Below are 57179 nucleotides of genomic sequence, written 5' to 3'. Positions count from 1 at the left end.
CTGACGTACTGCGGTTCCTGCATGGTCATGGAGACCAGCAGCCAGACCGTCGCCAGCAGCGCGCCGGCGAGGAACACCGTTTGTGAATCAAACAGGCCGTCAATCCAGCCGCCGAGCGAACCGCCGATGGCGACGCCCAGGAACTGACTGGTGGAATAAATCCCCATTGCCGTGCCTTTATAGCCCGCTGGCGCCTCTTTGCTGATAAGCGACGGCAGCAGCGCTTCCATCAGGTTAAAGGCGAGGAAGAAAATCTGCACGCCCGCCACCAGTTCCCAGAAATAGTTTCCGGACCCCCAGAGCACGATTTCAGCAATCAGCAGCAGGGCAATGCACAGCACGAACACGCGCTTCATGCGGCGCTTCACTTCCGCGTAGATGATAAACGGCACCACCGCGATGAACGACACCACCATAGTCACCAGATAGATTTTCCAGTGCTCAGCGGCCGGAAAACCCGCCGACTCTAACTGCCCCGGCAGGGCGACGAAGGTGGACATCAGCAGGATGTGTAGACACATGATGCCGAAGTTGAGCTTCAGCAGCCTGGGCTCCATCAGCACTTTGCTGAAGCAGCCTTTGACCATGCCGGACTCGCGGTTGAGCACGTGATTTTTACTGTCCGGCACCACCCACAGCGTGAGCAGAATCCCCAGCGTTGCCAGCCCGGCAATCATCCAGAACAGCGCGTGCAAACCGAGTTTATGCGTAATAATCGGCCCCAGCACCATCGCAATGGCGAAAGTCACACCGAAGCTGACGCCGATAAACGCCATCGCTTTGGTGCGGTTTTGTTCGCGGGTGAGGTCGGAAAGCAGCGCCATCACCGCAGCGGCAATCGCCCCGGAGCCTTGTAAGGCACGGCCAAGAATAATCCCCCAGATGGAGTCGGACATCGCGGCAATCACGCTGCCCAGAACAAAAATCGCCAGTCCACCGACGATCAGCGGTTTGCGGCCAACGCGGTCCGAAATCAGCCCGAAGGGAATCTGAAACACCGCCTGTGCCAGACCATAAATGCCAATCGCCAGGCCAATCAACGCCTCGCTGGCGCCCTGCAATGCCATGCCGTATGTGGTCAGAACCGGAAGGACCATAAACATACCGAGCATACGCAAAGAAAATACGGTCCCTAAACCCCAGGTGGCGCGTAACTCACCCGGCGTCATTTTGTAATCGTTCATTCCCACCTCTATATAAAAGCTGGGAGTAGTGTAGTGCGGGGAGAGAGAAGGGTAAACAGAGGGTTAATTAACAAATATTACATTATTGAATCATTTGTGCGGAATAGCAGCATAAGTGATAACCCGACGGCGTGAAACCGCCGGGTCAGTCTCCGATCAGGCCGCCTGCTGGCGGATCGCGTCGATCACTTCCAGCGAGCGTAACGCATCAGCCGCATCAATGATTGGCGTGGCCTCACCGCGAATCACCTGCAGGAAATGATGCAGCTGCAAAATAAACGGGTCGATAGGCTCGACGGCCAGCGTCTCCTGCAACAGCGGGGCGTGCCAACCGCTCTGCTCGCCGTAGCGCCACCAGCGCATCTGTGGAATCGCCAGCGCCCCCTTGCTGCCGGAAATCAGATAGCAGTTTTCCGGGGTATGCGCGTAGACCGCGTTCTCTGCCGAGTTCATCTCCCAGCTCCACGGGCTGACGCCGCAGTCGCTCAGCACCGCGCTGCCCAGCGCGCCGCAGGCGAAGCGCAGGTTGACCACCGCGCTGTCTTCGTTGGCGAAGCCGCGCCCGGCGTTGCTGGTCATCGCCTGCACATCGTCAATCTCGCCCAGCAGATAACGCAACAGATCGATATCGTGCACCAGATTCACCAGCAGCGGCCCGGCCCCTGGTTCCCGTCGCCAGGCGACATCGAAGTAGTCGTCCGGTTTTTGCAGGATCCAGTGCGCCGAAACGGCAACAATCTGCCCCAATTCGCCGCTATCGATAAGCGACTTTGCCGCCGCCGTCAGCGCATTGTGCCGACGGTGATGGCCGACCAGCACCGGGACGCCGTGCCTTGTTGCCGCATCCACCAGTTCTCGCGCGCGCTCCGGAGATTCGGCGACCGGTTTCTCAACCAGCACCGGGATCCCCCGCTCCACGCAGGCAATGGCGCACGGCACGTGCAGAGTGTTCGGCGTTGCGTTAATCACGCCCTGCGGCCTGGCCTGATCCAACATATCGTTGATGTCGGCATACCACGCCACGCCGAGTGATTTTGCCAGCGCCTGCGCTTGTGGCGATGGATCGGCCAGGGCGACCAGCTCGGCCTGCGGCGTTTGATTGATCACCTCAATATGTTTACGTCCGATGGCGCCAGCGCCAATAACGGCAAGACGAATACGATTCATGATGGGCTCCGCAGCGTGGTAGGGAGAGATGAGCGAGCATCGACCGGGCCTGCTGCCCAGTACCCTTTCGCGGCCAGACCGAGGACGGTCAATGCCGCCGGAATGCCGAGGATCAGGAACACCGATTTAAAATCGAGCCCCAGAGCCAGCATTTCTGCACCCGCGAAGGCGCTAAGAATGGCGCCGATGCGGCCAACGCCGTGCATCCAACTGGATCCGGTGGCGCGGGCCTGCGTGGGATAGAAGCGAGCGGAAAGGGCGTTCATCCCGGTATTCGCGCCGTTCAGACACGCGCCGCTAACGAAGGCCAGCAGGCACAGCAGCGGGAAATTCACCCCCGCGTAGCCAATCGCCATGGTGAATAATCCGCCCACGGCGAAAATGACGCCCAGCGCCCGATGCGGATCAATTCGGTCCATCAGCCAGCCGGCAAACAGCGAACCAACGGTGCCGCCTGCCTGATAAATGGCGGTCATGATTGCGGCCTGACTGACGGTCAGGCCAATCTCTTTTACCAGTGTTGGCAACCAACTGCCGAGGATATAGACCAGGAACAGCCCCATGAAATAGACCAACCACAGCATCAGCGAACCGAACAGGTACTCGCGCGACAGCACAATGCGCATGGCGCTGCTTTTGATCGGCTGTTGCGGCAAAATAAATTGCACGTTTTCACTCACCTGGCCGGGGTAGAAACGCTGAAGGATGGCGTGGATCCGCGCGGCAGGCGCCTGCTTGATCACCAGAAAACGCGCGGACTCCGGCAGTTTCCAGATAAGAATGGGGGCAAACAGCAGCGGCAGTATGCCGCCCAGCGCCATCAGCGAGTGCCAGCCAAACTGCGGGATGAGCCATGATGCGGCAAACCCGCCAATGGCGGCACCGAAGGTGAAACCGCAGAAAATGACGGTGATGATAAACGAGCGTTTGCGCTCAGGCGCGTATTCCGACACCAGCGTGCTCATGTTTGGCATCGCCGCGCCCAGTCCGAGTCCGGTCATAAAGCGGAAAAAGATCATCTGCTCAATGTTCTGGGAAAACGCCGTCGCCACGGTCCAGAAACCGAAGAAAAAGACGCTGTTGATGATGATTTTCTTGCGCCCCAGCCAATCTGCGAGCGGGCCGGAGAAAAGTGCGCCCAGCGCAAGGCCAATCAGCGCGGTACTGATGACAAAGCCCAGCTCGTGGTTGCTGACGCCCCACTCTTGTTTGAGCGTAGGGGCGATAAAACCCATGATGGCGATATCGAAACCGTCCAGCGCGATGACGCAAAAACCAAGGAAAATAACCAGCTTCTGATAGCGGCTGAGCGGGTTGGAATTGATTAACTCTCTGACATCCAGGCGTTGTGTCTGTGACATAGCGTACTCCTGTTTACAGGAAGGATTGTGCCGCGTTAAACAGCAGCGCTGCGCGTTGTTGTGCCGGTAAAGCTCCCTGAGCCCCGTCCAGCGGGACTTCCAGCGAAACCGGCAGCGTGGGCGGTAATGCCGCCAGCAGGCCGCGCAAATCCAGTTCGCCTTCGCCTGGTACCCGGCGTGCGCAGCGGGCCTGGTAAATCAGTTCTCCGGTGTCTGTGGGTATTCGCGCCGGGGCATCGCACAGCTGCATGTAGTTCAGTTGCTGTGGCGCCAGCGCACGCAACGCGTCCAGTGACTCACCCGCGCGCCAGAAGTGGATGGCATCGACGAGGATGCCAACGTTGTGCTGCCCGCTGGCGGCAATTAACTTCTGCGCGGAGGCGAGCGTGGGAAGATGGGTCCACGGCATCGGCTCCAGGTTCATGGTCAGGCCATAGGCTTCTCCGGCCTGCGCCAGCCGGGCAAGGTTGTCCGCGCAGCGGCGCAGGTTTTCGTCATTGCCGGCCACCAGCACCTGCTGAGCCTCCAGCCGGGCGGCGGTTTCGAGGAACGGACGCAGCGCATCGAGGTTGAAGTCCGGCGTCAGGCGCACAATCTCCACGTCGGAAACGCGTATCCCGGTATCGCGTAGCGCGGCCAGGGTTTCGCGTACCGTCGGCGTATCGCCGAGCATGTCGTAGTCAGGGTCATCAGGCGTTGCGGGCAACAGACGAATGCCCACGTGGCTGTAGCCGGTGAGCGCGGCGATACGCACCTGTTCCGGCGGTGAAACATCCAGCACGGTGAGTGCTGCTAGCGAGAGGGAACGCATATTCATACAGACTCCAGTACAGTTGCAGGTAAGATTTTTGTTATGTTTGGCGCCTTTCCCTGGCTAAATGCGTAATTTTTTTAAGATGTTATGTTTGCGGCCAGGTTTTTTCCCACCAGATAACCAAAGGTCATGGCAGGGCCAAGCGTGATGCCGCCGCTGGGGTAGAACCCCTGCATCACGCTCGACATATCGTTACCCACGGCAAACAGCCCAGGGATCGGCTGTTGTTCGGCGTCCAGCACGCGCGCCTGTTCATCGGTTTTCAGTCCGCTGAAGGAACCGAGCGAGCCGGGAAGGATTCGCACTGCGTAAAACGGCGCCTGTTCCAGCGCACCCAGCGTCGGGCTGGGCTGGTGGCGGGCATCGCCCTGTGCGAGGTTGTAGGCCGATGCGCCGCGTTGGAAGTCGTCATCGCGAGCCTGACGGGCAAAGCCGTTAAAGCGAGCGACGGTATCGCTTAGCGCTGAGCCGTCGATGCCGCATTTTTGTGCCAGCTCCGCCAGCGTGTTGCCGCTTTGCAGGTAGCCTGTACGCAGCCAGGCTTTCACCGGGAATGGCGTGGGGCGCGCGTGGCCAAGGCCGTAGCGGTTCAGCGCGCGGCTGTCGGCAATCAGCCATGCCGTCGGTTTTTCTCCCTCCGGCGTCGCCTTGAGCAACGCGGCGATAAAGTCATGATACGAGTCGGCTTCATTGACGAAGCGTTTGCCGTTATCGCGCACCGCGATAAACCCCGGCCTGGCACGTTCAACAAGATGCGGAAACGCCAGCTGTATTCCACTGGCCAGTGACACGCGGGAGACCGGTGCCCACGCCATCGGGTGCTTAAGTGAATCGTCAAACTGCCCGCCCACTGTTTCACCAAGGCGAATGCCATCGCCCTGATTGCCCGGCGGCGCGGCGGAAAAGTGACCATAGCCCTGCGCCGCGTGCGGCACCTGTTCGGCCAAGCGCTGTTTGTCATGTGGAAAGCCGCCGCAGGCCAGCACTACCGCGCGAGCGTTAACCTGAATCTCGCCGTCATCGCTACAGAGAATGGCGCCAGTGACACCGCTGGCGTCCTGTAATAACCGCGTCACCGGCGCATTGAGTTGAAAATGGACGTTGGCGTCCAGCGCCGAACGCAGCAGGCGCGCCACCAGCGCGTTGCCGTTCACCAGATGACGACCACGCCCGTAACGCAGTCGCTGCCAGCCGTGACGGGCAAGGCGCCGAGCGGCATACAGCGCGGAACGCGGTGAGCGCGTCGCGTTAAAAAAGTGCGCCATATCCGTCCCTCCCGCGATGCCCATCCCGGCGAGGCTGATGGTCTCCAGCGGCGGCCGCAGGCGGTGCAGCCAGTCGCCCAGCCCGCGAGCATCATAGGGTTGGGCGGTCACCGAACGACCGCCGTTGGCGGAGCCGCGGCTATTGTGAAAGTCCGGCATTTTGCTGCCGGAGAGGAACTGCACGGCGGTACGGCGGCGGAAAAATTCCACCATCTCCGGCCCATAACGCAAAAAAGTCCGCAGACGCGCATCGGCTGGACGCCCCTCCATCTCGGCCTGTAGATAGGCCAGCGGCGCGGTGTCATCCTCGATAATGCCTTCTTCGCGGGCGAGCGGATTTTGCGGGATCCACAGCCAGCCGCCGGACCAGGCGCTGGTGCCGCCAATCGTCGACTCTTTTTCGGCGACCAGTACCCGCGCGCCGTGCAGCGCCGCGGTTACGGCGGCAGACAGCCCCGCCGCGCCGGAGCCGATAACCAGCATATCCACCTCAACGAGCCTGCTCATGCGCGACTCCTTATTGCAGCGGAGAGAAATCGGTCGGGCGCATCAGCACCGACTCCAGACGTTCAACCGCTGCCAGCTCGCGATTTTTACGTGAAAAGGTCAGCCAGCGCTCGTCCTGCGCCATGCGCGCGCGGCGCACCAGACGGTCGTCCAGGCTTTCGTAAGCCCAGATATGAACGACCTGATTCACCACGCCGATCTCGGTGAAGAAGAAGCCAATCAGCTTGCCGAGATGCTCGGTCTGCACCGCGTAGGCGTCGCTTTTGTACAGCGCCAGCCAGTCAGCCATCTTCAGTGGATTGATGGTGTAAGTACGTTTTTCGTAGATCATGATGTTTCTCCTGAAGTGTAGGGTGAGGTCTGAGTCATATGCAGGGCGGCCAGATAGCCAAACGTGAGCGCCGGGCCAAGGGTAATGCCAGGGCCGGGATAGGTGCCTGCCATCATCGAATCCATATCGTTGCCGACGGCATAGAGCCCATCGATAGGCTGACCCTGCTGGTTAATCACCTGCGCGTCGGCGGTGGTGACCAGCCCGCGCGAGGTGCCTAAATCGCCGGTAAAGAGTTTGATGGCATAAAACGGCGCGCTTAATAGCGGCGCGTTGCAAGGGTTTGGGCTGTGCGCCGCATCGCCCATGGCGCGGTTATAGCTGTTTCCACCCTTGTGAAATTGCGGATCGCTGCCGTTGGCGGCGTCGCGGTTATAGCGGGCGACGGTGTGTTCAAGCTGCTGCGGGTCAAGGCCTAACTGCTGCGCCAGTTCGCCCAGACTCTGCGCCTGATGCAGATAACCGGCGCTCACCAGCGCGTCGTTGTTGACCGGTGCCGGACGCGCCAGCCCCAGTCCATAGCGCTTCATCGCCTGGGCATCGCATAGCAGATAGCAGGGCGCGTTCTCCGGCTGCTGCTGCATGGCGCTGGCGAAATGATGGTAGGAGTTGGACTCATTGACGAAGCGTACACCGCGCTGGTTGACGGCAATCACACCCGGCTTGGCGCGGTCGGTGACCAGATGCGGGAAACGCTCCTCGCTGCCGTCCGGACGGCGCAGTACGGAAACCGGTGCCCAGAAAAAGTTCGATGGCAGGTCGGCCCCCTGGCGGGCATCCACGCCCAGCCCTAGCTGAAACGCTGCCCCGTCGTTTGTCGCGGGCGACATGGTGTAGTGCTGCTGGGTGGCGGGACGGAACTGCGGCGCTATACGTCCGGCGGCGAAACCACCGGCAGCCAGCACGACGCCGCGGCGAGCGTGCAGGGCCAGTGATTTACCGTCGCGCGCAATTTCCACGCCGGTCACGCGGCCGTTCTGTTCAATTAACGATTTCACCGTGACGTTCAGTTCCAGCGTCAACCCTTTGCGCAGCGCCAGCGCGGCCATACGGGCAATCAGCGCGTTACCCATCGCCAGACGGGTACCACGATGATGACGCAGACGATCGCGACCATAGCGCAACAACAGTTTTGTGCAGTGGCGGAACGAGCGCCACGAGCGGCGCATATCGAGGAAATGCTGAATATCGACGCGATTAACCATCATGCCGCCGAACAGCAGCATTCCCGGCGGCGGTGAGCGTAAGGCGGTGAAATGCTCGCCCAACTCGCGACCATCATATTCCACCACTTCCAGCGCGCGGCCTACGTCGACCGCGCCGGGTTCATCCGGGTAGTAGTCCGGCGACAGCGGGCGCAGGCTATATTTCACCGCGCCTTCCTGCTCGAGAAAAGCCAGCGCTTCGCGACCTGCGTTCACGAAGGCATCAACCATCTCAGGACGATAATTGGCCTCACCGATGATGGTGCGCAGGTAGGTTTTCATCTCGTCAGGCGCTCCGCTTTTTCCTGCCGCACGGGCCTGATTGGTGTCGTTAATCCACACCGCGCCGCCAGAAATTGCCGAGGTGCCGCCAAAGTGCGGCGCTTTTTCCAGCATCAGCACGGAGAGCCCTTTGCAGCAGGCGGTGACGGCGGCGGCAAACCCCGCCGCGCCGCTGCCGATGACGATCACATCCCAGCTTTTCATGCGGCGGCCTCATGCGATGAAGGCATAGCTCCGATGAACTGCCCCATGAGTTCCATCTGCGCCAGCGCCATTTCCGGGCCGGTTTGCGTGCGGCATCCGCGCTCGCTGGCGAAGGCCAGTAGCGGGGTGATGACGGGGGCCGTTACGACGTCGGCGACGTGGGTGGCGGCGGTTAATGTTTCAAGCAACGTCGGATCTAACGGCAGCGGATCGAAGCCCGCCATGCCGGCCGGGGAACCATTGACCAGCAGATCGATCTCCGCCAGTGATTCGGGCAGGGCGGTGAGATGGACGGTTGGGAAGTGGGTGGCAAGGCGATTTTCCAGGCGCTGGCGGCTGGCCTCATCGCGATCGTAGAGAGCCAGGCTTTGAATGCCCGCTTCACATAGCCCCCAGGCGATGGCGCTACCGACGCCGCCACAGCCGGAAAGCAGGGCGCGCTTGCCCGCAGGCTGGAATCCATGCGCCTGTGCGGCGCGCTGGAAGCCGACACCGTCTAACATGTCGCCTTCTAAACGACCGTCCGCCACCTTACGCACCACGTTAACCGCATTCAGATGGCGGGCGCGGGGCGTCAGGGTATCCAGCAATCCAGCGACGCGCTGTTTATGGGGCACGGTAACCAGAATGCCGCTCATGTTGTGCCAGCCGCGCAGAGCGTTCAGATAGTCAGCAACCGCTTCCGGCGCGATATCGACAGGGATCATGACCTTGTCCAGATGCTGACTGGCAAAGTAGTGGTTAAAGTTTTCCGGTGATTTCACCTGGGTAATGGGATGTCCGATTACGGCGACGACCTGAGTAAATCCGCTGACCATAGCTCACCTCACTTGTTAACAAACTGTTGCTTGAGTATTTCAACGGAAGCGGTGAGCGACAACGCAGAATTCGGACAGGTTGGTTGTTAATCGCACCGACAGTGCGATAATCGCAGTAATTGACTCCCTATGTTGCAAAAGTGTGAACAACTATGCAAAACGAGATTCATCAACGCGACCTGATCGTCGGGTTGCAAAAGGGGCTGGCGCTCATCCAGCTCTTCTCAAAAGCAAACCCGCGCTTAACGGTGCCGCAAGCGGCGAAAATGAGCGGGCTGACGCAAAGCGCCGCCCGCCGTTTTTTTCTGACGCTGGTACATGATGGTTATCTGGCGACCGACGGACGTTACTACTGGTTAACGGCGAAAAACCTCCGTCTGGGCCAGGCTTACGTCGATTCTGCCCAGTTCCCGCGCATGGTGCGGCCGATCGTCGAGTACGTCGCCAGCCGCACCGAGGAACATGCGTCCGTTGGGGTTATTGATGACAACGAGCTGGTTTATATCGCCCGCAGCAAACATACGCCATTTAACTCGACCTCTGTGCGCCTGGGGGAGCGGGTACCGGTGCATTGCACGGCGGGGGGCCGTCTGTGGCTGGCATCGTTGCCGGAAGCGGAATGCGAGGCGGTACTCCAGCGGATTACCCGCGAGCAGCGTACGCCTTATACGGTGACGGACGTCGCGCAATTAATGGAGCGCATCGCGCAGGTTCGTCGTCAGGGGTACGCCACCATCGAGCAGGAGTTTGAAATTGGCATGTTGGTGATTGCCGTGCCGCTGGCCGACAGGGAAGGGCTGTACTGGGGGGCGTTGAGTCTGACCAGCCATCAGTCGCGTACGTCGCTGGAGGCGCTATGCCGGGACCATCTTGATTTGCTGTATAGCGCACAGGCGATGCTGGTGAGTTAGTGAAAGAATTGGGTGCGTTGAGAATACCTGGCAACTTCAAGAGTGGCGGGGATTGCTCCCCGCCGGGTCTCTTACTTAACAGATTCGTAGTCTGTGAAGACGGCGACCTCCGTATGCCCGCTGCGAATACGGACCGCGCAAAGATCTTTGCGCGTGACCAGCACCGACAACACGACGGTAATACAGAGGACGATCAGGGCAACAATTACTACCTTGTTCCGCTTCATAGCCTACTTCTCCTTGACCCGAAGGTCGGTAAGAGGCTAACCTAATGTTGCTTTTCATTTAGGGGCCTCAGATTAATGTTAAGCGTCTTGCCGGACGCTGAATGTTATCTGGGGCTTTTGTCTATCTGCCTTTCACGTCATGCTCAAGACAAATAGTCTCAAGCACCCGCCGCGATTTTATACCTCTTCCCCTTGAATGAGCCGCTTAAACACCAGCCTCGCCAATATTTAGGAAAACATCAATATCGGGCACTTTTCTTCAGGTAATAAAAAACCCCGCCGAAGCGAGGTTTTTTGTCAGACCGTGTGTCTTACCAGACGTAAGTCAGCAGGCTCTGTGAGTTAGGCACCATAAAGTCCACGGACATCATCACAGACAGCGCGGTAATGGCGATGATGGAGAAACCGAACAGCTTGCGTGCCCAGACCTTATCATCTTCCACTTTGTACCCGCGCAGCGCCATACCGAGCCACCAGACGCTCACTGCCGCTGCAACAACCAGGTATTTATACCCGGCGTAGCCGCCAAGAGAGAGCATCAGCGTAGCTAAAGCAAACGCTACGATATACACCGTGATGTGGTTCTTCGCCACGGCAATGCCTTTCACCACCGGCAGAACCGGAATGTTCGCTGCCTGATAATCCTTGAAGCGGAAAATCGCGATAGCGTAGGAGTGAGGCATCTGCCACAGGCTGAAAATGGCCAGCAGAATTAACGCGCCGCTGTCGAAATCACCCGTGACCGCGCAGTAGCCAATCACCGGCGGCGCAGCGCCGGAGAGAGAACCAATCAGCGTGCCGTAAACGGAGTGGCGCTTCATGTACAGGCTGTAGACGCCGACATAAACCACAAACCCCATCACCCCCAGCCAGCAGGCGAGGGGATTGGCGCCGAACCACAGCAGCATGAAGCCAGCGAGACCCAGCAAGGTGGCGTAGACCAGCGACGTTTTTGGCGCAATCAGTCCCTTAACCAGCACTCGGTTCTTCGTACGTTCCATCTTACGGTCGATGTCACGATCGATGTAGTTGTTGAAAACACAACCCGAGGCGACCACCAGAGACACGCCGATCAGCGTCCAGGCGAACAGCGGATAATCGATGTGGCCCTTGGAGGCCAGCAGGAAACCGCCGATCACCGAGATCAGGTTGCCAAAAATGATGCCAGGCTTCGTTACTTGCAGGTATCGCTTAAACATACTCGCCGCTCTTAGTGAACCATCATGTTGTAGTTCAGGTTCCACATAATCCAGATGGAGCCTACCACCACGATGGCAATGATTATCACGGTAAAGACAAACGCGGTCATGTTCCAGCCTTCGTCAGACTTGCTGTTCATGTGCAGGAAGTACACTAGGTGTACGACGATCTGCACAACAGCGGTCACCAGAATGGTGCCGAGAATTGCCGCATGCGACGCGCTACCGGTCATTACCATCCAGAACGGGATCACCGTCAGGATGATAGACAGGATAAAACCTGTCATGTACGACTTCACGCTGCCGTGGGATGCGCCGCTGTGATCGTTAGAATGACTCATTACATCGCCCCCATCAGGTAAACAACTGAGAACACGCAGATCCATACGACGTCCAGGAAGTGCCAGAACAGGCTCAGGCACAGGATACGCGTACGGTTAGTGCTGGTCAGGCCGCGGCGAGAAATCTGCACCATCAGCACCGCCATCCAGATAAGACCGGAGGTGACGTGCAGACCGTGAGTCCCGACCAGCGCGAAGAACGCTGACAGGAAGCCGCTGCGATCCGGGCCCATACCTTCAACAATCAGGTGATGGAATTCATAGATTTCCATCGCGATGAACCCGGCACCAAACAGGAAGGTGAGGGCGAGCCAGGAAACCACCTGGCTCTTGTTGTTTTTGTACATGGCGATAGCCGCCATGCCGTAGGTGATGGAGCTGAACAGCAGCAGTGCGGTTTCCACCAGCACGAACGGCAGTTCGAAGATATCTTTACCGGTCGGGCCGCCCGCCGTGCCATTCACCAGAACGGCATAGGTGGCAAACAGCGTGGCGAAGATAATGCAGTCGCTCATCAGGTAGATCCAGAAACCGAAGACTTTCATCGGCCCTGTATCGTGATGCCCGTGTTCATGCGCGTGGGCGTTGTGCGCGAGAGTATCAGTTGCCATTTTTCAGCCCTGCCTTAGAAATCTCATCGAAATGCTGATTTTCCAGTTTTTCGACTTCTGCAACCGGCACGTAGTAATCCACGTCCTCGTCAAAGCTTTTGATAATCCAGGTGATCAGGATGCCAGCGAAGCCGACAATCGCCATCCACCAGATATGCCAGATCATGGCGAAACCAAACACCGTAGCGAAGGCGGCAATCACGATGCCCGCACCGCTGTTTTTCGGCATATGAATTTCTTCATACTGTGTCGGCTGCTTGTACGCTTCGCCTTTTTCTTTCATTTCCCAGAATGCATCGCGTTCGTGAATCTGCGGCACAATGGCAAAGTTATAGAACGGAGGCGGGGAAGAGGTTGCCCACTCCAGCGTACGGCCGCCCCATGGGTCACCGGTCAGGTCACGGTTCTGCTCGCGGTCGCGAATAGACACGTAGAACTGAATCAGCTGGCACAGGATACCGCAGGCAATCAGCGCAGCACCGCATGCGGCAATCACCAGCATCGGGTGGAACTGCGGGTCAATCTGCTGGCTCAGGCGACGGGTCATACCCATGAAGCCCAGCACGTACAGCGGCATAAACGCAACGAAGAAGCCGATGATCCAGAACCAGAAGGCGCGTTTGCCCCAGGTCTCGTTCAGGGTGAAGCCAAAGGCTTTCGGCCACCAGTAGGTCAGACCGGCGAAGCAACCAAATACCACACCGCCGATGATCACGTTATGGAAGTGCGCAATCAGGAACAGGCTGTTGTGCAGCACGAAGTCCGCGCCCGGCACCGCCAGCAGAACGCCGGTCATACCGCCGACCGAGAAGGTCACGATAAAGCCGATGGTCCACAGCATCGCCGAGTTGAAGACGATGCGGCCCTGATACATGGTGAACAGCCAGTTGAAGATCTTCACCCCGGTCGGGATGGCGATAATCATCGTGGTAATACCGAAGAAGGCGTTAACGTTCGCGCCGGCACCCATGGTGAAGAAGTGGTGCAGCCAAACGATGAACGACAGGATGGTAATACACACGGTCGCCCACACCAGCGAGGTGTAGCCAAACAGACGTTTACGCGAGAAGGTTGCGGCAACTTCAGAGAACACACCGAAGACCGGCAGAACCAGGATGTACACTTCCGGATGGCCCCAGGCCCAAATCAGGTTGATGTACATCATCATGTTGCCGCCCATATCGTTGGTAAAGAAATGGGTGCCCAGATAGCGATCCAGGGTCAGCAGCGCGATGGTAACCGTCAGAATTGGGAAAGAGGCGATAATCAGGATGTTGGCGCACAGAGATGCCCAGGTAAATACCGGCATCTTGAACATCGTCATTCCTGGCGCACGCATCTTGATGATGGTCACGAAGAAGTTAATACCGGTCAGAGTGGTACCAATACCGGAGAGCTGCAGCGCCCAAATCCAGTAATCGACCCCTACGCCCGGACTGTACTCTATTCCCGAAAGCGGCGGATAGGCCAGCCAGCCGGTCTGAGCAAATTCACCCACACCCAGCGACAGGTTAACCAGAACCACACCGACAACGGTGAACCAGAAGCTCAGGTTGTTCAGGAACGGGAACGCCACGTCGCGCGCGCCGATCTGCAGCGGAACCACCAGGTTCATCAGACCGATAACGAACGGCATCGCCACGAAGAAGATCATGATAACGCCGTGGGCGGTAAAGATCTGGTCGTAGTGATGAGGCGGCAGGAAGCCTGCTTCCCCGGCAGAGGCCAGCACCTGCTGGCTACGCATCATAATGGCATCGGCAAAGCCACGCAGCAGCATGACGATAGCGACGATGACATACATGATGCCGAGTTTTTTGTGGTCGACGGAGGTCAGCCACTCGTTCCATAGATAGGACCACTTACCGAAGTAAGTGATGGCCGCCAGGAGAGCAAGTCCCCCGACGATAATGGCAGCCACCGTAACCACGATAATGGGTTCGTGGTAGGGCACTGCATCCAGTGTCAATTTTCCGAACATCGTATTCTTCCTCGGCCCCTTAGTGAGCGGATTCCGCTTGGCTCATGTCCATGCCTTCCATTCCTTCGTGCGCTGCGTGTTCGCCTTCCGGTTTGGACATGTTCATGCTCTTGCCGTGATCCATGAATTTGCTGGTCACTGCTTTAAACAAATCTGGTTTCACGCTGGAGAAGTACTCCACCTTGTTGTATTCGCTCGGTGCAGCCACTTTCTCGAATGCCGCCATGTCGTTCATGGTGTTCGGAGATTGTTTCGCTTTAGCGACCCACTGATCGAATGTGGCACGATCCGGCGTAGCAATGGCTTTGAACTTCATACCAGAGAAGCCCGGGCCGCTATAGCTTGCTGAGATACCGTCGTAGGTACCCGCTTCGTTAGCGATAAGATGCAGGTTGGTCTGCATGCCGGCCATGGCATAAATCTGGCTGCCCAGACGCGGGATAAAGAAGGAGTTCATCACGGAGTTGGAGGTCACTTTGAACTGCACCGGTACGTTCGCCGGGAAAGCGATTTCGTTAACGGTAGCAATGCCCTGCTCCGGGTAGATGAAGAACCATTTCCAGTCCATGGAAACCACTTCAATGGTGATAGGTTTCTCGTCATGAACCAGCGGTTTGCTCGGTTCTAAGGAGTGAGTGGTTTTCCAGGTCAGAACGGCGAGGAAGATGATGATAAGAATTGGCACGGTCCAGACCACAGCTTCCACTTTATTGGAGTGTGACCAGTTCGGGCTATACTTCGCATCTTTATTGCTCGCACGATACTTCCAGGCGAAACCAACAGCCATTAAGACGGCCGGTATCACGACGATCATCATCAGGCCGAAGGCCGTCAGAATCAGCGAACGCTGCTCCAGTCCAATCTGTCCTTTGGGGTCAAGTAGTGCAGAATCACAGCCACTGAGTAATACAGTGCTGGCGATTAATGACAACCATCCCAAGTTTTTATTGTATTTCCTGAGTCTCATGTAACGACCTCAATTCCACGGGGTGTTGGTGGCGTTTAAAGTGTGGGGTCATTTTACGGGAAGGTTGCATTACTGTAAACATCATTGGGGCTCTGTCAGTTATGTGTTACCGGGTTCTGCCGTGCTTGTCACAGATGTTGCCGAATGTGTCTATTTTTCAGGCGGAATGCCCATCTGACGGGCGTTATAACGAAAGGGGGCATAAGGGAAGGGTTAGGATGGCAATTGGTATAACCATTGTCAAAAATATACAATTAATTAACAATTAATCATCAAATAAAAGACAATTAAAAAACGAAAATTTAATTGGTCTGCTGCTGAATCGGTTAAAGAAATAAAGCCTGTTTTAAACGCTCCAGTAATTTCCAGAATTCTAAAGCGCACAAAAGCGCAAATAAAAAATTTCATATACGATGCGTGAGTTATTATTACGCGTAGTGATTACGTCGGATAGGTCGCATTTTTTACTTATTTAGTGGAACCGACGTTTTACGCAGAGCCAGATAGTCAAGCAGGCAGCCGACAACGATGCCAACAAAGGCAATCGCTACCCCCGCTTCAAGCACCCTCGCTGACCACGATAGCGCTGAGAAATCCAGCGCATCGCTGATTAACATCAGCAGCCAAATACCCAGCAGCGCAACACCCACTAACAGCAGACGCAGCGCCAGACGATAGCCGCCGCTATAGTCCGTACGCGGCATAAACTGCTCGGTTTGCTGGGTATACTCCAGCGTTTGTCGGCAGACGAGCAGCAAGAAGATTCCCGGCACGGCGGCGACCACGGAGAAAAGATAGAACGCTGGCCAGCCGTGGGCTTCAACAAACCAGCCGGCAATTGGCCCGACGTACACGCGACCTACGGCAGAGAGTGCCGACAGTAGCGCAAACTGGGTGGCGGAAAACGACTTATTGCATAACGTCATCAGCAGGGCGACAAACGCCGCGGTGCCCATACCGCCACACAGGTTTTCAAAGAACACCGCCGCCGCCATCGAGTAGAGGTGTTTATCGGTGACCGACAGCATCCAGTAACCGGCGTTGGAGACACCCTGCAAAATACCGAAAATGAGCAGCGCGCGGAACAACGTCAGACGCTGCATCAGCACACCGCCGTACAGTGCGCCGACGATGGTCGCGAATAAGCCAAGGGTTTTGTTGACCATCCCGACCTGGCCTGCGTCAAAGCCAACGCCGCGAATCAGGAAGGTGGTGGTCAGGCTCATGGCGAAGGCATCGCCGAGCTTGTACATCACAATCAGCAGCAGGATCAGCCACGCGTTGTTGCGGCCAAAGAAATCTTTTAATGGCGCAACCACCGCTTGCTCAAGGCTTTTAGGTACCGGAATAACGTCGCTTGGTTCCGGCGCCAGAAGGGTGGTGATAATACAGGGCACCAGCAGCGCGGCCATCAGCCAGTACATGCCCTGCCAGCCCAGCCATTTATCAGCCAGCCACAGCGCTAAACCGCCGGAAACCAGCATCCCCAGGCGGTAGCCCAGCACGCTAATTGCCGCACCGGCCCCGCGCTCTTCGGCGGGCAGCACGTCGGTTTTCCAGGCGTCGAAGACGATATCCTGCGAAGCGGAACAGAAGGCGATAACAACCGCCAACGCCGCCATCCAGCGCAGCTGTGTGGCGGGTTCAAGGAAACCCATCGCCGCAATGGCGGCAAGCAGCAAACATTGGGTGGTTAACAGCCAGCCGCGACGACGCCCGAGGAATGGCGGCGTATAGCGGTCCATGACCGGAGACCAGAGAAACTTAAACACATATGCCTGTCCGACAAGCGAGAAGAAACCGATGGTTTTCAGGTCGATATTCTCGACCGTCATCCACGCCTGGAGCGTCCCTGAGGTCAGGGCAAGCGGTAAACCGGACGCAAAGCCAAGAATCAGCAGAATGGCTGATTTCGGTTGCTGAAAAATTCGCAGATAGTGAGCAGACATAGGCGTATACGTTCAGACCCGGCGAGGTGCCGGGTCTGAGACAGGATTAACGAGCGTTCTGTTTGATGAAATCGTGGATCGCGGTGTCCTGGGCCATATCGGCGATGGTGTCGCTCAGGACGCTATCAACGGTATTGGCGATATTCTGGTTGGAGGCCTGGAACGCGCCCTCAACGGAATAGTTAGAACGGTAGTTTTTGGTCATCTTGCTACCGTTCGCGGCGGTCGCGATGATAGCGATATCCGCTTTGGTATTGATGTTGTAACGCACGTTACCCTGGGAAACGTCGGCGTACAGCTGATTAACGATGATCTGCAGGTTTACCGCACCGTTCGGGCCAATCATGTAGCCACGCGCGGTCATCTGTTTTTCCAGCACTTCTTGCATCAGGAAGCGCAGGTCGCGGGAAGCGGTCAGGGTCACCAGCTGGTTGTTGCGAGTGACTTTCGCCAGCGCCTGATCCTGACGCTGGTCGGCGCCGGTAATGCTGACGGTCACGCCCATCAGGCTCGGATCCTGCTGAGGCAGTGTGATTTTCGGCGACACGTCAACGGTGGTCGGCGGCGTTGCGCATCCTGCCAACATAAACAGTGCTACCAGTGGGAAGAGGATTTTTTTTAACATGTTAGGGTTCTCAAACGCATTGTTTACTGAAAATTCCCGCCATCATAACATCGCCAACGGTCAGGGGAAGTAGGCAATGCATGTAATTTCATCGTGTTGGTGCTTTTCTGCAACAAGAAGCGGTTTGCGGCAGGATTTCAGATGAGGACGGATTGTAAAAGGCGTTAACTTCATCTACTTGACAAATAAAATGAGGCGAACGCTAATTTTTTGTTGCCTTTGTGTAATGGAATCAGTAAAAGCGGCTAACATTTAAAGGGATAGGCGGCATCTTAACGTTGTCGGAGGAGTAATATCATGATGATGCGTGAACAAATCGAAGAAAAATTAAGGGCAGCGTTTGATCCTGTGTTCCTGGAAGTTGTCGATGAAAGCTACCGCCACAACGTACCGGCAGGCTCAGAGAGCCACTTTAAAGTTGTGCTGGTGAGCGATCGCTTTACCGGGGAACGCTTCCTGAATCGCCACCGAATGATCTATGGCACCCTAACAGAGGAGTTTGCCTCCACCGTACATGCTCTGGCACTGCATACCTACACGCGTAAAGAGTGGGAAGGTTTACAGGATACCGTTTTTGCCTCGCCGCCGTGTCGCGGCGCGGGGACTATCGCGTAGAAAAGGCATTTGCAACGCGGAACTTTTCCAGTATGTTGCGTACAGATTATGAGAAAACGGCCTGCGGGCCGTTTTGTTTTGTCTGAATTTTGAGCGCTAAAAACAGTATTCAGACAAAAATTAGCCGGGAATTGTGAAAAATGCCGCAGCAACGCGTGATAACCGTTCTCGACTCATAAAAGTGATGCCGCTATAATGCTGCGTCTTATTTTTCGGAATGTCTTCGGGATGATTCTGGCTACAGGGAATGGTTTCTGATTAAAAGAGAACGTCCCAGTACTGCAAGGCATGATTCAGAGTTGACCGAGCACTGTGATTTTTTTGAGGTAACAAGATGCAAGTTTCAGTTGAAACCACTCAGGGCCTTGGCCGCCGTGTAACGATTACTATCGCTGCTGACAGCATCGAGACCGCTGTAAAAAGCGAGCTGGTCAACGTAGCGAAAAAAGTACGCATTGACGGTTTCCGTAAAGGTAAAGTACCGATGAATGTTGTTGCTCAGCGTTATGGCGCTTCCGTGCGTCAGGACGTGCTGGGTGACCTGATGAGCCGCAACTTTGTTGATGCGATCATCAAAGAGAAGATCAATCCGGCTGGCGCACCGAACTACGTTCCGGGCGAATACAAGCAGGGTGAAGACTTCACCTACGCAGTAGAATTCGAAGTGTACCCGGAAGTTGAGCTGAAAGGTCTGGACGCTATCGAAGTTGAAAAACCGGTTGTTGAAGTGACCGAAGCCGACGTTGACGGCATGCTGGACACCCTGCGTAAGCAGCAGGCTAACTGGAAAGACAAAGACGGCGCTGTTGACGCTGAAGACCGCGTAACCGTTGACTTCATCGGTTCCGTAGACGGCGAAGAGTTCGAAGGCGGCAAAGCGACTGACTTCGTACTGGCGATGGGCCAGGGTCGTATGATCCCGGGCTTTGAAGACGGTATCAAAGGCCACAAAGCAGGCGAAGAGTTCACCATCGACGTGACCTTCCCGGAAGAATATCACGCTGAAAACCTGAAAGGTAAAGCGGCTAAGTTCGCGATTACCCTGAAGAAAGTTGAAGAGCGTGAGCTGCCGGAACTGACTGCTGAATTCATCAAACGTTTCGGCGTTGAAGATGGCACCGTTGAAGGTCTGCGCGCTGAAGTGCGTAAAAACATGGAACGCGAGCTGAAAGGCGCGGTACGTAACCGTGTGAAATCTCAGGCGATCGAAGGCCTGGTGAAAGCGAACGAAATCGACGTTCCGGCTGCCCTGATCGACAGCGAAATCGACGTTCTGCGTCGTCAGGCTGCTCAGCGTTTCGGTGGCAACCAGCAGCAAGCGATGGAACTGCCGCGCGAACTGTTCGAAGAGCAGGCGAAACGCCGCGTTGTTGTTGGCCTGCTGCTGGGCGAAGTGATTCGTACCCACGAGCTGAAAGCTGACGAAGCACGCGTTGCTACCCTGATCGAAGAAATGGCTTCCGCCTACGAAGATCCGAAAGAAGTTATTGAATTCTACAGCAAAAACAAAGAGCTGATGGAAAACATGCGCAGCGTCGCTCTGGAAGAACAGGCTGTTGAAGCGGTTCTGGAAAAAGCGAAAGTGACTGAAAAAGCAACTTCCTTCAACGAACTGATGAACCAGCAGGCGTAATTTCGCTTCCCGGTTTACGGTTTTGAGAAAAACCCGTTGCCTTTTGGTGACGGGTTTTTTTTTATTGCAGCGATAAATAAAGCTGACATGATAAAACGCCGTTTGGGTGTTAGCGTAACAACAAAATATTGTTATGCTTGAAATAGGGTAAGATCGTACCCATTACTGGGGGAACGAATCACTCGCCGCATCTCTATAATCAGAAAGCTGTGGCTATTTTATTTATTATCCAGGAGACGGAAATGTCATACAGTGGCGAACGAGATAACTTTGCACCCCACATGGCCCTGGTGCCGATGGTCATTGAACAGACCTCCCGTGGCGAACGTTCTTTTGATATCTACTCCCGTCTGCTTAAAGAGCGTGTCATCTTTCTGACCGGCCAGGTGGAAGACCACATGGCGAACCTGATTGTGGCGCAAATGCTGTTTCTGGAAGCGGAAAACCCGGAAAAAGACATTTACCTGTACATCAACTCCCCAGGTGGCGTGATTACGGCTGGGATGTCTATTTATGACACCATGCAGTTCATCAAGCCGGACGTCAGCACCATCTGTATGGGGCAAGCGGCGTCGATGGGCGCGTTCCTGCTGACCGCAGGCGCAAAAGGTAAGCGCTTCTGCTTGCCGAACTCCCGCGTGATGATTCACCAACCGCTGGGCGGTTATCAGGGCCAGGCGACGGATATCGAAATCCACGCCCGTGAGATCCTGAAGGTGAAAGGACGTATGAATGAGCTTATGGCGCACCATACCGGCAAGTCTCTGGAGCAGATCGAAAGCGACACTGAACGTGACCGCTTCCTGTCCGCTTCTGAAGCCGTCGAGTATGGCCTGGTTGACTCAATTTTGAGTCAACGTAACTAATGTCATGACGGCACGTGCCGCTGCACGGTATATAATACTAAGGGCGGCACAACGCTTGCGTAGCAGCTTGCGCTTAAGAATGGCATTTGCGTCGTCATATGCGGCACAAAGAACTTAAAAAGAGGTTTTGACTCATGACAGATAAACGCAAAGATGGCTCGGGCAAACTGTTGTACTGCTCTTTTTGCGGCAAAAGCCAGCACGAAGTGCGTAAGCTCATCGCCGGCCCATCCGTGTATATCTGCGACGAATGCGTCGACTTATGTAACGACATCATTCGCGAAGAGATTAAAGAAGTGGCGCCGCATCGTGAACGCAGTGCTCTGCCGACGCCACACGAAATTCGCCACCACTTAGATGACTATGTTATCGGTCAGGAACAGGCGAAAAAGGTGCTGGCCGTTGCGGTCTACAACCACTACAAACGTCTGCGTAACGGTGATACCAACAACGGCGTTGAGCTTGGCAAAAGTAACATTCTGCTGATCGGCCCAACCGGTTCCGGTAAAACCCTGCTGGCAGAAACGCTGGCTCGCCTGCTGGACGTTCCGTTCACCATGGCGGACGCCACCACCCTGACCGAAGCGGGTTATGTGGGTGAGGACGTTGAAAACATTATTCAGAAACTGCTGCAGAAGTGCGACTACGACGTACAGAAAGCGCAGCGCGGTATTGTTTACATCGATGAAATTGACAAGATTTCCCGTAAATCTGACAACCCGTCGATTACCCGCGACGTGTCCGGCGAAGGCGTACAGCAGGCGCTGCTGAAGCTGATTGAAGGCACCGTAGCGGCCGTTCCGCCGCAGGGCGGACGTAAGCATCCGCAGCAGGAATTCCTGCAGGTTGATACCTCGAAGATCCTCTTTATCTGCGGCGGCGCGTTTGCCGGTCTGGATAAAGTGATCGGTAACCGCGTTGAAACCGGTTCGGGTATTGGCTTTGGCGCGACGGTGAAATCGAAAACGGATAAAGCCAGCGAAGGCGAACTGCTGAGCCAGGTCGAGCCGGAAGATCTGATCAAATTTGGTCTGATCCCTGAGTTTATCGGTCGTCTGCCGGTGGTAGCAACGCTGACTGAGTTAAGCGAAGAAGCGCTGATTCAGATCCTCAAAGAGCCGAAAAACGCCCTGACTAAGCAGTACCAGGCGCTGTTCAACCTCGAAGGTGTGGATCTGGAATTCCGTGATGAAGCGCTGGACGCTATCGCCAAGAAAGCCATGGCGCGTAAAACCGGCGCCCGTGGCCTGCGTTCCATCGTGGAAGCCGCGCTGCTCGAAACCATGTACGATCTGCCTTCCATGGAAGACGTTGAGAAAGTGGTCATCGACGAGTCGGTCATTGCCGGTCAAGGCGAGCCGCTGCTGATTTACGGCAAGCCGGAAGCGCAGCAGGCATCTGGCGAATAATTCACCAGTTCATACAATCAGTTAATCAAAAAGGGGGGATTTTATCTCCCCTTTTATTTTTCCGTATTCATAGCGTTGAATGTGTGGAATACATCCCCATATACTGGTTACATGTTAATGGTTGTGTGAAGCACAGTCGCATGACCAGTTTACCTGGCGGACACTAAACTAAGAGAGAGCTCTATGAATCCTGAGCGTTCTGAACGCATTGAAATCCCCGTATTGCCGTTGCGCGATGTGGTGGTTTATCCGCACATGGTCATTCCCTTATTTGTAGGGCGGGAAAAATCTATCCGTTGTCTGGAAGCGGCCATGGATCATGATAAAAAAATCATGCTGGTCGCCCAGAAAGACGCTTCAACGGATGAGCCGGGTGTAAACGATCTTTTCACCGTCGGGACCGTGGCCTCTATTTTGCAAATGCTGAAACTGCCTGACGGTACGGTCAAAGTACTGGTTGAAGGCCTTCAGCGCGCGCGTATCACCACGCTGTCTGATAACGGCGAGCACTTCTCGGCGAAGGCGGAGTATCTGGAATCGCCGGAGATTGAAGAGCGCGAGCAGGAAGTGCTGGTGCGTACGGCAATCGGTCAGTTTGAAGGCTATATCAAGCTGAACAAGAAAATTCCACCGGAAGTGCTGACGTCGCTGAACAGCATCGACGACCCTGCGCGTCTGGCGGACACCATCGCTGCGCATATGCCGCTGAAGCTGTCAGATAAGCAGTCCGTTCTCGAGATGTCCGACATCAACGAACGCCTGGAATACCTGATGGCGATGATGGAGTCGGAAATCGATCTGCTGCAGGTTGAGAAGCGTATTCGCAACCGCGTGAAAAAGCAGATGGAAAAATCGCAGCGTGAGTACTATCTGAACGAGCAAATGAAAGCCATTCAGAAAGAACTCGGCGAGATGGACGACGCGCCGGACGAAAACGAAGCGCTGAAGCGTAAGATCGACGCGGCGAAAATGCCGAAAGAGGCGAAAGAAAAAACCGAAGCCGAACTGCAGAAGCTGAAAATGATGTCACCGATGTCAGCGGAAGCGACCGTGGTACGCGGCTATATCGACTGGATGGTGCAGGTGCCGTGGAACGCGCGCAGCAAGGTCAAAAAAGACCTTCGCCAGGCGCAGGAAATCCTCGATACCGACCACTACGGCCTGGAGCGCGTGAAAGACCGCATCCTTGAGTATCTCGCGGTCCAAAGCCGTGTGAACAAAATCAAGGGGCCGATTCTGTGCCTGGTAGGGCCGCCGGGGGTAGGTAAAACCTCTCTGGGTCAGTCTATCGCTAAGGCAACCGGTCGCAAATACATCCGTATGGCGCTGGGCGGCGTGCGTGATGAGGCGGAAATCCGCGGCCACCGTCGTACCTATATTGGCTCGATGCCGGGCAAACTGATCCAGAAAATGGCCAAAGTGGGCGTTAAAAACCCGCTGTTCCTGCTTGATGAGATCGACAAAATGTCTTCTGACATGCGTGGCGATCCGGCGTCTGCACTGCTGGAAGTGTTGGATCCCGAGCAGAACGTGGCGTTCAGCGATCACTACCTGGAAGTGGACTACGATCTCAGCGACGTGATGTTTGTGGCGACCTCGAACTCCATGAATATTCCGGCGCCGCTGCTGGATCGTATGGAAGTGATTCGTCTGTCCGGTTATACCGAAGATGAAAAGCTGAACATTGCCAAACGCCACCTGCTGCCGAAGCAGATTGAGCGTAACGCCCTGAAAAAAGGCGAATTGACGGTGGACGACAGCGCAATCGTCGGCATCATCCGTTACTACACGCGTGAAGCGGGTGTCCGTAGCCTGGAACGTGAAATTTCGAAACTGTGCCGCAAAGCGGTTAAACAACTGCTGCTCGACAAAGAGCTGAAGCACATCGAGATTAACGGCGACAATCTGCACGATTACCTCGGCGTTCAGCGCTTTGACTACGGTCGCGCCGACGACGAAAACCGCGTGGGTCAGGTGACCGGCCTGGCGTGGACGGAAGTGGGCGGCGACCTGCTGACCATCGAAACCGCCTGCGTACCGGGTAAAGGCAAGCTGACCTACACCGGTTCGTTGGGTGAAGTGATGCAGGAGTCCATTCAGGCGGCGCTGACCGTGGTGCGCGCGCGCGCGGAAAAACTGGGTATCAACCCGGATTTCTACGAAAAACGCGACATTCACGTTCACGTGCCGGAAGGGGCAACGCCGAAAGACGGCCCGAGTGCCGGTATCGCGATGTGTACCGCGCTGGTTTCCTGCCTGACCGGTAACCCGGTGCGTGCAGACGTGGCGATGACGGGTGAAATCACCCTGCGTGGCCAGGTGCTGCCGATCGGTGGTCTGAAGGAAAAACTGCTCGCAGCACACCGTGGCGGCATTAAGACTGTTCTGATTCCTGATGAGAACAAACGCGATCTGGAAGAGATTCCAGACAACGTTCTGGCGGATCTGGACATTCACCCGGTGAAACGAATTGAGGAAGTTCTGTCCCTTGCGCTGCAAAATGAGCCGACCGGCATGCAGGTTGTAACCGCAAAATAGTGACCTCGCGCAAAGAGCGTTAATAAAAAGCGGGCTGGCAAGCGTAAACTGACTTGCCAGCCTTTTTTTGTCTCGCTAATTTAGACGGCTGGCAGGTGTGTCGTCGACAACGGGTGTTGTAAGGGCATGGGAGTCCTGATATAACTGCTCCGCGATCGCACCCTGAAGGATTCAGGTGCGATATAAATAATAAAGAGAGGAAGAGAACAGTGAACAAATCTCAACTGATTGACAAAATTGCTGCTGGCGCGGATATCTCCAAAGCTGCAGCTGGACGTGCGTTAGATGCTTTAATTGCTTCTGTTACTGAATCTCTGCAAGCTGGGGATGACGTTGCGCTGGTAGGTTTTGGTACCTTTGCTGTTAAAGAGCGTGCTGCCCGTACTGGCCGCAACCCTCAGACCGGTAAAGAGATCACTATCGCTGCCGCGAAAGTACCAGGCTTCCGTGCAGGTAAAGCACTGAAAGACGCGGTAAACTGATCGCTTTCCCGCTAAGGGAATGTGGCAAAGTACAAGGGCGCATCATCTGATGTGCCTTTTTTTATGGCTTATTGCGTACTTTTAAGCGTTTATATGCGGTCTGTGCTGACAACCGCCCCGGTTTCTTGTCAAAATACGCCCTCACGCGCAGTGGCCACACGTGGTATGCTGCACGAGGTATAAAAGTCACCTACAGCGGAGTGTTGTTACACCATGATGGACAATTTACGCACGGCAGCTAACAGTGTCGTGATCAAAGTCATTTTCGGTCTCATTATCGTGTCGTTCATTTTGACCGGCGTGAGTGGTTACCTGATTGGCGGTAACAATAATTTTGCCGCGAAAGTGAATGGCCAGGAAATCGGCCGCGGCCAGTTTGAAAATGCCGTTGCCAGCGAACGTAACCGTATGCAGCAACAGCTGGGCGATCAGTTCTCCGAGCTGGCGGCCAACGAAAACTACATCAAAACAATGCGTCAGCAGGTACTGAACCGCCTGATTGACGAAGCGCTGCTGGACCAGTATGCGAAAGACTTAGGTCTTGGCATCAGCGATGAGCAGGTGCGTAAAGCGATTTTTGCTACCCCGGCGTTCCAGAACGACGGCAAATTTGATAACACCCGCTATACCTCGCTGGTGAATCAGATGGGCATGACGCCTGACCAGTATGCTCAGGCGCTGCGTAACCAGTTAACCACTCAGCAGCTGATTAACGCCGTTGCAGGCACCGACTTCATGCTGCCGGGCGAAACCGACCAGCTGGCGGCGCTGGTATCCCAGCAGCGTCTGGTGCGCGAAGCGACCATCGACGTCAACGCACTGGCGGCAAAACAGCAGGTGAGCGATCAGGAAATTTCCAGCTACTACGAACAAAACAAAGGTCAGTTCGTGGCGCCGGAACAGTTCCGCGTCAGCTACATCAAGCTGGATGCAGCGGCAATGAGCCAGGACGTCTCTGACGACGATATCCAGTCTTACTACGACCAGCATCAGGATCAGTTCACTCAGCCGCAGCGTGACCGCTACAGCGTGATTCAGACTAAAACTGAAGCGGAAGCGAAAGCCGTGCTGGACGAGCTGAACAAAGGCGCTGACTTCGCTGAACTGGCGAAAACCAAGTCTGCCGATATTATCTCTGCACGTAACGGCGGTGATATGGGCTGGCTGGAAGCCTCGACGACCCCTGACGAACTGAAAAATGCCGGGCTGAAAGAGAAAGGCCAGCTGTCTGGGGTGATTAAATCTTCTGTTGGCTTCCTGGTCGCACGTCTGGATGACGTTCAGCCTGCGGTGGTAAAACCGCTGGCGGACGTACGTAAGGACATTGCCGACAAAGTGAAGCAGGAAAAAGCGCTCGACGCATTCTATGCCCTGCAGCAGAAAGTGAGCGACGCGGCGAGCAATGATAACGACTCCCTGGCAGGTGCAGAGCAGGCGGCAGGTGTTAAAGCCGTCGAAACTGGCTGGTTTGACCGTAATAACCTGCCCGCTGAGCTGAACTTCAAACCGGTATCTGACGCTATCTTTAACGGCGGTCTGGTTGGCGAGAACGGCATGCCGGGCAGCAACTCCGATATTATTACCGTCGATGGCGATCGCGCCTTCGTACTGCGCGTGAGCGAGCACAAAGCCGAAGCGGTGAAACCGCTGGCCGACGTGAAAGCGCAGGTGACCGATATCGTTAAGCACAACAAAGCTGAACAGCAGGCGAAACTGGATGCTGAGAAGCTGCTGGTGGCGCTGAAAGACGGTAAAGGTGACGAGGCGATGAAAGCGGCGGGTCTGAGCTTTAGCGCCAGTAAAACGCTGAGCCGCGCGGGTCAGGATCCGCTGAGCCAGGCGGCCTTCTCACTGCCGCTGCCGCAGAAAGATAAACCAAGCTTCGGTATCGGCAACGATATGCAGGGTAACGTGGTTCTGCTGGCGCTGGACGAAGTGAAAGCAGGCGAAATGCCGGAAGCGCAGAAAAAAGCGATGGTGCAGGGAATTACCCAGAACAATGCCCAGATCGCTTTCGAAGCGATGATGAACAACCTGCGTAAATCCGCGAAGATTAAGCTCGGCGATATCATCGACCAGCAGCAATAATCGGAACTCGCCTCGCATAAATTTGTAATGCGATGAACATACCAAAGGCCGCTTTCGCGGCCTTTTCCACATTTAAAATCCGCCTTTTGCACGGTCTTCCGCCGCTCGTTATGGTGCTCTGGTCATTAACCAATAAGGAGACATCAATATGAAACGTGGAATCAAACTGTGTGTTATCGCCGCCGTTATGGCCTGTGCCGGAGTCAGTTTCAGCACGCAGGCCGCCCAGCCCGCGGCGGCAAAAACGCCAGCAGCGCAGAGCAGCGTGAGCGCCGCGCCGGATACACAGGCGAAGGCCGTGCCGGGGAACAAGAACGCTGAGGATGAAGGTACCAGGGTGAGCATCAATACGGCGTCAGCCGAAGCGCTGGCCCAGGCGATGAATGGCGTCGGCTTGAAGAAAGCGCAGGCCATCGTCAGCTATCGCGAGGAGTATGGCCCCTTCAAAACGCTGGACGATCTTAAACAAGTACCGGGAATGGGCAGCTCGCTGGTTGAGAGGAATCTGGCGCACCTCACGCTTTAATTTACTTTGACGGTTTGCACTCGGCTGAAAATTTGCCAGACTAAAGAGGTCATACCAGTGGTGTGACCTCTGACTCTATTCATAATTTAAAATAACAAGGCTATGGCGCTATGCAGACACAAATCAAAGTTCGCGGTTATCACCTGGACGTGTACCAGCACGTTAACAACGCCCGCTATCTGGAGTTTCTGGAAGAGGCCCGCTGGGACGGGCTGGAAAATAGCGCGGGGTTCCAGTGGATGAGCGCGCACCACATTGCCTTTGTGGTGGTGAATATCAACATCAACTACCGCCGCCCGGCGGTGCTGGGCGACGTGCTGACGGTGACCAGCAAAGTGGAGCAGCTAAACGGCAAAAGCGGCGTACTCAGCCAGGTGGTGACGCTAAATCCGGAAGGCCAGGTGGTGGCCGATGCGCTGATCACCTTTGTGTGTATCGATCTGAAAACCCAGAAGGCGCTGCCGTTGGAAGGCGAGTTGCGGCAGCATCTGGAAGCAATGGTTGAGTAATGTGTTGAGACTGAAGGTAGCGTAATTCGTAGGCCTGATGAGCTAAGCGCCATCAGGCTGCGCAGCGCAGTTGCCGGATGGCGGCGTTGCCTTATCCGGCCTGGCATCCTGTTTTATCGATAATGTCTCAAGACTTATTTCAGTCCGGTTTTTTGTTTCATCGCGGCCATCACGCCCGGCTTATCCGCCAGATAATGATTTAACCCGTTGGCGCGAAGATGGCAGGCCGCGCAGTGGCCGCAGCCATCGCCCTTAATGCCGTTGTAGCAGGTCAGCGTCTCGCTGCGCACCAGATCTAGCTTGCCCCAGTAGTCCGCCAGCGCCCAGGTCTGCGCTTTGTCCAGCCACATCAGCGGCGTTTCAAAACGAATATCTTTCGCCATCCCTAAGCTCACCGCATGGTTCAGGGCCTTCACGAATTCGTCGCGGCAATCCGGATAGCCGGAGAAGTCGGTCTCGCACACGCCGGTAATGACCGCTTCTGCATGCACCTGATAAGCGTAAATCGCCGTTAGCGTCAGGAACAGAATATTGCGCCCCGGCACGAAGGTGTTGGGAATGCCATCGGCACTGGGCTCATAGTCCGGTACCGGAATGCTGTCGCGGGTCAGGCTGCTGACCGCCAGTTCGTTCAACAGAGTGACGTCCAGCACCTTGTGCGCGCGGGCGCCTAGCTTTAAGGCCAGTTCGCGGGCGACGTCAATTTCGGCGCGGTGGCGCTGACCATAATCAAACGTGACGCAGTGCACTTCATCATATTGATGCAGCGCCTGCACCAGGCATGTAGTGGAGTCTTGTCCACCGCTAAAGACGACAACGGCACGTTTCATGGTTTTTCCTGTCTGTGAATCTGAAAGCCGCTATGGTAACGCCTGTGCGGCGCGGCGACCAGCTTCTTCACCGCACGGTGGGCGGCAGCCAGGCCGCGCTAAAATCGAACCAGCCGCGGGCGTTAAGGCGAATGCCGTTAACCCCCGGCGGCGCGCTAACCTGGTACTGATAGTTAAACAGCGGCGTCAGGATGGCGTCACTCATTAAGCGCGTAAAAATACGCTTCAGCGCGGCAATTCGCAGGCCGTCATCCGGCAACGCCTGCGCTTCATCCAGCGCCGACTGCACGCGGGCAGCCTGTGAATCGGTAAACAGTGCCGGCCACAGCGCGTCGCAGCGTAGCCATTGTTCCAGCGCATATTCCGGCATCTCGCCGATGAGCCTGTCGCCCATAAACAGGTCGGCCTGGGGGAGGTGGGGGCAACCGGTCCAGCTTTTGGCATCATAGAACAGCACCGTTAATTCGCAGCCTTGCCGTGCGAGTGCGATTTTCAACTCCTCTGCCATCGTATGCAGTTCGACCGGCAGGTGATAAAGCAGAGTGAGACGGGAAGGCAGGGCGACTTCATCGTCTTCCGGCACCAACGGGATATCCCAGCCAGGCAGCATCTCTTCGCTTGGTGTTATCAGGTTTTCGCCTAGCGGCAGGCTTTGCAGCAGGCCGGAGCGGTGAATCAGCGCGATGACCCGCTGCGCCTGCGCCATGCTCAGTCGTGGGCTCTGACGCAACGCCAGATAGCAAAAACCGAGGCTAATACTGTGGCTGACTAACCGTAGCTCAGCCAACTCCTCCGGCTTGCCGATGGCTATCTGCACTGGATGCTGGCAGCTGGTGCCGAGCCCTTGCTCGAACAACTGTGGCGTGATCCAGTACTCGATCGCCTGGAGCAGCGGATGGCTTTGATGATAGCGATGGTGACTCTCAATACGCACCAGCTCAGGCTCGAAGATCTTCAGCATAAAGGGGCCGGTCCCTTGCACCGGGTCGTCCGGATGCGCCAGCACGCTGCAGTAGCTGGCCAGCCGGTGCGGTAGCCAATAGTCCGGGCGATGAAGGATAAAGCTCAAACACTGAGGGTGGGTTTGGGTAATTTCTTTCACGCTGGCGAACAGCTTTGCCAGCTCCGGTAGTTCGAAGAGCATCAGCAGACGGCGGCGTAGCTGTTCCGTCTCGACGGCGTCACCGTTGTGCCAGTGCAGCGTTGAGCGAATGTAAAACTGCCAGTGCAGCCCGTCCGGAGAAACCGACCAGTGGTGAGCCAAATCCCCCTGCGGCTGAGAGGCCTCATGGTTGAAACGGGTCAAGCCTGAATAGATCTGTCCGGCTAGATGTTGCTCTGCACGCCCGGAGAGGAAGCCGGGATGCAGTGGTTCCAGCGGGCGATAGTAGGGAATACGCAGCGTCGGCGTGTTGTTTTGCCACTGACCGCCGAGAAACGGATGCAGTAGCGCCCGCAGCTCAACCGGGGCAATTTGCGCGAGTTCCAGCGCATTGTGCTGTTCCCCACGGTTGAGTGCGGTCTCCATCATCTCATTACGCAGCGCCTCCGGTGTGGTGTGAAAACGTAGCTGACCACGCTTACCGCGCCCGGACTGCGCCTGCCAGCTGAGCCACCCGGCCTCCTGCGCCTGACGCAGCAGCGTGCGCACATGGCGCTCGCTGCAAAAACAGCGTGCGGCCAGCTCGGCAATGGTCACCTGCTGATCGTCACCCTGCGACGGCAGCCACAGACGCTGGAACTGATTTAAACGATTTAACAGTCGCATATAAACCCGGAACAATAAAAATGAAGTATTCAGTATTACTTCCGTATATCCCAGCAGATACTGACTGACAAGAGAGAGCGATCACAGGTGGGATAAATCATGGCAAGACTGGCGGCGTTTGATATGGATGGCACACTGTTGATGCCAGACCATCGTTTAGGCGAGAGAACCGTTGCGGTACTGAAACGGCTGCGCGAACGGCAAATTACGCTGACTTTTGCTACCGGACGTCATGTGCTGGAGATGCGTCCGCTGGTCGACACGCTTTCGCTGAACGCATATTTAATTACCGGTAACGGGACGCGCATTCATACCCAACAGGGCGAAGTGCTGTATCGCAGCGACCTTGCTGCAGACGTCGCCGAGCAGGTGCTGCATTCCTACTGGGATACCAAAGCCAGCATGCACGTTTTTAACGATAACGGCTGGTTTACCGGGCGCGAGATCCCGGAATTACTCAAGGCGCATGTGTATAGCGGTTTCTCCTACCAGCTGCGCGATCTGCGGCGGATCCCGGCGCATCAGGTGACCAAAATTTGTTTCTGTGGCGATCACGACGATCTCTGCCGCCTGCGTATTCAACTCACAGAAGCGTTGGATGAGCGCGCCGACATCTGTTTCTCAGCGATAGACTGTCTGGAGGTGCTGCCGCGTGGCAGCAACAAAGGCGCGGCGCTGAAGGTGCTGAGCGACCATCTTGGCGTCGGCATGGAAGAGTGCATGGCCTTTGGCGATGCCATGAACGACCGTGAAATGCTGGGGCTGGTGGGCCGGGGCGTGATCATGGGCAACGCAATGGGGCAGCTTAAAGCGGCTCTGCCTCATCTGCCGGTTATTGGAAACTGCGCCAACCAGGCGGTTTCCCACTATTTAACGCATTGGCTGGATACACCAAATCTACCTTATTCCCCCGAATAGAGAGACTTACCAGCAAGCCCGGCATCTGATGATGTCGGGCTTTTTTTATTGGGCGATCAGTTGCTCGATTTCACGACGCCACGGCGCGATATCGCCGATGTTATTCGCCACCCATTCGGCGTTGTAATAGGTATCAAGATAGCGCTCGCCGCTGTCGCACAGCAGTGTGACGATCGAACCGCTTTTTCCTTCGGCGCGCATTTGCGCAGCCAGCTGCAGCGCGCCCCACATATTGGTGCCGGTGGACGCGCCCACTTTGCGGCCCAACTGGGTTTCCAGCCACTGCGCGGTGGCGACGCTGGCGGCGTCCGGCACGCGCAGCATGTCATCGACGACGTCCGGGATAAACGACGGTTCGACGCGCGGGCGGCCAATACCCTCGATTTTACTGCCGACGCTGCCGCGTAGGCTGGCGTCGCGGTGCTGCCAGTAGTCGAGGAAGACTGAATTTTCCGGATCGACGACCAGCAGTCGCGTGTCGTAACCCTGGCAGCGAATGTAGCGACCAATGGTGGCGGAGGTGCCACCGGTGCCCGCGCTCATCACCACCCATGACGGCACCGGATTCGGTTCGTGAGACATCTGGCGGAAAATGCTGTCGGCAATATTATTGTTGCCGCGCCAGTCGGTGGCGCGTTCTGCGTAGGTGAATTGATCCATATAATGGCCGTTCAGCTCGCGGGCCAGTTTTTCCGATGCGGCGTAGATTTCACAGGCACTCTCCACGAAATGGCAGCGGCCGCCGTAGAATTCAATTTGCTCGATTTTACGTTTCGCCGTGCAGGCAGGCATAACCGCAATAAACGGCAGCCCCAGCAGGCGGGCAAAATAGGCTTCGGACACCGCAGTGGAACCGGAAGAGGATTCAATAATCGTCGTGCCTTCCTGAATCCAGCCGTTGCACAGCCCATAGAGGAACAGCGAACGCGCCAGGCGGTGCTTCAGGCTGCCGGTGGGATGGGTGCTTTCATCTTTCAGATACAGCTGAATATCGGGGAAAGCGGGCAGCGACAAACGAATCAGATGCGTATCGGCGCTGCGTTGATAATCGGCGTTAATTTCGCTAATGGCATTTTTGACCCAGGTGCTATTCATCATCATTTTTCCGTTTGTCATTTTGTGCCCAGCTTAGCGAAAACGGCAGAAAAAATTGTTGCCATCTGACCTTTAAAATACAATTAAGAGAGAAAATTTTTCTCTCGGTGAAGGTAATGCTAGATAAAATTGACCGTAAGCTGCTCTCCTTGCTGCAGAATGACTGCACGCTCTCTTTGCAGGCGTTAGCGGATGCCGTTAATCTGACCACCACGCCATGCTGGAAACGGCTTAAACGGCTGGAAGATGACGGCGTGCTGCTCGGGCGTGTGGCGCTGCTGGATCCGGAAAAACTCGGTTTAGGGTTGACGGCGTTCGTCCTGATTAAAACCCAGCATCACAGCAGCGACTGGTACAGCCTGTTTGTCAGCGAAGTGACGCAAATGCCTGAGGTGCTCGGCTTCTGGCGTATGGCCGGGGAGTATGATTACCTGATGCGCGTGCAGGTTGCTGACATGAAACGCTACGATGATTTTTACAAAAGCCTGGTGAATCGCGTCCCCGGACTGTCGGACGTCACCTCAAGCTTTGCGATGGAACAGATTAAATACACCACAGCACTTCCCATCGAATAACTCTATCTCTGGAATTTTACTGCGTGCGATTATTTGCTCAACTTAGCTGGTACTTTCGTCGGGAATGGCGTCGCTATCTCGGCGCCGTGGCCCTGCTAATTATCATTGCCATTCTCCAACTGATTCCGCCAAAAGTCGTGGGGATCGTGGTTGATGGCGTGACGCAACACCACTTCACCGCCGGTAAGCTGATGATGTGGATTGGCACTATGGTTCTGATTGCCGTGGTGGTCTATCTGCTGCGCTACGTCTGGCGCGTGCTGCTGTTTGGGGCATCCTACCAGTTGGCCGTCGAACTGCGTGAAGATTTCTATCGTCAGCTCAGCCGCCAGCATCCGGAATTCTATCTGCGCCACCGTACCGGCGACCTGATGGCGCGGGCCACCAACGATGTTGACCGCGTGGTCTTCGCCGCCGGGGAAGGCGTGCTGACGCTGGTGGACTCGCTGGTGATGGGCTGCGCGGTGCTGATCGTGATGTCCACCCAGCTCAGCTGGCAGCTGACATTATTAGCGCTGGTGCCAATGCCGATTATGGCGCTGGTTATCCATCGCTACGGCGATCTGCTGCACGAGCGCTTTAAAGTGGCGCAGGCGGCGTTCTCCAGCCTTAACGATCGCACCCAGGAAAGCCTGACCAGCATTCGCATGATCAAAGCCTTCGGCCTTGAAGACCGGCAGTCTGCGCAGTTTGCCGCCGACGCGGCGGACACCGGGGTGAAAAACATGCGCGTCGCGCGTATCGACGCGCGCTTTGACCCGACGATTTATATTGCTATCGGCATGGCGAACCTGCTGGCGATTGCCGGCGGTAGCTGGATGGTGATGCAGGGCGATCTGACGCTCGGCCAGTTGACCAGTTTTATGATGTACCTTGGGTTGATGATTTGGCCGATGCTGGCGCTGGCGTGGATGTTCAACATCGTCGAGCGCGGCAGCGCAGCCTATAGCCGCATTCGCACTTTGCTGGCGGAAGCGCCGGTGGTGAACGATGGCGTCCAGCCGGTGCCGGAAGGGCGCGGTACGCTCGCGCTGGCGATACACCGCTTTAGCTACCCGCAAACCGACAAGCCGACCCTTGAGGAGGTTAACGTCACGCTGAAACCGGGGCAAATGCTGGGCATCTGCGGGCCGACCGGCTCTGGGAAATCGACTATTCTGGCGCTGATTCAGCGCCACTTCGACGTGGATGACGGTGAGATCCGTTTCCACGATATTCCTCTACGCCAGCTTCAGCTCGATGCCTGGCGCAGCCGTCTGGCGGTCGTCAGCCAGACGCCGTTCCTGTTTTCCGATACGGTGGCCAGCAATATCGCATTGGGCTGCCCGAGCGCCACGCAGGAAGAAATTGAACGCGCGGCGAAGCTGGCCTGCGTGCATGAAGATATTCTGCGTCTGCCACAGGGTTACGACACCGAAGTGGGCGAGCGTGGCGTGATGCTCTCCGGCGGGCAAAAACAGCGCATTTCGATTGCTCGCGCGCTGCTGCTGGACGCTGAAATCCTGATTCTCGACGACGCGCTGTCGGCGGTTGATGGCCGTACTGAGCATCAAATATTGCATAACCTGCGTCAGTGGGGCGAAGGGCGGACAGTCATTATCAGCGCCCATCGCTTATCGGCGCTGACTGACGCCAGCGAGATCATCGTGATGCAGCATGGGCATATTGCCCAGCACGGGCAGCATGAACAGCTGGCGGCGCAGGCGGGCTGGTATCGTGATATGTACCGTTATCAACAGCTGGAAGCCGCGCTGAACGACGCGCCGGAAGAAGAGAAACCGGAGGAAGTGAATGCGTAGTTTCGGGCAACTGTGGCCAACCTTAAAACGGCTGCTGGCCTACGGCTCGCCGTGGCGTAAGCCGCTGTCGATTGCCGTGGCGATGTTGTGGGTGGCGGCTGCCGCTGAAGTGAGCGGGCCGCTGCTGATCAGCTATTTTATCGATAATATGGTGGCGAAAGACATTTTGCCGTGGGGGAAAGTGGCTGGTCTTGCGGCGGCCTATATTGGCCTGCAACTGCTGGCCGCGACGCTGCACTATAGCCAGTCGCTGCTGTTTAACCGCGCGGCGGTCGGCGTGGTGCAGCAGCTGCGAACCGACGTGATGGATGCCGCGCTGCGCCAGCCGCTAAGCGAATTTGATACCCAGCCGGTTGGTCAGCTTATTTCGCGGGTAACCAACGACACCGAAGTGATTCGTGACCTTTACGTGACCGTGGTGGCGACGGTGCTGCGCAGCGCGGCGCTGATTGGCGCCATGCTGGTCGCCATGTTCAGCCTCGACTGGCGCATGGCGCTGGTGGCGATTGTCATTTTCCCGGCGGTCATGACGGTGATGGTGATTTATCAGCGTTACAGCACGCCGATTGTACGCCGCGTGCGTGCGTATCTTGCCGACATCAACGATGGCTTTAACGAAGTGATCAACGGCATGAGTGTGATCCAGCAGTTTCGCCAGCAGGTGCGCTTTGGCGAGCGTATTGGCGAGGTCAGCCGTTCACACTATCTGGCGCGTATGCAAACCCTGCGGCTTGACGGCTTCCTGCTGCGCCCGCTGCTGAGCCTGTTTTCCTCGCTGATCCTCTGTGGGCTACTGATGTTGTTCGGCTTTAGCGCGCAGGGAACGATTGAGGTGGGGGTGCTGTACGCCTTTATTAGCTACCTGGGGCGTCTGAACGAACCGTTGATTGAGCTCACCACCCAGCAGTCAATGCTGCAACAGGCGGTGGTCGCCGGGGAGCGCGTCTTTGAGCTGATGGATCGTCCGCGCCAGCAGTACGGCGAGGATATTGCGCCGTTAGCCAACGGTGACATTGATATTGATAACGTGTCGTTTGCCTACCGTAGCGACAAAATGGTGCTGCAAAATATCTCGCTGTCGATTCCGGCGCGGAGCTTTGTGGCGCTGGTCGGGCATACTGGCAGCGGCAAGAGTACGCTGGCCAGCCTGCTGATGGGCTATTATCCGCCGAACGCGGGGGAGATTCGCCTCGGCGGTCGTCCATTGTCGAGCCTGAGTCATCATGTGCTGCGCCAGGGGATCGCCGTGGTGCAGCAGGACCCAGTGGTGCTGGCAGATTCGTTCTTTGCCAACGTCACACTGGGGCGTGATATCAGTGAGGCGCAGGTCTGGCAGGTGCTGGAAACGGTGCAACTGGCGGAGCTGGCGCGCAGCATGAGCGACGGTATCTATACCCATCTTGGCGAGCAGGGCAATAACCTTTCGGTTGGGCAGAAACAGCTGCTCGCGCTGGCTCGCGTGTTGGTTGATACCCCGCAGGTGCTGATTCTCGACGAAGCGACCGCCAATATCGACTCCGGCACCGAGCGCGCTATCCAGCAGGCGCTGGCCGCCGTGCGTCAACACACCACGCTGGTGGTGATTGCTCACCGTTTATCGACTATCGTCGAAGCGGACACCATCATGGTGCTTCATCGTGGGCAGGCGGTAGAACAGGGAACGCATCAGCAACTGCTTGAAGCAAAAGGGCGTTACTGGCAGATGTATCAACTACAGTTGGCCGGGGAAGAACTGGCCGCCAGCGCTCAGGACGATGCTTTGACCGCCTGATGCACCAGAGACAGGCATTTTTCTAACAGAATGCATTTGTGACGCGCATCATGCACTCGCATGGTGCGTTTTTCTTTTTTGTCCCACGATTTCCCGCACACCATCCCTGATTATCCCGCATGAATGCCGTTTTTTCATTTCTGGCACGCCCCTTGCTTTATCTGTTGTGTGTTCGCAGCCACTACCAAATTCTGACTGGAGGGGATCTATGAAGCTGGTTACCGTGGTAATCAAACCATTCAAACTCGAAGACGTTCGCGAAGCGCTGTCTTCTATTGGCATTCAGGGCTTAACGGTGACGGAAGTGAAAGGCTTTGGTCGCCAGAAAGGTCATGCAGAGCTTTACCGCGGTGCGGAATACAGCGTCAACTTCCTGCCGAAGGTTAAGATTGATGTGGCTATCGCCGACGATCAGCTCGATGAAGTCGTCGACGTCATCAGTAAAGCCGCTTATACCGGAAAAATTGGCGACGGTAAGATTTTTGTCGCCGAACTGCAGCGCGTAATCCGTATTCGTACCGGCGAAGCCGACGAAGCGGCGCTGTAATTCCCAGACAGCACAGTAATAGGGATCGAGATGATGAAAAAAACAATGGTAAAAACGGGGTTGAGCGCGCTGGCGCTGTTGCCGGGTCTGGCGATGGCGGCACCGGCGGCGGTGGATAAAGCGGATAACGCCTTTATGATGATTTGTACCGCGCTGGTGCTGTTTATGACCATTCCGGGCATTGCGCTGTTCTACGGCGGTCTGATTCGCGGTAAGAACGTGCTCTCGATGCTGACGCAGGTCGCGGTCACCTTCGCTCTGGTGTGCGTACTGTGGGTGGTTTACGGCTATTCCCTGGCCTTCGGCACTGGCGGCAGCTTCTTCGGTAGCTTCGACTGGATCATGTTGAAAAATATTAAAATCACCGATCTGATGGGCTCCTTCTATCAGTACATCCACGTGGCGTTCCAGGGCTCCTTCGCCTGCATCACCGTGGGGCTGATTGTCGGCGCGCTGGCGGAACGTATTCGTTTCTCTGCGGTGCTGATTTTCGTGGTGATTTGGCTGACGCTCTCCTACATCCCGATCGCCCATATGGTGTGGGGCGGTGGTCTGCTGGCAAGCCATGGCGCGCTGGACTTTGCGGGCGGCACGGTGGTGCACATTAACGCGGCGGTAGCCGGTCTGGTGGGCGCTTACCTGATTGGTAAACGCGTAGGCTTCGGTAAAGAAGCTTTCAAACCGCACAACCTGCCGATGGTGTTTATTGGCACGGCGATCCTCTATTTTGGCTGGTTCGGCTTCAACGCCGGTTCCGCCAGCGCAGCGAATGAAATTGCCGGTCTGGCCTTTGTGAACACCGTCGTCGCGACTGCCGCCGCTATCCTCGGCTGGGTCTTCGGCGAGTGGGCGCTGCGCGGCAAACCTTCGCTGTTGGGTGCCTGTTCCGGTGCAATTGCAGGGCTGGTGGGTATCACTCCGGCATGCGGTTATATCGGTGTTGGCGGCGCGCTGATTCTGGGTATTGTGGTGGGTCTGGCCGGTCTGTGGGGCGTGACTTCCCTGAAACGCTGGTTGCGTGTGGATGACCCCTGCGACGTGTTCGGTGTCCACGGGGTGTGCGGCATCATCGGCTGTATTCTGACCGGTATCTTTGCTTCAACCGCGCTGGGCGGAGTGGGGTACGCTGAAGGCGTCACCATGAGCCATCAGGTGCTGGTGCAGTTAGAAAGTATCGCCATCACTATCGTTTGGTCCGGCGTTGTGGCCTTCATCGGTTATAAAGTGGCGGATCTGACGGTGGGTCTGCGCGTGCCGGAAGAGCAGGAGCGTGAAGGTCTGGACGTCAACAGCCACGGCGAAAACGCCTACAACGCCTGATAACGCCTGTCACCCGGCCGAGCATTGCGAAGCCGGGAATCCGCCGACACTGACGTTTGCGCCTCATTCGACGGATCATGAGTTATCTCCAAAGCCAAAAAAGCCTCCCATTGGGAGGCTTTTTGTGCGTGAAGCGCATTAGTTGCGGTTACGCATGACGCCTTCCTGCACCGTCGAGGCGACCAGCACGCCATCCTGAGTATAGAATTCGCCGCGCACAAAACCGCGCGCGCTGGAGGCCGAGGTGCTTTCCACGCTGTAGAGCAGCCATTCGTTCATGTTGAACGGACGGTGGAACCACATCGAATGGTCGATGGTCGCCACCTGCATGCCTGGCTCAAGGAAGCCAACGCCGTGCGGCTGCAGTGCCACTGGCAGGAAGTTAAAGTCCGAGGCATAGCCAAGCAGATACTGATGGATGTGCAAATCATCCGGCACCGCGCCGTTAGCGCGCATCCATACCTGGCGGCGCGGTTCAGCGACGTGCCCCTTCAGCGGGTTGTGGAACTCAACCGGGCGAATTTCCAGCGGCTTATCGCAGAGAAACTTCTCTTTGGCCTGCGGCGGCAGCAGATGCGCCAGCGAGCGGGCGATGTCGGTTTCAGAAGGTAGACCGTCCGGCGATGGCGCTGCTGGCATGCTTTTCTGATGCTCGTAGCCCGGTTCCGGCGCCTGGAAAGAGGCGGTCATATAAAAGATCGGTTTACCGTGCTGAATGGCCGCGACGCGACGGGCGCTAAAACTGTTGCCGTCGCGCAACACTTCGACGTCGTAAACGATCGGTTTCTGGCTGTCGCCCGGGCGCAGGAAGTAGCTGTGGAACGAGTGTACCAGTCGATCGGTCGGGACCGTTTCTTTCGCGGCATACAGCGCCTGGCCAACAACCTGCCCGCCAAAGACCTGACGGAGGCCAAGATCTTCACTCTGGCCGCGGAACAGACCTTCTTCAATTTTTTCCAGATTTAATAATGTCAGCAGATTCGATAGCGCCTGGCTCATTGATACCCTCTATATTTTTACTGTCACAGCGTCAGGTGAATGTTTCCATTATAACGCAGTTTCGCCAGTGGTCCGATGGGTTCAATTATCTGAATAATGGGGCATTTGCAGGCATTAATGTGAAATATGTGCCACACTTGAGCGGTAAAAGTTGTTAAGGCGATGTCACTCAATTGAGAAAACAGCCTTAATTTGAGTGAGCGAAAAGGAGAATGCTAATGAAACTCGTGCCGATCTTAAGCGGTCTGGCGATTGCGCTGACCCTCGCGGGCTGTGCCCAGACTCACCAGCAAAGTCAGAATCAGACGCCTGCGCCGCAAGCAGCAACTCAGGCTGAGGCCATTACCGGCCCGACCGTCTCTGGTAACGTGTGGATTCGCCAGAAAGTGGCGCTGCCGCCGGAAGCGGTGCTGACGGTCACGCTGTCGGATGCTTCCCTGGCCGATGCGCCGGCAAAAGTGCTGTCGCAGAAAGTGACCCGTACCGAAGGTAAGCAGGCGCCGTTTAGCTTTGTGCTGCCGTATAACCCGGCAGATATTCAGCCTAACGCCCGCATCCTGTTAAGCGCGGCGGTGACCCTCGACGGTAAGCTGCTGTTTATTACCGATACTATCCAGGAAGTCATCAACCACGGCGGTACCAAGGCCGATGTGACCCTGGTTCCGGTACAGCAAACCGCGGTACCGGTGCAGGACACCGCGCCGGTTCAGGTGCCGTAAATGAAAATGCCCTCCAGCGAGAGGGCATTTTTTTGTTCGCCGCAGACTGACGACGTCGGTGCTGTGACGCCAGAATCTCAATATCGCCAACGATACTTCTGCATATCAATTTGTCCGCTCCCCGATACCTGTACCCCTTCAGCCAGCAGCGCCTGACGCTGGCGTTGAAGATCCGGCCCGGTAAGCGATATTGCGCCGTGACGGTTTACCACCCGGTACCACGGCAGCGTTGAGCCTTCCGGCAGGCGTTTGAGCACGCCGCCTACCTGCCGCGCGGCGCGCGGGGAACCAGCCAGCCGGGCGACATCGCCGTAGGTCGTCACATACCCTTCCGGAATGGAGGCGACGATTTGCCAAACGCGTTGGGGGAAAGAATCTAAAGCATCCATAGTCAGTTCCTGAAGGCAGAACCTTTAGCATAATCAGCCTGATGTCCCGTGTGAAGGGAGGATTGCGCAAGAATCCAGCAGGTAGAAGCGGATAGCTTGCAATTGCCTGCTTCAGCAGGGATAATGCGCCAGCGCGTTGGGTAACAACGCTCTCAATGGGGGCTCTGTTGGTTCTCCCGCAACGCTACTCTGTTTACCAGGTCAGGTCCGGAAGGAAGCAGCCAAGGCAGATGACGCGTGTGCCGGGATGTAGCTGGCAGGGCCCCCACCCATTTGTATTTCCTCTTCTTTTTCATTCTCCGTAACGTTATTAATCCCTTTATTTATTAAGGTTATTCTCGCCTGCGCGTCAATTAAGCTTCATTTATTTGTAATAATACTGTCATGTACGTGTCATAAATTGTATTTAAATTAATATTGGGTATTTATATTGCCTGTTGTGTTAAAAATATATTTGTGGAATGTGTTGTTGAGTTCATGTATTAGTTATTACAGAAATAATACACAAAACCATTTTTCAGTGGTTAACACACGCGTTCGGGATGACGCGTTGCTACGGGAAGGTAAACATGACAATTGCAGTGCTGAACGTAAAAATTGATGAGACCGTTAAAGAGAAACTTCGTCACTATGCTGAGGCCAATGGCCTGACTTTAGGGGCCGCGGCGGAGAAGCTACTGTTGTCGGGCTTTACGGCGGAAGAAGAGGCGGGTGTATGTGAAGACGACATCGATAGCCAGCATACGGAAGAGGATGTCGCCCCCTTTACACCTAAAGAAATCAAAGCATTACGTAAATTACTGAAGAAGAGAAAATGAAACAGCAACCGACAATAGCGTGTAACTATAGTGAAGCCTGCGCTCTGTTACGCTCGGGCTACGTCAAGCATGTTCTTCTTAACTGGAACGTCGGCAGCGATGAATTCTTTCGTATCGCCTCTGACTGGTGTGATACCGGGGCAAAAATTAAGAAAGAGGGCGAATCTTTCGTTATTTCACTGAAAGGCTTTCCGATTCCTCCGCAGCACTAATATATTCTTTTATTTGGCGTTATCTTTTTAAAGAATATATCAGCGCCAGGCCGGTTTCGTTATTGGGTGGCGAGATAGGTATGCGCACGGTTAGATTATTTTTCGCATCTTATTTCCCCCGGACTGGCCTGCTAACGTTGCCCATATTGGCTGCAACGTAGTGAACGCGCGACGCAGCTTTTCATCATCCAGGGTGAAGGGAAGACGTAAATTTCGCTCGCCGCTTCCGGCCAGACCAAAACGCGTCCCCACGCCAATATGAATTCCGCTGCCTTCCGCGCGCGCGGCAAAACGTGTCGCCATCATTTCCGGTAGTTCAACCCAAAACGACAGTCCGCCCTCCGGCATCCTGAATTTCCACTGTGGGAAATACTCCTGCATCAGCGAGGCACACATGTCGCGACGGGCTTTCAGCTGATGACGTCTTGCGGGCAGCAGAGTACTTTCGTTTTCCAGTAACCAGCAGGTGGCCAGCTGTTCCAGCAGCGGCGAACCTAAATCCAGGGTATCCCGGGTTTGAACCAACGCGGCAATGGTTTGTGACGATGCGCGGATCCAGCCCAGTCGTAATCCGCCCCAAAAGCTTTTGCCGGTTGAACCCACGCTAATAATCGGCGCCTCGCGGTTAAAGGCCGCCAGTGGAGGCGGCGGCGGCGCGTTGTACCATAAATCGACCATGGTTTCGTCCACGACCAGCGTCGTGCAGGTGCGGGCTGCCAGATCGGCGACGGTCTGCCGCGTGGCGCGATCCATGCATTGCCCGGTGGGATTTTGAAAATCGGGCATCAGATACGCCAGGCGCGGGGCCGTCTGGGCAATGATCGCCGCCAGCCCATCGGTATCCCATCCCCGGTCCGGCAGCGGCAGAGCCACCGGACGGCAGGAAGCTCCCTCAATGGCGGAAATCGCCAGCGGATAGGTGGGTGTTTCCACCACCACCCGATCGCCCGGCCCGGTCAGATAGCGCAGAATCAGCGCCAGCCCGCTGACCGCCCCGTTCACCAGCATAATTTCATCGGCATGAGTAGCCAGACCACGAGCGGTGTAGCGTTGGGCAATCGCCTCGCGTAACGCGGGCAGGCCATGCTGATCGTAGCCTGTCGTAGCAAGGTACTCCGGCAGCATCGATAGCGCATGGCTATAGGCCTGGTGAATTTCTGCCCCCGCCGCCAGCGCGGCGGTAGAGAGATTCAGCGTTTGGGCGGTATTTAAGCGTGGCGTGGACGGGCGGTTTTCACCAGCCAGTCTCACCGTCGAGCCACTGCCCTGACGGCTCTGTACGTAACCCTCATCACGCAACTGCGCCAGCGCGCTGGCAATGGTCGTACGGCTAACGCCAAGCGCGCTGGCAAATTCGCGCTCGCCAGGCAGGCGGGTATCCAGCGGCAGTCGGCCATCAAGAATCAGCAACCGCAGCGCATCGGTAAGCTGGCGCCAGAGCGGCGTGGAAGAGGGGCTTTCCTGCCACTGACCGAGCAGGCGAACTAATGATTGGGTGGCGGAACGTCGACGCATCAGAGCAGTCCACTTTTTAAAAACTGGTCATTAATCATAATGCCATTTTTGTCGATGATGAAAGCATCAATACGACAGGCAGAGGTATTTATGTTACGCCGACTGATTCAGCTTTATATCGGATTAATACTTTACGGCGTCTCGACTGCCGTTTACGTGCGAGCCAACCTGGGAGCCGACCCATGGAACGTTTTTCACCTCGGGGTTGCCGGACTGGCATCGATGGATATTGGCATGGTGATGATCCTCACCGGTGTGGCGGTACTGTTGCTGTGGATCCCGCTGCGTCAGCGTCCGGGGCTTGGCACCATCAGTAACGTGATTGTGCTCGGGCTGGCGGCAGACGCGACGCTGTCGCTGATGCCGCCGCTGGAATCACTCTGGTTACGTGCCGTGCTGTTGCTGCTGGCGGTCCTGCTGAATGCGCTGGCCACCGGGATGTACATCGGCGCAGGGTTTGGCGCAGGTCCGCGCGATGGGCTGATGACCGGTATTCACGCCCGGACCGGCTGGCCGATCCGGCGGATTCGTACCACTATCGAAATCTCGGTGCTGTTGATTGGCATCGTGCTGGGCGGCGCGTTTGGCATCGGGACCGTACTGTACGCGTTGGCGATTGGCCCGTTGATCCAGATTTGCCTGCCGTGGTTCCAGCTACCCCGCGCAGCGCCGCCTGCGCCGATGAAGGCCGAGCCGCTCTCCTGAACAAAACGGCATCACGCCAGCGCGCTGATGCCGTGTCCCATCATGTAGATCCCCACCACAATAATCAGTGCGCCGGAAAACCACGGCGCTTTACGCGACAGTTCGCCAAACCCGCTCCAGCGTTTGCTGACGTGCTTGAGGCCGATGGCGGCAATCGCGCCGGAAGCCACCAGCGTCAGCGCGAGCCCGACGCTGAAGCTCAATACCAGCGTGGCGCCCAGCGCAACGTGCTTGAGTTGCAGACAGATCAGCAGAATGGTGATTGACGCCGGGCAGGGGATTAGCCCGCCGGTCAGGCCAAACATCACGATTTGCCCGGTGGTGACGTCCTGTCCTTTAAAGCGACGATTGATCTCTTCGGCATGCGCGCGCTGATGCGCATCCTGCCAGTCGGCATCGACCAGATTTGCGTGAGGGTGATGAGGGGCATGATGATCATGATCGTGGTGGTGGTGAGCGTGGTCATGATGGTGATGTTCATGGTCATGATGGTGATGATCGTGCGCGCCGTGCGACTCACGCCAGGTGCGCCACAGCATCCACAACGCGATGGCAATAATGATTATCCCGGAAAGCAGCTGAAACCATGGCTCGGCGGTTTGCGCGTCCCAGCCGCGGCCAAACCACATGCCTGCCATTGCGATGATCCACACGACCACCGTGTGCGACAGCGTCGCCGCCAGCCCTAATAGAATCGCCTGTTTCAGCGTCCCTCGAATGGCAACGATAAAGGCCGCCATCATCGTTTTTGAATGCCCCGGCTCCAGTCCATGCAGCGCGCCAAGCAGAATTGCGCCGGGGATAAAGAACCAGGCATTGCCTTGTTGTAAGAGTGTGGTGAAGTCGGTCATCGTCGGCAGGATCCTTGCAAAAAAGTGCATGCACTATACTCCCACCCAGTAGTTATATACTACCCCCAAGTATAAAAATGCCCAGTGAAGAGCGCCCGTGGTATGCTTGCGCAGGAGTTAAGAAAGGATCCCGCTATGTCACATACCGTTCGCCACAAGAAGATGTTATTGACGCGCCTGAAGAAAATTCAGGGGCAGAGCGCCGCGCTGGAAAAAATGCTCAACCGCGACCATGAATGTGCCGAAGTGCTACAGCAACTGGCGGCGATTCGTGGGGCGGTAAACGGCATGATGATGCAGGTGATTCAGGGCCATCTCACCGATCACGTGGTGAAAGAGCCCGAAGAGACGCAGCGTGAGGCCGATCTCGATGTGGTGATGCAGGTGATTAAGTCTTATCTGAAGTAGCGTGCGTCCTGAGGTTGTTCTCCGCCCAGAGAATAAAGGCCTCTTTCGGTAAGGCTTTGCTATAGAGCCAGCCTTGTCCGAACTGGACGCCATGCTCGTGCAGCCATGCCTCCTGGCAGGTGGTTTCAATGCCTTCCGCCACGATATTCAGCTGTAGCGTTTTCGCCATCTCGATGATGTAGGGCGTCACCTGTGCGTACTCCAGCGCGTCAACGAAGGATTTGTCCAGCTTTAAGGTATCGACTTCCAGATCCTGGAGATAGCGCAGGCTGGAATAACCGGTACCAAAGTCATCGATATAGATTGCGTGTCCCGCCTCGCGGTAGGCGTTAAGCGCCGGCAGCGTGGTTTTCGGGTCGGCAAAGCCGCGTTCGGTCAACTCCAGCGCTACCTGCTGCGGCTGCACCTGCCAGATTCGCAGTTGCTGGTGTAGCAGAGTTTGCAGCACCACCGATTGAAAATCAGCGACTGAGAGATTAATCGACACGTGCAGTTCAGGATGCAGACTTAGCCATTTACCCAGATCGTGGAAGACCGTTTTGACGACGCTTTCGGTCAGCGCGGTAATGAGCCCGCATTGTTCTGCAAGTGGAATAAAGATCTCCGGCGAGAGATAAGTGCCGTCCGGTTGTTTCCAGCGTGCGAGCGCTTCACAGCCCACCACTTTACCGTCGCTTAGCGACACAATCGGCTGATAGTAAACGGAAATATCAGCGTTGTTTAACGCATCCTGCATTCGTTGTTTTGGTGATTGCAGACGTTTTAGCACCCGCAGAATCAGCCAGCAGGCAAGCAGGCTGATGACCATGCCCGCCGGTACCCAAATCATCAGCTGATGCCGTAAACGCGTCGACAGCGGGAGGGTGGACGACCAGGTCATGATCGTGACCTGTATATCAGGGAACTGACGCACGGTGTAGACCACGTTGTTGCTGGTCAGCGATGACAGATGCTCCTGCTTGATACGTTGCCATGCCTGTTGGTCGAGCGGCGCGCTGCTGGCGAGGACGCGGTTGTTATGGGTGCTGATCAGCGCGACCTGGGTGGTTGAGTTGGTAAACGGAATGACGTCAATAAACGAGATCGGGTCGATAATCACCATATGGTGTTCGGAGGCGAAAGCCGCCATATAACGCTGAATACCCAGATCGTTTCTCTCGGTGTACCAGGCGCGATAGCCCGCGGGGATAATGCGGTCCGGCGGTGGGAAGGTAAAGCCGTTGCCGTTACTTTCCAGCGATGAACATTGGACGGTATTTCCATCGAGATACAGCACTTCCTGGATATAGCGCCAGGAGTAGGAGAGACGGCGCATGGCCTGCAGGTGTTCCGGGTCACACCCGGACACCTGGAGTGAATCCATCTCCCGCAGCGCGCCTTTTGCCTGCTCCATAACCTGTTCGGTGCGAATAAAGACCCGGGAGGCGTAGGTCTCCTGCTCATCGATAAACTGATTGTGCGCTTCACGTTGGGCGAGCCAGACACTCAGCAGTATCGGCAAAAAAATGGCCAAAATAAGCACGCCGGTTATCAGACCGACCAGATGTCGAGTTGTCACTGCCAGTCCTTATCCTGGGCTAAGTACGACAAGTATACCTGACAATCCAGACGGTTATTACGCGAAATCGCTCGTTTGTTCAAATGACAGCAGGCTAGCGGCGATGCGCCAGCGAACGTACCAGCCTGTCGCCGCCCATCTGTACCGCCTGCACCATCAGTACCAGAATTAACACGGTGCCGACCATAATTTGATCGTTAAACCGCTGATAACCGTAGCGAATGGCTAAGTCACCGAGCCCGCCGCCGCCGATAACGCCGGCCATTGAGGAAAAGCCAATCAGCATCACGATGGTTAGCGTGGTGGCGGCCAGCAACGCGGGCAGCGCTTCGGGGAGTAGCGCTTTGGCGATGACGTGCCAGACGCTCCCGCCCATCGACAACACCGCTTCAATTCGCCCGTAGTCCACTTCATCCAGCGCGTTTTCCGTCAGGCGCGCGAAAAAGGGGAATGCGCCGATGGTAATGGGCACAATCGCCGCGGTGCTGCCAAGCGTGGTGCCCACCAGCAGACGGGTAAAGGGTATCAGCGCAATCAGCAGCACAATAAACGGCAGCGAGCGACCGGTATTGATGACTGCGCCCAGCACTGCGTTAAGGCGCGGCATCGGCACTAATCCCTGACGGCGTGAGATGAACAGTAATACCCCCAGCGGCAGGCCAATCAGCACGGTAAACAGCGCTGCCAGACCCACCATGTACAGCGTCTCCAGCGTGCCGTTGACCAGCAGCGGCCATAAATCTTCCCAGCTCATGCGACTATGCATAATTGTCTCCTGTCGAGGCCATGACGCGCCAGGAAGCGGCGTTCTTCGTCGCCATCCCCCAGCAAAATATCGCGCAGGCGCGACCAGGGAGAGGCCAGCAGATCGGCGATTTTACCGCTCTCCTGGAGTTCGCCGCCTTCCAGCAGCGCCACGTGATCGCAGAGATTTTTCACCACTTCCAACTGGTGGGTAATCAGGACAATCGTCAGCCCAAGCTGGCGGTTAATGGTTTCCAGTAGCGCCAGCACGCTGGCAGTGGTCTCGGCGTCGAGCGCGCTGGTCGCTTCATCGCACAGCAGCACGTCGGGTTCCGCCGCCAGCGCGCGGGCAATGCCTACGCGCTGTTTTTGGCCTCCGGAAAGCTGGGAGGGGAAGGCGTCAGCTTTGTCGCTAAGCCCCACCAGCGCCAGCAGTTCGGCGACGCGTTGTTGCCGCTGCGCTTTCGCGATACCGGCAATTTCCAGCGGCACCGCGACGTTGTCGGCGACGCTGCGGGCGTGTAAAAGGTTGAAGTGCTGAAAAATCATGCCGGTGCGCAGACGATGGGCGCGCAGCTGCGCCTTATCGTACTGCGCAATATCTTCTCCGTTGAACAGGACGCGGCCCGCGCTGGGCCGCTCCAGTAAATTCAGGCAACGAATCAGGGTACTTTTACCTGCGCCGCTGCGCCCGAGTATCCCGTAAATCGCCCCTTTCGGAACGCTAAACGACACGTTGTTGAGTGCCGGTTGGCCGCCTCCGGCATACTGCTTGCTCAGCCCTTCAATAACGATCATGACTGTGGCGCGCTAACCGGGATCACTGAGCCGTTATAGTGCTGGCGAATAAATTCCGCCACCTGCGGCGAGGTCAGATCTTTAGCCAGCTCTTTGATGCGCGGATCGTTAGCCAACTGCGGGTTGGTGACCAGAATATTGGCATACGGGTTATGTTCGGCGCTCTCCAGCCCCAGCGCGTCTTTCGCCGGCGTCAGCCCAGCTTCCAGCGCGTAGTTACCGTTGATCACCGCCAGATCGACGTCATCCAGCGAGCGCGGGATCTGCGGCGATTCCACTTCCAGAATCTTCAGCTTATGCGGGTTCTCAACGATATCTTTTGGCGTTGCCAGCGTGGTGGCCGGGTCGGTAAATTTGGCCGCGAGCTTAATCAGTCCTTTGCTTTGCAGCAGGAACAGCGCGCGGCTCAGGTTGGTGGTGTTGTTCGGTACCGCCACGGTGGCGCCTTCCGGCAGCGACTGCAGATCTTTGTGCTTGTGCGAATAGATGCCCAACGGCTCAATGTGCACCGTCGCGGCGACGGCGAAGGTTTTACCCAACGCTTTTTCCTGATCTTTCAGATACGGCACGTGCTGGAAGTAGTTGGCGTCGACGTCGCCATTGGCCAGCAGTTCGTTGGCGTTAACGCCGCTGGTCAGCTCGACGATTTTCAGATCCAGCTTCGGATCCTGTTTCTTAATAAAGTTAAGGATTTCTGCATGTGGAACCGGGTCAGCAGCGATACGCAGCGGCTCGGCAGATGCGCTCCAGGCCAGAGAAAGAGACAGTGCAACCCCTGCCAGTTTGAATGCGGCATGTTTCATGGTGTGTTTCCTTATTGTTTTGGTGTCAGGCAATCAGTTGTTCGCTGCGGGCGCGCAGCACGTCACGGTAATAGCGTTCTGCCACGTCCGGGTGGGATCGCAGGCGGCCTTTCAGATAGTTCCAGCCCACATCGCGTAGCAGTGGATTCTGCGGATCGCTTTGTGGCCCGTTGGCTTCCCGCGCCAGCGTTTCAGGCAGCGAGTAAACCGGCACCACGGCGTCCAACTGAGCGCCGAGGAAGAAGGCGATAGACAGGCGCTGCTGATTGGCTGGCGGCGTCACCACGCGATGGACGGTAGCGCGCAGATAGCCATTGGTCGCCAGCTCCAGCAGTTCGCCAATGTTCACCACAAAGCTGCCGGGCAGCGGGACCGCATCGATCCACTGACCGTCGCTGACCTCCACCTGTAGACCTTTCTGGTCATCTTGCAGCAGGAAGCTCAGGAAGCCGGAATCTTTGTGCGCGCCAACACCCTGGGTGCTGTTCTGCGTCTCCTGCTGGCCCGGATAGCGAATCAGCTTGATATGTTCGTTCGGCTTTTCGCCGTACAGGGTATCGAAGGCTTCCGGCGGCAACTGGAGCGACTCGGCAAAGGCGCGCAGTAGCGTCATGGCCATCTCGGTCATCGCGCGTTGCCATTGCAGTAGAACCGGGCGCAACGTCGGCAGCGCTTCGGGCCACAGATTTGGCCCCTGTAATTGCAGCCAACGCGGATCGTGGTCCCGTAGGGTAATCGCCTGGCGTTCCGCGCCGATATCAAACTGTTCTCGCCAGTCTGGTTGCCCGCGGGTGAGCTCGGCGGCGCTGCGGTTGTAGCCACGAAAATGCGGGGAGTGAATCATCGCCACCTGCTGTTTTTGTTCGTCGGACAGGGCGAAAAAGCGGCGGGATTCAGACTGTAACGACTGCTGTAGGGCGTCGTTGATGCCGTGATCGGTCAGATAAAAAAAGCCAACGTCGCGGGCTGCGTGGCGAAGCTCTTGCAGAAATTCAGCGCGCTCAGATGGCTGATGATAGCGGGCCAGGCTGAGGATTGGCAGGGTGGTCAGACTCATGGTGCTCTCCATTTTGCAGATGAATGCCGTGGTATTCAGGTGGTGCGAATGCGGGATGACAACAACAGCGCTGCATGGGATATCTCCTTTGGGTTAATGGAGACAGACTGCCTGATGGCGGAGGAGGCGACCAATAACGTTATTTTCTAATTTAGAACCGCGGGAGGGTCTGAGCTTTTGCGAAATTTTGCTAAAGCGCACGGCACAAGGCCGTGCGCGCGAGAAGGGGATTAATGCTGATTCGGCGCGGCAATATCTGCGCTGATGCGCAGGCCATCTTCGTCAAAGATCATGCAGTGCTGGTTATCGAAGGCGAGGTCAATTTGCTGCCATGGGCGGAAATGAACGTCCCCCGGCAGCAGAATTTTCACGTTATCGTGGCCGTAGCACTGACCGAACAGATAGGTATTGTTGCCAAGACGCTCGACCACTTCACAGTTAAAGGCCAGTACCGTCCCGCTTGTGGTGTTGGTTGAGAGATGCTCCGGGCGAATGCCCAGCGTGACGGTGGCGCCCGGCGTGAGTGGGGTGGTCTCTATAGCCAGCGTCAGCGTGTGCTGCTGGGCGAGTTTCACGGTCAGCGAGCCTGGCTGCCAGTCGGCAACGGTAGCGGGCAGGAAGTTCATCTTCGGTGAGCCGATGAACCCGGCGACGAACTTATTGATCGGATTGTAGTAAAGATCCATCGGTGAACCCATCTGCTCAACCTTACCGTAGTTCATCACCACGATTTTATCGGCCAGCGTCATTGCTTCGACCTGATCGTGGGTGACATACACCATGGTGGTTTTCAGCTCCTGGTGCAGGCGCGCAATATGCAGACGCATATCCACGCGCAGTTCGGCGTCGAGGTTTGACAGCGGCTCATCGAACATAAAAACGCGAGGGTTACGTACGATGGCACGCCCAATGGCCACACGCTGACGCTGGCCGCCGGAAAGTTGCTTTGGTTTACGATCTAGCAGGTGAGAAAGTTGTAGCGTTTTGGCGACCATTTCGACCTGACGACGAATATCGTCTTTCGGCACTTTGTTCACCTTCAGGCCGTAGCCCATGTTCTCGGCGACGGTCATGTGTGGGTAGAGGGCGTAAGACTGGAATACCATCGCCACACCGCGGTGCGACGGCGCGACATCGTTCATGACTTCGTCGCCGATCAGTACTTCGCCGTCGCTGACCTCTTCCAGCCCGGCAATCATCCGCAGCAACGTTGACTTGCCGCAGCCGGATGGGCCGACAAACACGGCAAATTCGCCGTCTTCAATATCGAGATTGACATTATGCAGCGTGACGGTGCTGCCAAAGCGTTTTGTGACGTTCCTCAGTCGGATATTAGACATCGACGTTCCCCGAAGTTGTTAACCTTTGCCTGCCGTTGGAGGAGGGCCGCTGAATGTCATTTGTGTATTACGTATTACAATTCAGTCAGGCGATGCTCAACAGCGTAAAAATCTTGGAAAGACTATAACTTCCGCTAATTACGTGCCCTATATCGATGTTTCATTTCTGCAATCACGATCACACAACTCGCAGTTATCAGTGGTTTTATCATTACTCAAAGCGTAGCGTATAACAAAGTAAAGGCGGCCGAGTAACTCGGTGCTAAACAAGCATTATACGTATCACAGCGTTCTGTACCCTGTAGTCAAAAACGATAAATTGTTACACCTTCACATGAGGTTGATAATGAAAAAGAACACTATTGCCGCACTTGTCCTTACCACTCTGGCCGCGGGGCAGTTGATTAGCCTGCAGGCTCACGCGGCTACGCAGCTTAACGTCTGGGAAGACATAAAGAAATCCGCCGGAATTAAGGATGCTATCGCTGATTTCGAAAAACAGTATGACGTTAAGGTCAACGTGCAGGAGATGCCCTACGCGCAGCAGCTGGAAAAACTGCGCCTTGATGGCCCGGCAGGGATTGGCCCTGATGTTCTGGTTATTCCAAACGATCAGCTCGGTGGCGCGGTGGTTCAGGGGCTGCTGTCGCCGCTGAAGCTTGACCAGAAGCAAATTGATGAGTTTACCCCTGCATCGATTAACGCTTTTCGTATGGACAACGCTCTGTATGGTGTGCCGAAAGCGGTCGAAACGCTGGTGCTGATTTACAACAAAGATTTAATCGATAAGCCGCTGGCCAGCCTTCCGGAATGGTATGACTATTCGAAAACCCAGCGTGCGCAGAACAAATACGGGCTGCTCGCCAAGTTCGACCAGATTTACTACAGCTGGGGCGCGATTGGCCCGATGGGCGGCTATATCTTTGGCGATAACGGCAAAGGCGGCTACAACGCTGAGGATGTCGGTCTGAACAAGCCTGGCGCCGTGGAAGCGGTAACTTACCTGAAAAAATTCTATGCCGACGGCGTCTTCCCGGCGGGGATTATTGGCGACAACGGTCTGAACGCCATTGATTCGCTGTTCACTGAGAAGAAAGCGGCGGCGGTTATCAATGGACCGTGGGCTTTCCAGCCGTATGAAGCCGCCGGCATCAACTACGGTGTGGCACCGCTACCAAATCTGCCGGACGGTAAACCGATGAGCTCCTTCCTTGGCGTGAAGGGCTACGTGGTGTCGACATGGAGTAAAGATAAGGAGATGGCGCAGAAGTTCATCGCGTTTATTAACCAGCCGCAGTATGTGAAAACGCGCTATATCGCGACGCGTGAGATCCCACCGCAGAAGGCGATGATTGACGATCCGATTATCAAGAACGATGAGAAAGCCAGCGCCGTTGCGGTGCAAGCGGCGCGCGCGACGGCAATGCCGGGTATTCCGGAAATGGGCGAAGTGTGGGGGCCGGCCAACGCGGCGCTCGAGCTGAGCCTCACCGGTAAGCAAGAGCCGAAAGCGGCGCTCGATAACGCCGAAAAACAGGTCAAGATGCAGATCGAAGCCATGCAGGCGAGTAACCAGTAAGCGCTGACGTCACGGACGGGAGGGGGACCTCCCGTTTTAAGAAGGAGCCGTGTGTGATTATCAATCCAAGCGAAAATGTAAACAGAGCGCAGGGGGCTGGTCGCCATGCGTGGTGCGGCCTGTTGTTGGCCATTGTGCCTGGCTTTGGCCAGTTCTATCACCGCCAGTGGCTAAAGGGACTTATCTTCCTGGTGCTGCTCAGCAGCTTTATGGGGGTGTTTTATGATTTCTTGCGTGAAGGGCTGTGGGGGCTATACACGTTGGGAGAAGAGGTACCGCGCGATAACTCTATTTTCCTGTTAGCGGAAGGGATTATCAGCGTCCTGATTGTCGCCTTTGGCGTTACCGTCTATTACCTCTCCTTGCGTGATGCGTGGGTCAACGGCAAGAAGCGCGATGAAGGCCAGCAGCTGAACAGCGTGCGCAAGCAGTATCAGATGCTGCTGAGCGATGGCTTTCCCTATCTCATGATCACCCCAGGGTTCATCCTGCTGGTATTCGTGGTGATTTTCCCGATCCTGTTTGGTTTTGCCATTGCCTTTACCAACTACAACCTTTACCACACGCCGCCAGCCAAGCTGGTGGACTGGGTAGGGCTTAAGAACTTCGTCAATATTTTCACGCTGTCCATCTGGCGTTCGACCTTCTTTGATGTGCTGCAGTGGACGGTGGTCTGGACGCTGCTGGCTACCACGCTGCAATGTACCGTGGGCGTGCTGCTGGCGATTCTGGTGAACCAGAAGGATCTGCGCTTTAAGCCGCTTATCCGGACTATCTTTATTCTGCCGTGGGCGGTGCCGGGCTTTGTCACCATTCTGGTGTTTGCCGGGATGTTTAACGACTCTTTCGGGGTCATTAACAACGCAATTCTGGCGTTCTTCGGTATCAGCCCGAAAGCGTGGATGACCGATCCGTTCTGGACCAAGACCGCGCTGATTATGATGCAGACCTGGCTTGGCTTCCCGTTTGTGTTTGCCATGACCACGGGGGTATTGCAGGCGATTCCTGACGATCTCTACGAAGCGGCGACGATGGACGGTGCCAGCACCACCACCAAACTGCGCACGATTACGCTGCCGCTGGTGCTGTACTCGATTGCGCCCATCATCATCACGCAATACACCTTCAACTTTAACAACTTCAACATCATCTACTTGTTTAACAACGGTGGGCCGGCGGTGGCTGGGTCGAACGCGGGCGGTACGGATATTCTGGTGTCGTGGATCTATAAGCTGACTATGTCCTCTTCCCAGTACGCCATTGCGGCAACCATTACCATCCTGCTGTCGATTTTTGTCGTCGGGCTGGCGTTGTGGCAGTTCCGCGCCACGAAATCCTTCAAAAACGACGATATGGCGTAAGGGAATAACATGGCTAAATCACAAAGTATCAAACGTGAAAAATGGGTGCGTCTCTCGCTCTCCTGGCTGGTTATCGTGCTGGTTTCCACCATCATTATTTACCCGCTGATCTGGACCATTGGCGCGTCGCTCAACGCCGGTAACAGCCTGTTGAGTACCTCCATTATTCCGGAGAATCTGTCGTTCCAGCATTACGCGGATCTGTTTAACGGCCAGGTGAACTATATGACCTGGTACTGGAACTCGATGAAAATCAGCTTCCTGACCATGGTACTGACGCTGATCAGTGTCAGCTTCACCGCCTACGCGTTCTCGCGCTTTCGCTTTAAAGGGCGGCAGAACGGGCTGATGCTGTTTTTACTGCTGCAGATGATCCCGCAGTTTTCCGCGCTGATCGCCATTTTCGTGCTCTCTCAGCTGCTGGGGCTGATTAACAGCCACTTCGCGCTGGTGCTGATCTACGTGGCGGGGATGATCCCGATGAATACCTATCTGATGAAAGGCTATCTCGACGCGATCCCCAAAGATCTTGATGAGTCCGCGCGCATGGACGGGGCGAGTAACTTCCGCATCTTTATCGAGATAATCATGCCGCTGTCGAAGCCGATTGTGGCGGTGGTGGCGCTGTTTTCCTTCACCGGCCCGCTGGGAGATTTCATTCTCTCCAGCACCATCCTGCGTACGCCGGATAAATACACGCTGCCTATCGGGTTGTACAACCTGGTGGCGCAAAAAATGGGCGCCAGTTACACCACCTACGCGGCAGGTGCCGTGCTGATTGCCGTACCGGTGGCGATTCTCTATCTGGCATTACAGAAATACTTCGTGTCCGGCCTGACCTCCGGCAGCACCAAAGGATAACCACATGAAAAGATTTGCACCCGCTTTGCTTGCTGTTTGTCTCTCCTGTAGTTTTTCCGCATCGTCGTTTGCGGCCGAGGTGCTGCAAACGAAGCCGTTTAACGCGATGCCAGCGGACTTTATTAAAGGTGCGGATATTTCGACGCTGCTGGATGCCGAGAAGCATGGTGCTCGTTTCTATAATGAACAAAACCAGCCACAGGACGCGCTGGCTATTCTCAAAGCCAACGGCGTGAACTACGTTCGTCTGCGCCTGTGGGTTGACCCAAAAGATGCCGACGGCAACGCGTATGGCGGTGGTGATAACGATCTCGCCAGTACGCTGGCGCTGGCGAAGCGAGCAAAAGCGCAGGGTATGAAGCTGCTGCTGGACTTCCACTACAGTGATTTCTGGACCGATCCAGGCAAGCAGTACAAACCAAAAGCCTGGGAAAAGATGGACTATCCGCAGCTGAAAACCGAGATTCACGACTATACCCGTGACACTATTGCCCGCTTCAAAAAAGAGGGTGTGCTGCCGGATATGGTGCAGATTGGAAACGAAATTAACGGCGGTATTCTCTGGCCGGAAGGCAAAAGCTGGGGGCAGGGCGGCGGCGAGTTCGACCGTTTAGCCGGCCTGCTGAATGCGGCGATTTCCGGGCTTAAAGAGAATCTGAAGGATGGCGAGCAGGTTAAAATTATGCTCCACCTGGCTGAAGGCACTAAAAACGACACTTTCCGCTGGTGGTTTGATGAAATCAGCAAACGCAACGTGCCGTATGACGTGATTGGCCTGTCGATGTATACCTACTGGAATGGCCCTATCAGCGCATTGAAGGCCAACATGGATGACATCAGCAAACGCTACAACAAAGATGTCATCGTGGTCGAAGCCGCCTACGGCTATACCCTGGAGAACTGCGATAACGCGGAAAACAGCTTCCAGGCGAAAGAAGAGAAAGACGGTGGTTATCCGGGCACGGTTCAGGGGCAATATAACTATATTCATGACTTGATGCAGGCCATTATTGATGTTCCCGATAATCGAGGCAAAGGCATTTTTTATTGGGAGCCAACCTGGATTGCCGTTCCGGGAAATACCTGGGCTACAAAAGCGGGCATGAAATATATCCATGATGAATGGAAAGAAGGTAATGCGCGCGAAAATCAGGCGCTATTTGACTGTAAAGGGAAAGTCTTGCCGTCGGTAAAAGTATTTAATTAATTTGAACACTCTTTTTC

Annotated in this window: 54 protein-coding genes and 1 other RNA gene (1 of these 55 running past the window's edge); 26 read left to right on the top strand and 29 right to left on the bottom strand. The window is 56.0% G+C overall.

What is annotated here, in order from left to right; genetic code table 11:
* The 8 genes from NNN71_RS03540 to NNN71_RS03505 form a co-directional block, all read right to left on the bottom strand.
* A protein-coding gene (locus tag NNN71_RS03540) for an MFS transporter (RefSeq protein WP_167576502.1) crosses the window boundary here: on the bottom strand, positions 1–1184 show its 5' portion. It extends 181 nt beyond the left edge of the window; only the first 1184 of its 1365 coding nucleotides appear in the window; its start codon is at positions 1182–1184; its stop codon lies off the left edge, out of view.
* A gap of 156 nt (positions 1185–1340) precedes the next feature.
* Positions 1341–2351 (bottom strand): Gfo/Idh/MocA family protein, encoded by a 1011-nt coding sequence (locus tag NNN71_RS03535; RefSeq protein WP_271457890.1) that lies wholly within the window; start codon positions 2349–2351, stop codon positions 1341–1343.
* Complete coding sequence (locus tag NNN71_RS03530) at positions 2348–3712, bottom strand: MFS transporter (RefSeq protein WP_167576501.1); 1365 nt, start codon at positions 3710–3712, stop codon at positions 2348–2350. Before NNN71_RS03530 ends, NNN71_RS03535 begins: the two co-directional genes overlap by 4 nt.
* A gap of 13 nt (positions 3713–3725) precedes the next feature.
* Complete coding sequence (locus NNN71_RS03525) at positions 3726–4529, bottom strand: sugar phosphate isomerase/epimerase family protein (RefSeq protein ID WP_271457889.1); 804 nt, start codon at positions 4527–4529, stop codon at positions 3726–3728.
* A gap of 74 nt (positions 4530–4603) precedes the next feature.
* Positions 4604–6298: an FAD-dependent oxidoreductase gene (locus NNN71_RS03520; protein ID WP_271457888.1), complete on the bottom strand. Its 1695-nt coding sequence runs from the start codon at positions 6296–6298 to the stop codon at positions 4604–4606.
* A gap of 10 nt (positions 6299–6308) precedes the next feature.
* Entirely contained in the window at positions 6309–6629 is a 321-nt protein-coding gene (locus NNN71_RS03515; protein ID WP_064547897.1) for an NIPSNAP family protein, read from the bottom strand.
* Positions 6626–8320 carry an FAD-dependent oxidoreductase gene (locus tag NNN71_RS03510; protein WP_271457887.1) on the bottom strand — a complete coding sequence of 565 codons (1695 nt, stop codon included), beginning with the start codon at positions 8318–8320 and terminating at the stop codon, positions 6626–6628. The genes NNN71_RS03515 and NNN71_RS03510 overlap by 4 nt, the downstream gene beginning before the upstream one ends.
* On the bottom strand, positions 8317–9138 hold the full coding sequence (locus tag NNN71_RS03505; RefSeq protein WP_271457886.1) for a shikimate dehydrogenase family protein: 822 nt from the start codon (positions 9136–9138) through the stop codon (positions 8317–8319). Before NNN71_RS03505 ends, NNN71_RS03510 begins: the two co-directional genes overlap by 4 nt.
* A 152-nt stretch (positions 9139–9290) precedes the next feature.
* Here NNN71_RS03505 and NNN71_RS03500 point away from each other — a divergent pair, with 152 nt between their 5' ends.
* Positions 9291–10049, top strand: a complete 759-nt coding sequence (locus NNN71_RS03500) for an IclR family transcriptional regulator domain-containing protein (protein ID WP_163445924.1) — start codon at positions 9291–9293, stop codon at positions 10047–10049.
* 71 nt (positions 10050–10120) lie between these two features.
* On the opposite strand, the gene NNN71_RS03495 is transcribed toward NNN71_RS03500, so the two are convergent.
* The 8 genes from NNN71_RS03495 to NNN71_RS03460 all read right to left on the bottom strand — a co-directional run bounded on the left by NNN71_RS03495 (position 10121) and on the right by NNN71_RS03460 (position 17949).
* Entirely contained in the window at positions 10121–10276 is a 156-nt protein-coding gene (locus NNN71_RS03495; protein ID WP_163445925.1) for a Hok/Gef family protein, read from the bottom strand.
* A 311-nt stretch (positions 10277–10587) separates the two neighbouring features.
* Positions 10588–11475, bottom strand: coding sequence for a heme o synthase (gene cyoE, locus NNN71_RS03490; protein ID WP_064547906.1), 888 nt, complete (start codon positions 11473–11475; stop codon positions 10588–10590).
* Positions 11476–11486: 11 nt separating this feature from the next.
* Positions 11487–11816, bottom strand: a complete 330-nt coding sequence (locus tag NNN71_RS03485; RefSeq protein WP_064547908.1) for a cytochrome o ubiquinol oxidase subunit IV — start codon at positions 11814–11816, stop codon at positions 11487–11489.
* Positions 11816–12427, bottom strand: a complete 612-nt coding sequence (locus NNN71_RS03480) for a cytochrome o ubiquinol oxidase subunit III (RefSeq protein WP_064547910.1) — start codon at positions 12425–12427, stop codon at positions 11816–11818. The genes NNN71_RS03485 and NNN71_RS03480 overlap by 1 nt, the downstream gene beginning before the upstream one ends.
* Positions 12417–14408 (bottom strand): cytochrome o ubiquinol oxidase subunit I, encoded by a 1992-nt coding sequence (cyoB, locus tag NNN71_RS03475; protein WP_064547912.1) that lies wholly within the window; start codon positions 14406–14408, stop codon positions 12417–12419. Before cyoB ends, NNN71_RS03480 begins: the two co-directional genes overlap by 11 nt.
* Before the next feature lie 19 nt (positions 14409–14427).
* A complete protein-coding gene (cyoA, locus tag NNN71_RS03470) occupies positions 14428–15375 on the bottom strand; it encodes a cytochrome o ubiquinol oxidase subunit II (RefSeq protein WP_271457885.1) in 948 nt (315 codons plus the stop codon).
* 464 nt (positions 15376–15839) lie between these two features.
* Positions 15840–17324, bottom strand: a complete 1485-nt coding sequence (gene ampG / locus NNN71_RS03465; RefSeq protein WP_271457884.1) for a muropeptide MFS transporter AmpG — start codon at positions 17322–17324, stop codon at positions 15840–15842.
* Positions 17325–17370: 46 nt separating this feature from the next.
* On the bottom strand, positions 17371–17949 hold the full coding sequence (locus NNN71_RS03460) for a lipoprotein (RefSeq protein WP_271457883.1): 579 nt from the start codon (positions 17947–17949) through the stop codon (positions 17371–17373).
* 297 nt (positions 17950–18246) lie between these two features.
* Between NNN71_RS03460 and bolA the strand changes: the two genes are divergently transcribed.
* The 9 genes from bolA to NNN71_RS03415 all read left to right on the top strand — a co-directional run bounded on the left by bolA (position 18247) and on the right by NNN71_RS03415 (position 28615).
* Complete coding sequence (bolA, locus tag NNN71_RS03455; protein ID WP_064547920.1) at positions 18247–18564, top strand: transcriptional regulator BolA; 318 nt, start codon at positions 18247–18249, stop codon at positions 18562–18564.
* A 334-nt stretch (positions 18565–18898) separates the two neighbouring features.
* Entirely contained in the window at positions 18899–20197 is a 1299-nt protein-coding gene (gene tig, locus NNN71_RS03450; RefSeq protein WP_064547922.1) for a trigger factor, read from the top strand.
* Positions 20198–20439: 242 nt separating this feature from the next.
* Entirely contained in the window at positions 20440–21063 is a 624-nt protein-coding gene (gene clpP / locus NNN71_RS03445; protein ID WP_035894303.1) for an ATP-dependent Clp endopeptidase proteolytic subunit ClpP, read from the top strand.
* A 134-nt stretch (positions 21064–21197) separates the two neighbouring features.
* Positions 21198–22472, top strand: coding sequence for an ATP-dependent protease ATP-binding subunit ClpX (gene clpX / locus NNN71_RS03440; protein WP_064547924.1), 1275 nt, complete (start codon positions 21198–21200; stop codon positions 22470–22472).
* 183 nt (positions 22473–22655) lie between these two features.
* Entirely contained in the window at positions 22656–25010 is a 2355-nt protein-coding gene (lon, locus tag NNN71_RS03435) for an endopeptidase La (RefSeq protein WP_163445929.1), read from the top strand.
* A gap of 209 nt (positions 25011–25219) precedes the next feature.
* A complete protein-coding gene (hupB, locus tag NNN71_RS03430; RefSeq protein ID WP_002444653.1) occupies positions 25220–25492 on the top strand; it encodes a nucleoid-associated protein HU-beta in 273 nt (90 codons plus the stop codon).
* A gap of 213 nt (positions 25493–25705) precedes the next feature.
* Positions 25706–27580 carry a peptidylprolyl isomerase gene (ppiD, locus tag NNN71_RS03425; protein WP_163445930.1) on the top strand — a complete coding sequence of 625 codons (1875 nt, stop codon included), beginning with the start codon at positions 25706–25708 and terminating at the stop codon, positions 27578–27580.
* Positions 27581–27728: 148 nt separating this feature from the next.
* Complete coding sequence (locus NNN71_RS03420; protein ID WP_271457882.1) at positions 27729–28106, top strand: helix-hairpin-helix domain-containing protein; 378 nt, start codon at positions 27729–27731, stop codon at positions 28104–28106.
* Positions 28107–28216: 110 nt separating this feature from the next.
* A complete protein-coding gene (locus tag NNN71_RS03415) occupies positions 28217–28615 on the top strand; it encodes a YbgC/FadM family acyl-CoA thioesterase (protein ID WP_163445932.1) in 399 nt (132 codons plus the stop codon).
* A gap of 134 nt (positions 28616–28749) precedes the next feature.
* On the opposite strand, the gene queC is transcribed toward NNN71_RS03415, so the two are convergent.
* Both queC and NNN71_RS03405 read right to left on the bottom strand, forming a co-directional pair.
* On the bottom strand, positions 28750–29445 hold the full coding sequence (gene queC / locus NNN71_RS03410; protein WP_223804041.1) for a 7-cyano-7-deazaguanine synthase QueC: 696 nt from the start codon (positions 29443–29445) through the stop codon (positions 28750–28752).
* A 67-nt stretch (positions 29446–29512) separates the two neighbouring features.
* Positions 29513–31213: an SgrR family transcriptional regulator gene (locus NNN71_RS03405; RefSeq protein WP_271457881.1), complete on the bottom strand. Its 1701-nt coding sequence runs from the start codon at positions 31211–31213 to the stop codon at positions 29513–29515.
* Between the two features lie 99 nt (positions 31214–31312).
* Here NNN71_RS03405 and cof point away from each other — a divergent pair, with 99 nt between their 5' ends.
* Positions 31313–32131 carry an HMP-PP phosphatase gene (gene cof, locus NNN71_RS03400; protein WP_271457880.1) on the top strand — a complete coding sequence of 273 codons (819 nt, stop codon included), beginning with the start codon at positions 31313–31315 and terminating at the stop codon, positions 32129–32131.
* Positions 32132–32176: 45 nt separating this feature from the next.
* Here cof and NNN71_RS03395 read toward each other — a convergent pair whose 3' ends face one another.
* Positions 32177–33229, bottom strand: a complete 1053-nt coding sequence (locus NNN71_RS03395; RefSeq protein ID WP_271457879.1) for a PLP-dependent cysteine synthase family protein — start codon at positions 33227–33229, stop codon at positions 32177–32179.
* A 113-nt stretch (positions 33230–33342) separates the two neighbouring features.
* Here NNN71_RS03395 and NNN71_RS03390 point away from each other — a divergent pair, with 113 nt between their 5' ends.
* From NNN71_RS03390 to amtB, 5 genes are all read left to right on the top strand, one after another.
* Positions 33343–33801 (top strand): Lrp/AsnC family transcriptional regulator, encoded by a 459-nt coding sequence (locus NNN71_RS03390; RefSeq protein ID WP_065356870.1) that lies wholly within the window; start codon positions 33343–33345, stop codon positions 33799–33801.
* A 23-nt stretch (positions 33802–33824) separates the two neighbouring features.
* The gene (locus NNN71_RS03385) at positions 33825–35600 is read left to right on the top strand and encodes a SmdA family multidrug ABC transporter permease/ATP-binding protein (RefSeq protein WP_163445936.1); all 1776 of its coding nucleotides are present in this window, start codon (positions 33825–33827) and stop codon (positions 35598–35600) included.
* A complete protein-coding gene (locus NNN71_RS03380; RefSeq protein WP_271457878.1) occupies positions 35593–37371 on the top strand; it encodes a SmdB family multidrug efflux ABC transporter permease/ATP-binding protein in 1779 nt (592 codons plus the stop codon). The genes NNN71_RS03385 and NNN71_RS03380 overlap by 8 nt, the downstream gene beginning before the upstream one ends.
* Positions 37372–37579: 208 nt before the next feature.
* A complete protein-coding gene (glnK, locus tag NNN71_RS03375) occupies positions 37580–37918 on the top strand; it encodes a P-II family nitrogen regulator (protein WP_004858743.1) in 339 nt (112 codons plus the stop codon).
* Positions 37919–37951: 33 nt separating this feature from the next.
* A complete protein-coding gene (gene amtB, locus NNN71_RS03370) occupies positions 37952–39238 on the top strand; it encodes an ammonium transporter AmtB (RefSeq protein ID WP_064548126.1) in 1287 nt (428 codons plus the stop codon).
* A gap of 138 nt (positions 39239–39376) precedes the next feature.
* Here the strand turns inward: amtB and tesB are convergent, their stop codons facing one another.
* The gene (tesB, locus tag NNN71_RS03365; RefSeq protein ID WP_065356867.1) at positions 39377–40237 is read right to left on the bottom strand and encodes an acyl-CoA thioesterase II; all 861 of its coding nucleotides are present in this window, start codon (positions 40235–40237) and stop codon (positions 39377–39379) included.
* Between the two features lie 218 nt (positions 40238–40455).
* Between tesB and NNN71_RS03360 the strand changes: the two genes are divergently transcribed.
* On the top strand, positions 40456–40956 hold the full coding sequence (locus NNN71_RS03360; RefSeq protein WP_163445938.1) for a YbaY family lipoprotein: 501 nt from the start codon (positions 40456–40458) through the stop codon (positions 40954–40956).
* A 77-nt stretch (positions 40957–41033) separates the two neighbouring features.
* Here the strand turns inward: NNN71_RS03360 and NNN71_RS03355 are convergent, their stop codons facing one another.
* Positions 41034–41345, bottom strand: coding sequence for an MGMT family protein (locus NNN71_RS03355; RefSeq protein ID WP_065356865.1), 312 nt, complete (start codon positions 41343–41345; stop codon positions 41034–41036).
* 165 nt (positions 41346–41510) lie between these two features.
* Here NNN71_RS03355 and ffs point away from each other — a divergent pair.
* The 3 genes from ffs (at position 41511) to NNN71_RS03340 (ending at position 42375) form a co-directional block, all read left to right on the top strand.
* Positions 41511–41607, top strand: an RNA gene (gene ffs / locus NNN71_RS03350) — signal recognition particle sRNA small type.
* A gap of 307 nt (positions 41608–41914) precedes the next feature.
* Entirely contained in the window at positions 41915–42163 is a 249-nt protein-coding gene (locus tag NNN71_RS03345) for a hypothetical protein (RefSeq protein ID WP_249022213.1), read from the top strand.
* Positions 42160–42375 (top strand): hypothetical protein, encoded by a 216-nt coding sequence (locus NNN71_RS03340; RefSeq protein WP_065356864.1) that lies wholly within the window; start codon positions 42160–42162, stop codon positions 42373–42375. The genes NNN71_RS03345 and NNN71_RS03340 overlap by 4 nt, the downstream gene beginning before the upstream one ends.
* A gap of 90 nt (positions 42376–42465) precedes the next feature.
* On the opposite strand, the gene yczR is transcribed toward NNN71_RS03340, so the two are convergent.
* The gene (yczR, locus tag NNN71_RS03335) at positions 42466–43893 is read right to left on the bottom strand and encodes a MocR-like transcription factor YczR (protein ID WP_271457897.1); all 1428 of its coding nucleotides are present in this window, start codon (positions 43891–43893) and stop codon (positions 42466–42468) included.
* Positions 43894–43980: 87 nt separating this feature from the next.
* Here yczR and yczE point away from each other — a divergent pair, with 87 nt between their 5' ends.
* Positions 43981–44595, top strand: a complete 615-nt coding sequence (yczE, locus tag NNN71_RS03330) for a membrane protein YczE (protein WP_271447097.1) — start codon at positions 43981–43983, stop codon at positions 44593–44595.
* Positions 44596–44606: 11 nt separating this feature from the next.
* Here yczE and NNN71_RS03325 read toward each other — a convergent pair whose 3' ends face one another.
* A complete protein-coding gene (locus tag NNN71_RS03325; protein WP_271457896.1) occupies positions 44607–45446 on the bottom strand; it encodes a nickel/cobalt efflux protein RcnA in 840 nt (279 codons plus the stop codon).
* A 135-nt stretch (positions 45447–45581) separates the two neighbouring features.
* Between NNN71_RS03325 and NNN71_RS03320 the strand changes: the two genes are divergently transcribed.
* Positions 45582–45854 (top strand): metal/formaldehyde-sensitive transcriptional repressor, encoded by a 273-nt coding sequence (locus NNN71_RS03320; RefSeq protein WP_065356860.1) that lies wholly within the window; start codon positions 45582–45584, stop codon positions 45852–45854.
* Here NNN71_RS03320 and NNN71_RS03315 read toward each other — a convergent pair.
* From NNN71_RS03315 to NNN71_RS03290, 6 genes are all read right to left on the bottom strand, one after another.
* Positions 45835–47412, bottom strand: coding sequence for an EAL domain-containing protein (locus tag NNN71_RS03315; RefSeq protein ID WP_163445941.1), 1578 nt, complete (start codon positions 47410–47412; stop codon positions 45835–45837). The genes NNN71_RS03320 and NNN71_RS03315 overlap by 20 nt on opposite strands.
* A gap of 94 nt (positions 47413–47506) precedes the next feature.
* Positions 47507–48166 carry a methionine ABC transporter permease gene (locus NNN71_RS03310; protein WP_167577333.1) on the bottom strand — a complete coding sequence of 220 codons (660 nt, stop codon included), beginning with the start codon at positions 48164–48166 and terminating at the stop codon, positions 47507–47509.
* On the bottom strand, positions 48163–48954 hold the full coding sequence (locus NNN71_RS03305) for a methionine ABC transporter ATP-binding protein (protein WP_074416812.1): 792 nt from the start codon (positions 48952–48954) through the stop codon (positions 48163–48165). The genes NNN71_RS03310 and NNN71_RS03305 overlap by 4 nt, the downstream gene beginning before the upstream one ends.
* Positions 48951–49757, bottom strand: coding sequence for a MetQ/NlpA family ABC transporter substrate-binding protein (locus tag NNN71_RS03300; RefSeq protein ID WP_167576476.1), 807 nt, complete (start codon positions 49755–49757; stop codon positions 48951–48953). Before NNN71_RS03300 ends, NNN71_RS03305 begins: the two co-directional genes overlap by 4 nt.
* 25 nt (positions 49758–49782) lie before the next feature.
* Complete coding sequence (locus NNN71_RS03295) at positions 49783–50814, bottom strand: isopenicillin N synthase family dioxygenase (RefSeq protein ID WP_271457877.1); 1032 nt, start codon at positions 50812–50814, stop codon at positions 49783–49785.
* 230 nt (positions 50815–51044) lie between these two features.
* Positions 51045–52154, bottom strand: a complete 1110-nt coding sequence (locus NNN71_RS03290; RefSeq protein ID WP_064547968.1) for an ABC transporter ATP-binding protein — start codon at positions 52152–52154, stop codon at positions 51045–51047.
* A 346-nt stretch (positions 52155–52500) separates the two neighbouring features.
* On the opposite strand from NNN71_RS03290, the gene NNN71_RS03285 reads away from it, so the two are divergent.
* From NNN71_RS03285 to NNN71_RS03270, 4 genes are read left to right on the top strand one after another with little or no spacing between them, the layout of a single operon-like run.
* On the top strand, positions 52501–53733 hold the full coding sequence (locus tag NNN71_RS03285) for an extracellular solute-binding protein (protein ID WP_064547970.1): 1233 nt from the start codon (positions 52501–52503) through the stop codon (positions 53731–53733).
* Positions 53734–53786: 53 nt separating this feature from the next.
* Entirely contained in the window at positions 53787–55094 is a 1308-nt protein-coding gene (locus NNN71_RS03280) for a carbohydrate ABC transporter permease (RefSeq protein ID WP_163445944.1), read from the top strand.
* 9 nt (positions 55095–55103) lie between these two features.
* Entirely contained in the window at positions 55104–55955 is an 852-nt protein-coding gene (locus tag NNN71_RS03275; RefSeq protein WP_035891868.1) for a sugar ABC transporter permease, read from the top strand.
* Between the two features lie 4 nt (positions 55956–55959).
* Complete coding sequence (locus NNN71_RS03270) at positions 55960–57162, top strand: glycoside hydrolase family 53 protein (RefSeq protein WP_271457876.1); 1203 nt, start codon at positions 55960–55962, stop codon at positions 57160–57162.
* Positions 57163–57179 lie beyond the last annotated feature (17 nt).

It is taken from the genome of Kluyvera sp. Awk 3, assembly GCF_028069715.1.
Classification (GTDB): domain Bacteria; phylum Pseudomonadota; class Gammaproteobacteria; order Enterobacterales; family Enterobacteriaceae; genus Kluyvera; species Kluyvera georgiana_A.
This window is presented reverse-complemented; position numbering and strand designations above follow the sequence as displayed.

Bases quoted from the DNA above. Each gene is read 5' to 3' on its own strand.
- NNN71_RS03535 (WP_271457890.1), bottom strand. From the start codon at position 2,351: ATGAATCGTATTCGTCTTGCCGTTATTGGCGCTGGCGCCATCGGACGT.
- NNN71_RS03530 (WP_167576501.1), bottom strand. From the start codon at position 3,712: ATGTCACAGACACAACGCCTGGATGTCAGAGAGTTAATCAATTCCAAC.
- NNN71_RS03525 (WP_271457889.1), bottom strand. From the start codon at position 4,529: ATGAATATGCGTTCCCTCTCGCTAGCAGCACTCACCGTGCTGGATGTT.
- NNN71_RS03520 (WP_271457888.1), bottom strand. From the start codon at position 6,298: ATGAGCAGGCTCGTTGAGGTGGATATGCTGGTTATCGGCTCCGGCGCG.
- NNN71_RS03515 (WP_064547897.1), bottom strand. From the start codon at position 6,629: ATGATCTACGAAAAACGTACTTACACCATCAATCCACTGAAGATGGCT.
- NNN71_RS03510 (WP_271457887.1), bottom strand. From the start codon at position 8,320: ATGAAAAGCTGGGATGTGATCGTCATCGGCAGCGGCGCGGCGGGGTTT.
- NNN71_RS03505 (WP_271457886.1), bottom strand. From the start codon at position 9,138: ATGGTCAGCGGATTTACTCAGGTCGTCGCCGTAATCGGACATCCCATT.
- NNN71_RS03500 (WP_163445924.1), top strand. From the start codon at position 9,291: ATGCAAAACGAGATTCATCAACGCGACCTGATCGTCGGGTTGCAAAAG.
- NNN71_RS03495 (WP_163445925.1), bottom strand. From the start codon at position 10,276: ATGAAGCGGAACAAGGTAGTAATTGTTGCCCTGATCGTCCTCTGTATT.
- cyoE (WP_064547906.1), bottom strand. From the start codon at position 11,475: ATGTTTAAGCGATACCTGCAAGTAACGAAGCCTGGCATCATTTTTGGC.
- NNN71_RS03485 (WP_064547908.1), bottom strand. From the start codon at position 11,816: ATGAGTCATTCTAACGATCACAGCGGCGCATCCCACGGCAGCGTGAAG.
- NNN71_RS03480 (WP_064547910.1), bottom strand. From the start codon at position 12,427: ATGGCAACTGATACTCTCGCGCACAACGCCCACGCGCATGAACACGGG.
- cyoB (WP_064547912.1), bottom strand. From the start codon at position 14,408: ATGTTCGGAAAATTGACACTGGATGCAGTGCCCTACCACGAACCCATT.
- cyoA (WP_271457885.1), bottom strand. From the start codon at position 15,375: ATGAGACTCAGGAAATACAATAAAAACTTGGGATGGTTGTCATTAATC.
- ampG (WP_271457884.1), bottom strand. From the start codon at position 17,324: ATGTCTGCTCACTATCTGCGAATTTTTCAGCAACCGAAATCAGCCATT.
- NNN71_RS03460 (WP_271457883.1), bottom strand. From the start codon at position 17,949: ATGTTAAAAAAAATCCTCTTCCCACTGGTAGCACTGTTTATGTTGGCA.
- bolA (WP_064547920.1), top strand. From the start codon at position 18,247: ATGATGATGCGTGAACAAATCGAAGAAAAATTAAGGGCAGCGTTTGAT.
- tig (WP_064547922.1), top strand. From the start codon at position 18,899: ATGCAAGTTTCAGTTGAAACCACTCAGGGCCTTGGCCGCCGTGTAACG.
- clpP (WP_035894303.1), top strand. From the start codon at position 20,440: ATGTCATACAGTGGCGAACGAGATAACTTTGCACCCCACATGGCCCTG.
- clpX (WP_064547924.1), top strand. From the start codon at position 21,198: ATGACAGATAAACGCAAAGATGGCTCGGGCAAACTGTTGTACTGCTCT.
- lon (WP_163445929.1), top strand. From the start codon at position 22,656: ATGAATCCTGAGCGTTCTGAACGCATTGAAATCCCCGTATTGCCGTTG.
- ppiD (WP_163445930.1), top strand. From the start codon at position 25,706: ATGATGGACAATTTACGCACGGCAGCTAACAGTGTCGTGATCAAAGTC.
- NNN71_RS03420 (WP_271457882.1), top strand. From the start codon at position 27,729: ATGAAACGTGGAATCAAACTGTGTGTTATCGCCGCCGTTATGGCCTGT.
- NNN71_RS03415 (WP_163445932.1), top strand. From the start codon at position 28,217: ATGCAGACACAAATCAAAGTTCGCGGTTATCACCTGGACGTGTACCAG.
- queC (WP_223804041.1), bottom strand. From the start codon at position 29,445: ATGAAACGTGCCGTTGTCGTCTTTAGCGGTGGACAAGACTCCACTACA.
- NNN71_RS03405 (WP_271457881.1), bottom strand. From the start codon at position 31,213: ATGCGACTGTTAAATCGTTTAAATCAGTTCCAGCGTCTGTGGCTGCCG.
- cof (WP_271457880.1), top strand. From the start codon at position 31,313: ATGGCAAGACTGGCGGCGTTTGATATGGATGGCACACTGTTGATGCCA.
- NNN71_RS03395 (WP_271457879.1), bottom strand. From the start codon at position 33,229: ATGATGAATAGCACCTGGGTCAAAAATGCCATTAGCGAAATTAACGCC.
- NNN71_RS03390 (WP_065356870.1), top strand. From the start codon at position 33,343: ATGCTAGATAAAATTGACCGTAAGCTGCTCTCCTTGCTGCAGAATGAC.
- NNN71_RS03380 (WP_271457878.1), top strand. From the start codon at position 35,593: ATGCGTAGTTTCGGGCAACTGTGGCCAACCTTAAAACGGCTGCTGGCC.
- glnK (WP_004858743.1), top strand. From the start codon at position 37,580: ATGAAGCTGGTTACCGTGGTAATCAAACCATTCAAACTCGAAGACGTT.
- amtB (WP_064548126.1), top strand. From the start codon at position 37,952: ATGAAAAAAACAATGGTAAAAACGGGGTTGAGCGCGCTGGCGCTGTTG.
- tesB (WP_065356867.1), bottom strand. From the start codon at position 40,237: ATGAGCCAGGCGCTATCGAATCTGCTGACATTATTAAATCTGGAAAAA.
- NNN71_RS03360 (WP_163445938.1), top strand. From the start codon at position 40,456: ATGAAACTCGTGCCGATCTTAAGCGGTCTGGCGATTGCGCTGACCCTC.
- NNN71_RS03355 (WP_065356865.1), bottom strand. From the start codon at position 41,345: ATGGATGCTTTAGATTCTTTCCCCCAACGCGTTTGGCAAATCGTCGCC.
- NNN71_RS03345 (WP_249022213.1), top strand. From the start codon at position 41,915: ATGACAATTGCAGTGCTGAACGTAAAAATTGATGAGACCGTTAAAGAG.
- NNN71_RS03340 (WP_065356864.1), top strand. From the start codon at position 42,160: ATGAAACAGCAACCGACAATAGCGTGTAACTATAGTGAAGCCTGCGCT.
- yczE (WP_271447097.1), top strand. From the start codon at position 43,981: ATGTTACGCCGACTGATTCAGCTTTATATCGGATTAATACTTTACGGC.
- NNN71_RS03325 (WP_271457896.1), bottom strand. From the start codon at position 45,446: ATGACCGACTTCACCACACTCTTACAACAAGGCAATGCCTGGTTCTTT.
- NNN71_RS03320 (WP_065356860.1), top strand. From the start codon at position 45,582: ATGTCACATACCGTTCGCCACAAGAAGATGTTATTGACGCGCCTGAAG.
- NNN71_RS03310 (WP_167577333.1), bottom strand. From the start codon at position 48,166: ATGAGCTGGGAAGATTTATGGCCGCTGCTGGTCAACGGCACGCTGGAG.
- NNN71_RS03305 (WP_074416812.1), bottom strand. From the start codon at position 48,954: ATGATCGTTATTGAAGGGCTGAGCAAGCAGTATGCCGGAGGCGGCCAA.
- NNN71_RS03300 (WP_167576476.1), bottom strand. From the start codon at position 49,757: ATGAAACATGCCGCATTCAAACTGGCAGGGGTTGCACTGTCTCTTTCT.
- NNN71_RS03295 (WP_271457877.1), bottom strand. From the start codon at position 50,814: ATGAGTCTGACCACCCTGCCAATCCTCAGCCTGGCCCGCTATCATCAG.
- NNN71_RS03290 (WP_064547968.1), bottom strand. From the start codon at position 52,154: ATGTCTAATATCCGACTGAGGAACGTCACAAAACGCTTTGGCAGCACC.
- NNN71_RS03285 (WP_064547970.1), top strand. From the start codon at position 52,501: ATGAAAAAGAACACTATTGCCGCACTTGTCCTTACCACTCTGGCCGCG.
- NNN71_RS03275 (WP_035891868.1), top strand. From the start codon at position 55,104: ATGGCTAAATCACAAAGTATCAAACGTGAAAAATGGGTGCGTCTCTCG.
- NNN71_RS03270 (WP_271457876.1), top strand. From the start codon at position 55,960: ATGAAAAGATTTGCACCCGCTTTGCTTGCTGTTTGTCTCTCCTGTAGT.